General features: G+C 38.9%; 55 protein-coding genes and 1 tRNA gene (1 of these 56 running past the window's edge). 25 read left to right on the top strand and 31 right to left on the bottom strand.

Annotation, left to right across the window (positions count from 1 at the left end; genetic code table 11):
* The 7 genes from Q0093_RS06925 to Q0093_RS06895 form a co-directional block, all read right to left on the bottom strand.
* A protein-coding gene (locus tag Q0093_RS06925; RefSeq protein WP_297929239.1) for a cation:proton antiporter crosses the window boundary here: on the bottom strand, positions 1-554 show its beginning. It extends 1,666 nt beyond the left edge of the window; only the first 554 of its 2,220 coding nucleotides appear in the window; it begins with the start codon at positions 552-554; its stop codon lies off the left edge, out of view.
* Between the two features lie 126 nt (positions 555-680).
* The gene (locus tag Q0093_RS06920; RefSeq protein WP_294179463.1) at positions 681-2,261 is read right to left on the bottom strand and encodes a peptide chain release factor 3; all 1,581 of its coding nucleotides are present in this window, start codon (positions 2,259-2,261) and stop codon (positions 681-683) included.
* 10 nt (positions 2,262-2,271) lie between these two features.
* On the bottom strand, positions 2,272-3,132 hold the full coding sequence (rfbD, locus tag Q0093_RS06915; RefSeq protein ID WP_297929238.1) for a dTDP-4-dehydrorhamnose reductase: 861 nt from the start codon (positions 3,130-3,132) through the stop codon (positions 2,272-2,274).
* 20 nt (positions 3,133-3,152) lie between these two features.
* On the bottom strand, positions 3,153-3,695 hold the full coding sequence (locus Q0093_RS06910) for a DUF4924 family protein (RefSeq protein ID WP_297929237.1): 543 nt from the start codon (positions 3,693-3,695) through the stop codon (positions 3,153-3,155).
* A gap of 40 nt (positions 3,696-3,735) precedes the next feature.
* On the bottom strand, positions 3,736-4,647 hold the full coding sequence (locus tag Q0093_RS06905; RefSeq protein ID WP_297929236.1) for a UDP-N-acetylmuramate--alanine ligase: 912 nt from the start codon (positions 4,645-4,647) through the stop codon (positions 3,736-3,738).
* A 214-nt stretch (positions 4,648-4,861) separates the two neighbouring features.
* The gene (locus Q0093_RS06900) at positions 4,862-5,986 is read right to left on the bottom strand and encodes a glycosyltransferase family protein (protein WP_294179471.1); all 1,125 of its coding nucleotides are present in this window, start codon (positions 5,984-5,986) and stop codon (positions 4,862-4,864) included.
* 49 nt (positions 5,987-6,035) lie between these two features.
* Positions 6,036-6,815, bottom strand: a complete 780-nt coding sequence (locus Q0093_RS06895; protein WP_297929234.1) for a UDP-2,3-diacylglucosamine diphosphatase — start codon at positions 6,813-6,815, stop codon at positions 6,036-6,038.
* A gap of 216 nt (positions 6,816-7,031) precedes the next feature.
* On the opposite strand from Q0093_RS06895, the gene Q0093_RS06890 reads away from it, so the two are divergent.
* The 10 genes from Q0093_RS06890 (at position 7,032) to Q0093_RS06845 (ending at position 22,383) form a co-directional block, all read left to right on the top strand.
* Positions 7,032-8,015: an aldo/keto reductase gene (locus Q0093_RS06890; RefSeq protein ID WP_297929232.1), complete on the top strand. Its 984-nt coding sequence runs from the start codon at positions 7,032-7,034 to the stop codon at positions 8,013-8,015.
* Between the two features lie 12 nt (positions 8,016-8,027).
* Positions 8,028-8,615, top strand: coding sequence for a SagB/ThcOx family dehydrogenase (locus Q0093_RS06885; protein WP_297929230.1), 588 nt, complete (start codon positions 8,028-8,030; stop codon positions 8,613-8,615).
* A gap of 593 nt (positions 8,616-9,208) precedes the next feature.
* Positions 9,209-10,288, top strand: coding sequence for a hypothetical protein (locus Q0093_RS06880; protein ID WP_297929228.1), 1,080 nt, complete (start codon positions 9,209-9,211; stop codon positions 10,286-10,288).
* Between the two features lie 38 nt (positions 10,289-10,326).
* A complete protein-coding gene (locus tag Q0093_RS06875; RefSeq protein WP_297929226.1) occupies positions 10,327-15,210 on the top strand; it encodes a DUF6443 domain-containing protein in 4,884 nt (1,627 codons plus the stop codon).
* A 7-nt stretch (positions 15,211-15,217) separates the two neighbouring features.
* Positions 15,218-15,619, top strand: a complete 402-nt coding sequence (locus Q0093_RS06870) for a hypothetical protein (protein WP_297929225.1) — start codon at positions 15,218-15,220, stop codon at positions 15,617-15,619.
* A gap of 11 nt (positions 15,620-15,630) precedes the next feature.
* On the top strand, positions 15,631-16,353 hold the full coding sequence (locus Q0093_RS06865) for a hypothetical protein (protein ID WP_297929223.1): 723 nt from the start codon (positions 15,631-15,633) through the stop codon (positions 16,351-16,353).
* Between the two features lie 12 nt (positions 16,354-16,365).
* Positions 16,366-17,109, top strand: a complete 744-nt coding sequence (locus tag Q0093_RS06860; RefSeq protein ID WP_297929221.1) for a hypothetical protein — start codon at positions 16,366-16,368, stop codon at positions 17,107-17,109.
* 18 nt (positions 17,110-17,127) lie between these two features.
* Positions 17,128-17,730, top strand: a complete 603-nt coding sequence (locus tag Q0093_RS06855; protein WP_297929219.1) for a hypothetical protein — start codon at positions 17,128-17,130, stop codon at positions 17,728-17,730.
* Between the two features lie 120 nt (positions 17,731-17,850).
* On the top strand, positions 17,851-18,315 hold the full coding sequence (locus Q0093_RS06850; protein WP_297929217.1) for a hypothetical protein: 465 nt from the start codon (positions 17,851-17,853) through the stop codon (positions 18,313-18,315).
* Between the two features lie 987 nt (positions 18,316-19,302).
* Positions 19,303-22,383 (top strand): hypothetical protein, encoded by a 3,081-nt coding sequence (locus Q0093_RS06845; RefSeq protein ID WP_297929215.1) that lies wholly within the window; start codon positions 19,303-19,305, stop codon positions 22,381-22,383.
* Positions 22,384-22,453: 70 nt separating this feature from the next.
* Here the strand turns inward: Q0093_RS06845 and Q0093_RS06840 are convergent, their stop codons facing one another.
* Positions 22,454-25,000 carry a DUF5686 and carboxypeptidase-like regulatory domain-containing protein gene (locus Q0093_RS06840; protein ID WP_294179479.1) on the bottom strand — a complete coding sequence of 849 codons (2,547 nt, stop codon included), beginning with the start codon at positions 24,998-25,000 and terminating at the stop codon, positions 22,454-22,456.
* Between the two features lie 172 nt (positions 25,001-25,172).
* Between Q0093_RS06840 and Q0093_RS06835 the strand changes: the two genes are divergently transcribed.
* The 8 genes from Q0093_RS06835 to Q0093_RS06800 all read left to right on the top strand — a co-directional run bounded on the left by Q0093_RS06835 (position 25,173) and on the right by Q0093_RS06800 (position 30,096).
* Positions 25,173-25,652: a CYTH domain-containing protein gene (locus tag Q0093_RS06835; protein WP_294179481.1), complete on the top strand. Its 480-nt coding sequence runs from the start codon at positions 25,173-25,175 to the stop codon at positions 25,650-25,652.
* 267 nt (positions 25,653-25,919) lie between these two features.
* A tRNA-Ser gene (locus Q0093_RS06830) sits at positions 25,920-26,004 on the top strand.
* Positions 26,005-26,279: 275 nt separating this feature from the next.
* Positions 26,280-27,518 (top strand): site-specific integrase, encoded by a 1,239-nt coding sequence (locus Q0093_RS06825; protein WP_297929212.1) that lies wholly within the window; start codon positions 26,280-26,282, stop codon positions 27,516-27,518.
* Between the two features lie 72 nt (positions 27,519-27,590).
* Entirely contained in the window at positions 27,591-28,097 is a 507-nt protein-coding gene (locus Q0093_RS06820) for an ORF6N domain-containing protein (RefSeq protein WP_007653424.1), read from the top strand.
* 258 nt (positions 28,098-28,355) lie between these two features.
* Positions 28,356-28,808, top strand: coding sequence for a RadC family protein (locus Q0093_RS06815; RefSeq protein ID WP_117981696.1), 453 nt, complete (start codon positions 28,356-28,358; stop codon positions 28,806-28,808).
* Positions 28,809-29,105: 297 nt separating this feature from the next.
* Positions 29,106-29,639, top strand: a complete 534-nt coding sequence (locus Q0093_RS06810) for an antirestriction protein ArdA (RefSeq protein ID WP_297929208.1) — start codon at positions 29,106-29,108, stop codon at positions 29,637-29,639.
* Positions 29,640-29,682: 43 nt separating this feature from the next.
* Positions 29,683-29,895, top strand: a complete 213-nt coding sequence (locus Q0093_RS06805; RefSeq protein WP_297929206.1) for a hypothetical protein — start codon at positions 29,683-29,685, stop codon at positions 29,893-29,895.
* Between the two features lie 24 nt (positions 29,896-29,919).
* Positions 29,920-30,096 carry a DUF3873 family protein gene (locus Q0093_RS06800; protein ID WP_297929204.1) on the top strand — a complete coding sequence of 59 codons (177 nt, stop codon included), beginning with the start codon at positions 29,920-29,922 and terminating at the stop codon, positions 30,094-30,096.
* 136 nt (positions 30,097-30,232) lie between these two features.
* On the opposite strand, the gene Q0093_RS06795 is transcribed toward Q0093_RS06800, so the two are convergent.
* The 18 genes from Q0093_RS06795 to Q0093_RS06710 all read right to left on the bottom strand — a co-directional run bounded on the left by Q0093_RS06795 (position 30,233) and on the right by Q0093_RS06710 (position 44,163).
* Entirely contained in the window at positions 30,233-31,276 is a 1,044-nt protein-coding gene (locus Q0093_RS06795; protein WP_297929202.1) for a PIN domain-containing protein, read from the bottom strand.
* Entirely contained in the window at positions 31,273-32,148 is an 876-nt protein-coding gene (locus Q0093_RS06790; protein ID WP_297929200.1) for a 30S ribosomal protein THX, read from the bottom strand. Before Q0093_RS06790 ends, Q0093_RS06795 begins: the two co-directional genes overlap by 4 nt.
* 87 nt (positions 32,149-32,235) lie before the next feature.
* Positions 32,236-32,676 (bottom strand): DUF3872 domain-containing protein, encoded by a 441-nt coding sequence (locus Q0093_RS06785; protein WP_297929198.1) that lies wholly within the window; start codon positions 32,674-32,676, stop codon positions 32,236-32,238.
* A 21-nt stretch (positions 32,677-32,697) separates the two neighbouring features.
* Positions 32,698-33,276 (bottom strand): conjugal transfer protein TraO, encoded by a 579-nt coding sequence (locus Q0093_RS06780; protein WP_297929196.1) that lies wholly within the window; start codon positions 33,274-33,276, stop codon positions 32,698-32,700.
* Between the two features lie 2 nt (positions 33,277-33,278).
* Positions 33,279-34,187 (bottom strand): conjugative transposon protein TraN, encoded by a 909-nt coding sequence (gene traN, locus Q0093_RS06775; RefSeq protein ID WP_297929194.1) that lies wholly within the window; start codon positions 34,185-34,187, stop codon positions 33,279-33,281.
* Between the two features lie 32 nt (positions 34,188-34,219).
* Entirely contained in the window at positions 34,220-35,587 is a 1,368-nt protein-coding gene (gene traM, locus Q0093_RS06770) for a conjugative transposon protein TraM (RefSeq protein ID WP_297929192.1), read from the bottom strand.
* Positions 35,562-35,867 carry a TraL conjugative transposon family protein gene (locus tag Q0093_RS06765; RefSeq protein ID WP_022470971.1) on the bottom strand — a complete coding sequence of 102 codons (306 nt, stop codon included), beginning with the start codon at positions 35,865-35,867 and terminating at the stop codon, positions 35,562-35,564. The genes traM and Q0093_RS06765 overlap by 26 nt, the downstream gene beginning before the upstream one ends.
* A 3-nt stretch (positions 35,868-35,870) precedes the next feature.
* Positions 35,871-36,494, bottom strand: a complete 624-nt coding sequence (gene traK, locus Q0093_RS06760) for a conjugative transposon protein TraK (RefSeq protein WP_297929188.1) — start codon at positions 36,492-36,494, stop codon at positions 35,871-35,873.
* Positions 36,495-36,506: 12 nt separating this feature from the next.
* Positions 36,507-37,532, bottom strand: coding sequence for a conjugative transposon protein TraJ (gene traJ / locus Q0093_RS06755; protein WP_297929186.1), 1,026 nt, complete (start codon positions 37,530-37,532; stop codon positions 36,507-36,509).
* A 19-nt stretch (positions 37,533-37,551) separates the two neighbouring features.
* Positions 37,552-38,181 carry a DUF4141 domain-containing protein gene (locus Q0093_RS06750; protein WP_297929184.1) on the bottom strand — a complete coding sequence of 210 codons (630 nt, stop codon included), beginning with the start codon at positions 38,179-38,181 and terminating at the stop codon, positions 37,552-37,554.
* Positions 38,182-38,185: 4 nt separating this feature from the next.
* On the bottom strand, positions 38,186-38,542 hold the full coding sequence (locus Q0093_RS06745) for a DUF3876 domain-containing protein (protein WP_028897896.1): 357 nt from the start codon (positions 38,540-38,542) through the stop codon (positions 38,186-38,188).
* Positions 38,543-38,570: 28 nt separating this feature from the next.
* Positions 38,571-41,075, bottom strand: coding sequence for a TraG family conjugative transposon ATPase (locus Q0093_RS06740; protein WP_297929180.1), 2,505 nt, complete (start codon positions 41,073-41,075; stop codon positions 38,571-38,573).
* A complete protein-coding gene (locus Q0093_RS06735; protein WP_297929178.1) occupies positions 41,072-41,398 on the bottom strand; it encodes a DUF4133 domain-containing protein in 327 nt (108 codons plus the stop codon). Before Q0093_RS06735 ends, Q0093_RS06740 begins: the two co-directional genes overlap by 4 nt.
* Positions 41,399-41,409: 11 nt before the next feature.
* Positions 41,410-41,706 (bottom strand): DUF4134 domain-containing protein, encoded by a 297-nt coding sequence (locus Q0093_RS06730; protein ID WP_297929302.1) that lies wholly within the window; start codon positions 41,704-41,706, stop codon positions 41,410-41,412.
* 164 nt (positions 41,707-41,870) lie between these two features.
* A complete protein-coding gene (locus tag Q0093_RS06725; RefSeq protein WP_297929300.1) occupies positions 41,871-42,575 on the bottom strand; it encodes a hypothetical protein in 705 nt (234 codons plus the stop codon).
* A gap of 1 nt (position 42,576) precedes the next feature.
* Positions 42,577-43,047: a DUF3408 domain-containing protein gene (locus Q0093_RS06720; protein WP_297929176.1), complete on the bottom strand. Its 471-nt coding sequence runs from the start codon at positions 43,045-43,047 to the stop codon at positions 42,577-42,579.
* A 4-nt stretch (positions 43,048-43,051) separates the two neighbouring features.
* Positions 43,052-43,813 (bottom strand): ParA family protein, encoded by a 762-nt coding sequence (locus Q0093_RS06715; protein ID WP_297929174.1) that lies wholly within the window; start codon positions 43,811-43,813, stop codon positions 43,052-43,054.
* On the bottom strand, positions 43,810-44,163 hold the full coding sequence (locus Q0093_RS06710) for a hypothetical protein (RefSeq protein WP_191033173.1): 354 nt from the start codon (positions 44,161-44,163) through the stop codon (positions 43,810-43,812). Before Q0093_RS06710 ends, Q0093_RS06715 begins: the two co-directional genes overlap by 4 nt.
* 69 nt (positions 44,164-44,232) lie before the next feature.
* Here Q0093_RS06710 and Q0093_RS06705 point away from each other — a divergent pair, with 69 nt between their 5' ends.
* Genes Q0093_RS06705 through mobC form a run of 4 tightly spaced genes read left to right on the top strand, consistent with a single transcriptional unit; the run spans position 44,233 to position 48,220 of the window.
* The gene (locus tag Q0093_RS06705) at positions 44,233-44,502 is read left to right on the top strand and encodes a hypothetical protein (protein WP_297929172.1); all 270 of its coding nucleotides are present in this window, start codon (positions 44,233-44,235) and stop codon (positions 44,500-44,502) included.
* A gap of 18 nt (positions 44,503-44,520) precedes the next feature.
* Positions 44,521-44,958 carry a conjugal transfer protein MobA gene (mobA, locus tag Q0093_RS06700; RefSeq protein WP_225549082.1) on the top strand — a complete coding sequence of 146 codons (438 nt, stop codon included), beginning with the start codon at positions 44,521-44,523 and terminating at the stop codon, positions 44,956-44,958.
* Positions 44,943-46,187, top strand: coding sequence for a conjugal transfer protein MobB (mobB, locus tag Q0093_RS06695; protein ID WP_297929168.1), 1,245 nt, complete (start codon positions 44,943-44,945; stop codon positions 46,185-46,187). Before mobA ends, mobB begins: the two co-directional genes overlap by 16 nt.
* A gap of 20 nt (positions 46,188-46,207) precedes the next feature.
* A complete protein-coding gene (gene mobC, locus Q0093_RS06690) occupies positions 46,208-48,220 on the top strand; it encodes a conjugal transfer protein MobC (RefSeq protein ID WP_297929166.1) in 2,013 nt (670 codons plus the stop codon).
* A gap of 264 nt (positions 48,221-48,484) precedes the next feature.
* Here mobC and Q0093_RS06685 read toward each other — a convergent pair whose 3' ends face one another.
* The 5 genes from Q0093_RS06685 to Q0093_RS06665 are packed head-to-tail and all read right to left on the bottom strand — an operon-like array spanning position 48,485 to position 54,235.
* Positions 48,485-49,942 carry a class I SAM-dependent DNA methyltransferase gene (locus Q0093_RS06685; RefSeq protein WP_297929164.1) on the bottom strand — a complete coding sequence of 486 codons (1,458 nt, stop codon included), beginning with the start codon at positions 49,940-49,942 and terminating at the stop codon, positions 48,485-48,487.
* 8 nt (positions 49,943-49,950) lie between these two features.
* On the bottom strand, positions 49,951-50,838 hold the full coding sequence (locus Q0093_RS06680) for a hypothetical protein (protein WP_297929163.1): 888 nt from the start codon (positions 50,836-50,838) through the stop codon (positions 49,951-49,953).
* A complete protein-coding gene (locus tag Q0093_RS06675; protein ID WP_297929160.1) occupies positions 50,835-52,478 on the bottom strand; it encodes an AAA family ATPase in 1,644 nt (547 codons plus the stop codon). The genes Q0093_RS06680 and Q0093_RS06675 overlap by 4 nt, the downstream gene beginning before the upstream one ends.
* Positions 52,475-54,010: a restriction endonuclease subunit S gene (locus tag Q0093_RS06670; RefSeq protein WP_297929158.1), complete on the bottom strand. Its 1,536-nt coding sequence runs from the start codon at positions 54,008-54,010 to the stop codon at positions 52,475-52,477. The genes Q0093_RS06675 and Q0093_RS06670 overlap by 4 nt, the downstream gene beginning before the upstream one ends.
* Positions 54,011-54,031: 21 nt before the next feature.
* On the bottom strand, positions 54,032-54,235 hold the full coding sequence (locus tag Q0093_RS06665; protein WP_297929298.1) for a helix-turn-helix transcriptional regulator: 204 nt from the start codon (positions 54,233-54,235) through the stop codon (positions 54,032-54,034).
* A gap of 266 nt (positions 54,236-54,501) precedes the next feature.
* Here Q0093_RS06665 and Q0093_RS06660 point away from each other — a divergent pair, with 266 nt between their 5' ends.
* The 3 genes from Q0093_RS06660 to Q0093_RS06650 form a co-directional block, all read left to right on the top strand.
* On the top strand, positions 54,502-56,031 hold the full coding sequence (locus tag Q0093_RS06660; RefSeq protein WP_297929156.1) for a DUF3945 domain-containing protein: 1,530 nt from the start codon (positions 54,502-54,504) through the stop codon (positions 56,029-56,031).
* Positions 56,028-56,216 carry a hypothetical protein gene (locus tag Q0093_RS06655; protein ID WP_297929154.1) on the top strand — a complete coding sequence of 63 codons (189 nt, stop codon included), beginning with the start codon at positions 56,028-56,030 and terminating at the stop codon, positions 56,214-56,216. Before Q0093_RS06660 ends, Q0093_RS06655 begins: the two co-directional genes overlap by 4 nt.
* On the top strand, positions 56,213-57,671 hold a 1,459-nt coding region (locus Q0093_RS06650), incomplete at its 3' end, for a DNA topoisomerase (RefSeq protein WP_297929152.1). The genes Q0093_RS06655 and Q0093_RS06650, both read left to right, overlap by 4 nt.

The raw sequence follows: 57,671 nt of genomic DNA, 5'->3' as shown, positions 1-57,671 counted from the left end.
ATAAGTTCCGAACCTTCCAGTTCATTATTTACGGCAATGGATGAAAGAAGCACCATCATTAAAACGGCAAACATATCTTCTACAATCAACACACCGAACACAATTGTAGTGAACTGCTGTTTTCGCATATTCAAATCGGTAAATGCCTTGATGATAATTGTCGTAGATGACATCGACAACATTCCTCCCAAAAAAAGACTATCTAAATATGTGAAATGCAATAGACGTCCGGCAGCATATCCCAACAGCATCATTCCGACAACTATCACTAATGCCGTTATTACCGCAGAACCTCCGACATTGACCAACTTCCGAAAACTGAATTCTAATCCCAAAGAAAACAGCAAAACGATAATTCCTATTTCCGCCCAAATATCGATATTCGCAATATCGGTTACAGTAGGAAAAAACGAGAAATGCGGTCCTGCCAAAAAACCGGTAACAATATAACCTAAAACGACCGGTTGCTTCATCCATTTGAAGAGCAAGGTCGTTATGCCCGCCAGCATAAGAATCAAAGCTAAATCTGAAATCAGCGGATCTAAATGATTCATATCTTTTTTAACTATAAATTAATAACTGTCGCCTTTTAAGTAATATTCCGATATATAACAAAAGCAGAAAACTTCTACTTTATTTCTTATAGTGTTTTCTGCTTTTTCATCATCACAAAATATTTTTTAAAATTCTGAAGTAAAATGGAACTTTATTTTCGGAAAATCTGTCTGCGCCATTTGCAATACATAATTAGAATCTGCAAGAAATACATCTCTGTCTTCTTTATCTTTTGCCATAAACTGATATTTCCGTTTTTTGAAATTCTCTAAAGCTTCAACATCATCGCTCTCTATCCAACAAGCTTTATAAAGGCTGATAGGTTCCCATTTACATTGCGCCCCATATTCGTGTAATAAACGATATTGAATCACCTCAAACTGCAATTGTCCTACTGTCCCGATAATTTTTCGCCCATTAAACTGATTGACGAATAACTGGGCTACACCTTCATCCATCAATTGATCTATTCCTTTATTCAGCTGTTTTGTCTTCATCGGGTCAGTATTTTCTATATACTTGAACATTTCAGGAGAAAAACTCGGCAATCCTTTAAAATGCAACTCCTCTCCTGCTGTCAAAGTATCTCCGATTTTAAAGTTTCCGGTATCCGGCAATCCGACAATATCTCCCGGATAAGCTTCATCGACCGTAGATTTCCGCTGTGCCATAAAAGCTGTCGGACTGGAGAATTTCATAAATTTACCATTTCGCACATGTTTATAGTTTGCATTCCGTTCAAATTTTCCGGAACAGACTTTTACAAAGGCGATACAACTCCGATGGTTGGGGTCCATATTAGCATGTATCTTAAAAACAAACCCTGAAAAATTCGCCTCTTCAGGACAAACTATACGTTCTACAGCTTGTACCGGTCTGGGAGAAGGTGCTATTTTCACAAAACAATCTAACAATTCTTTTACTCCGAAATTATTTAATGCCGACCCAAAGAATACAGGTGCTATATTGCCTTTTAAATAATCGGAAACATCGAATTCAGGATATACTCCCTCTATCAGTTCCAAATCGGCTCTGAGTTTGGAGGCATCTTCCGAACCGATATATTTTTCTAACTCAGGATTATTGATATCCCTGAATTCTACAGATTCGGTAACTACCTGTTTACTCGGAGTATAAAGATTTAATCCTTCTTCATATATATTATACACCCCTTTAAACCGCTGTCCCATATTGATAGGCCAACTTAACGGACGCACGCCTATTTTAAGTTCCGACTCCAGTTCATCAAGCAAATCGAAAGGATCTTGCCCTTCCCGGTCTAATTTATTTACAAACACGATTACAGGAGTATTGCGCATGCGACACACTTCCATCAACTTACGGGTCTGCATCTCAACTCCCTTTGCCGCATCTACAACGATAATCACGCTATCCACAGCTGTCAACGTGCGGTAAGTATCTTCTGCAAAGTCTTGATGACCGGGAGTATCCAAAATATTTATTTTATAATCTCCATAATTAAACCCCATCACCGAGGTCGCAACCGAAATTCCCCTCTGCTTTTCTATTTCCATCCAGTCCGAAGTCGCAGTTTTCTTGATCTTATTCGATTTTACAGCGCCGGCTACATGAATCGCACCTCCGAATAATAATAATTTTTCGGTCAATGTAGTTTTTCCGGCATCCGGATGACTGATAATAGCAAATGTCCTTCTTTTTTGTATCTCTTCGGTTATCGTAGCCACTTTACAATAATTATTTCATTAATAAATTAATACATTTTACAAGACTGTTTTCCCAGTATGGTATGGAAACCGGATATGTCTCTTTTATTTTTCTCTTATTCATCACGCTATAAAAAGGTCGTGCCGCTTTTGCCGGATATTCGCTTCCTTCTATCGGCGACACTTCACAAGTCGTAATCCCGGCAATACGGTGTATCGCTTTAGTAAAATCATACCAGCTACACACCCCTTCATTCGAAAAGTTATAGATACCGGGAATAAACGTCTTATTATCGATAATAACCATTATCGCCTTTGCCAAATCTCCGGCATAAGTAGGTGTACCGATTTGGTCAAATACGACACTTAATTTCTCCCGTTCTTTTCCAAGTCGAATCATCGTTTTCACAAAATTATTGCCGTAAGCCGAATATAGCCAAGAAGTCCGTAACACAACAGCATCAAGACAATTATCGAACAATAACCGCTCTCCTTCAAGTTTAGTCACTCCATATACTGAACATGGAGCTGTTTCGTCACTCTCCGAATATGGCTTATAATGTACTCCGCTATACACATAGTCTGTAGAAACATGAATAACTTTAGCCCGATTCATTGCAGCAGCCTTTGCAAGATTCGCCACTGCCAAAGCATTAATCTTCCGACAAATTTCCTCATTATCTTCTGCTTTATCTACTGCAGTATAAGCTGCACAATTGACTATAACTTCGATGCCATGACCTGCGACATATTTCATTACGGCTTCCAAATCGGTAATATCCAAATCTTGTATATCCGTAAACAGAAAAGTATTTTTTTTATCCTCTTCCGCCAGACAGCGCATTTCATTACCTAACTGACCGTTAGCACCGGTTACTAAAATCTTTGCCATGCGATGTTTACCTTTAAATTTTACAATTCCAGATCTCCGGCTTTTTCTTGTTTATATTTTTCAGACAATAATGCTAAAAAAGTCGATATTTGTTTCATTGCAGCCTGTGTCTGTTCAGAAATTTCCTTTTTCTGTAACCGAAGCATTAAGATTCCATAAAGCGCATTAAAACAAGTCTCTATTTCACCGACCGGTTCGTCCCCTGTTTTTGCCCTCAACTCAACAATATAAGGGAGCGTTTTAAAAAATGTCGCCCCATAAAACGGTTCTTTCGGAGATTTTAACAAAGCCTGATGCAGATCGGTAAGGTCGATAATAACATTTTTATTCAGCTGAAGATGTCCGCTTTCCACTATCCCTTCACGCCTCATCATATCGATAAGGCTTTCATACCACTCTCGAATTTCCTTCTTTTTATCATCCGGAACATCATACTTCGAGACGATCTGTTCATCAATAGTATCAATATCCAGTTTATATGCTCGGATAATATCTTCGATCTGCCACATATAGAGCAAATACTCAGCTATATTTTCTTTCCTTTTTTGGCTGGCTATAATCATATTTTAAAATTTATCCGGAGGACAAATAAACAATTTATTTTTAACAATTTCTGAATATACATTCAAAAATCGCATAAAATTCTTTATCATTCACCCCTAAATGACGACAAGCTAAACGGGCAGCATTAATATCACCCAACAATTCTTCATCAGACAGTGTTACAGGTACTCGTCCATAACGGGTTTCTAACTCGATATTATCGCCGGTTCTTACAATAGGATGCGGTAGATAAGGAACAGCTGTTATATCCTCCCTGACCGTATCTGCCAAATCCTGAAGTAAAGGAATATTCTGGTTATATATAAATTTCCCGTCCCGTTCGATCGAAGAAACCATATCTCTCCAAAAATCGACATAAGATTCGAAAGTAGCATGCATTTTTGTAGGATGCCACAATAAATCGGACATAATCAATATATGCGGTTTATATTGCTGGTGAGCCAATGGCTTCTCTTCAAGAAAAGCGTCACCTTCCAATAATGAGATTCGCGCATCATAGCTTAGAGAGATTTGTTTATCCTGACCCGGAATCTCATTCAACGCAACGTAATCGCAACGCATGTTTTGCTTACGAAAGGCTTTCAGAACCATACTCATAATTCTGTTCGGATGCCGAGGATTACAAAAAACCAAACGTATCTTATCTTTTGCCATTCTTAACACAAGTTCCGGAACAGAAAGGATCAATAACCCGGATTCCTTTGCACGAATAAGTTCCGGATGATCAGAAACCGACTGCAACGGAGAAACGACAAAATCGACCTTTTCTTTAAAAGGATCGCTTATCGGCTGTAAATCGGCCAACAGGATATCTTTCTCCCTCAAAATATCAGCTTCAGCTCCCATAATATCCGCTCCAGAACAACTGACACTATATCCTTTTTCACGTAAAGCAACAGCTAAACGGAACATATACGTGTCTCCAAGGGATATAATATGAACTTTTTTCATGTACTCCTCTCTACTTATAAATTATTTTATCCTAAAGAAATATACAGACAGATTGAAACAATTGTTCGACAATCTTCAAGATTTATGAATATTTCTCAGAATGCTCCCCAAAAATTGAGTGCAAATTTAATACAATAGAACGAAGCTACACAGAATTGAAGCAAATTTTTTCTATATTCAAACTATCTTCGACAACTGTCGAAGATCATAAAAATTAAGCATGATAATTCCAAATCAGCCCTTTTCGTTCAGGGTATTTATGAGATAAATAAACATCTTTTAATTCAGAAAAAATAAGCGTGTCGGCATTAGCGACCCATCTTCGAAACAGGGTATTGGGTTTATAAATCGCAACAGACTGCAATAATGCGCTCAAATCGAAATTATCGGACACGATACCTGCTCCAGCACGCAAGGCATCAAAAGCATTGCATTCCTGTTCTATATGCGCAGGTACCATTAACACAGGCTTCTGTAAATAGAGCGCTTCGCACACCGATTCGAATCCGGCCGTAGTGGAATAAGCTTTACAACCGGCCATTTGTTTCAGGAAAGACTTGTCGTCGATCCGAAACAGAGAGAATGTAGAGGATATGTCCAACCTTTCGGCTGCATCTTTTTTATCCCAGAAAAAATGCAATGTCTCTTCAGGATTATGTTCATGCCATTTGCTTATTTCGGAGAGATAACCGCTATTCAACATATAACCCAATATATAATCGCCTTTAACAGGCTCTAAACGGGTGACTTCGGAACGTAACAACGGAGGGACGACAACAATGTGACGAGAAATATCATCTCCCATAGGATAAAAAGACAAAGCCAACCTTCGATCAGCTCCCATACTGGTAAGCCGAGTGAAAAATCTCAAAAAGAAAAGCTCGACAGGAGATTTTTTCGGAAAACGAAATTTTCGATGTAGAAACATATATTGGTGTCCGATACAAACCATCGGAATCGAAGGAGGCATGAATAAGTAAGTCAATCCGGTCAACAACTCATAAAAATTAAGCACGATGTCCGGCTCATATAGTTTTATCTGTTTCCGAATAAAATTCATATTTGAAATAAAAACAGGTAATTTCAACAAGTTATAAAACACACTTTTCCATAATCCGGGACGCTTATTTTGCGCTGTCGGCAAAAAATTAGGACTATCGAATTGAATAACCGGTGCTGTTGCCTGATTTAGGAAATAATCGGGTAACTGTCTTGCAGAGCTTTTCCCGACCAAAAAAGCCGTAATTTCATCTCCTCTCATTCGCATCCGCTCCTGCATTACCAACGCTTGAGTAAAATGCCCCCGACCCTCACCTTGTATAATAAACAGATACTTCATATATTTTTAGATTCTAATCCACATAACAAAAAAAATAATAAACAGTTTATCAGGCACTTTCACCGAATACTTCATTTTTAAGTAAACATTCTTCATAACGGTATATCTCCCACGTACCATCTATATGCTCGATCAAAGCGCTAAGAGATTCTACCCAGTCACCAGAATTGAGATAATGAATGTTTCCATACCATGTATCTGCCGGCTGATGAATATGTCCGCAAATAATTCCATCGAAATGACGGGCTGCTGCAAGTGATGTCAGTTCCTTCTCAAAATCTGAAATATAAGATACGGCAGATTTTACCTTGTGTTTGACAGACTGTGAAAAAGAATAATAAGGTTTTCCCTGTTTCCGTCGATAATTATTCAATATCCTATTTATCCACAATAGAGCTGAATAACCATAATCTCCAAGTTTAGCCAACCAAACCAAATGTGTACTGATATTATCGAAAACATCTCCGTGCGTTACGTAATAACGTCTTCCGTGAGATATATGCACATAATCTTTTACCAATGAAACGGATGAAAGCGACAAAGGCAGTATCTTGTCTAAAAAGTCATCATGATTTCCCCGAACATAAATAACTTTTGTCCCGTGCTTTTCCATCATTTTCATAATAACTTTTATAAGTTCCGTATAAGAACGTTTCCAGCGTCCGAAGGGATTTCTCTGCAACTTCCACCCATCCAGAATATCTCCGTTCAAAATAAGTTTATCACAATCGATATTTTTCAGGAAAGAAGTCAACTCTTTCACTTTTGAATGTTCTGATCCGATATGTACATCTGACAGAATCACTGTAGAGACTTTTGTTCTTGTCATAGAATAATTTTAATTTTACTTTAACAAAAGAACAATAGTTATATTTCCTACATATTACAAGAATGTTTGTTTTCTGTTTCAGAGAATTACACCTCGCTTTCAAATCATAAATTATGTAAAACCTCACTATTTTATTCGATAAATAATATCGGAAACAATCTTACTTCTTTTAATTTTGTTATCAATATATCATACATTTATAAAATCAGATATATTATGGAATACAGAAAACTGCAACATTCGGAACTTAATCTGTCAGCTATCGCTTTCGGCGCATGGGCTGCAGGAGGCTGGATGTGGGGACAAACAGACCGAAACGATGCTATTGAAGCTATACGTGCAGCATACACCGAAGGCATGACCTCTTTCGATACTGCCCCGATATACGGACAAGGAGAAAGTGAAGAGATTGTCGGAGAGGCATTACAAGACATTCCCCGCGATAAAATACAGATACTGACAAAATTCGGATTACGCTGGGACTTGAATAAAGGGAATTTCTATGTCCACAGCCAAAATAATCAGGGGAAAGATATAGATATCTATAAATATGCCGGGAAAGAGAGTATCATACAAGAATGTGAAAATAGCCTGAAACGATTAAAAACCGACTATATAGATCTCTATCAAATACATTGGGCAGATATAACGACCCCTATATCGGAAACGTTCGAAGCTGTAGCCCGTCTCATTGAACAAGGAAAAATCCGGTATGCCGGAGTATGCAATTACACTCCCGAACAGATCGAAGAAGCTGATAAGGCTGTAAATATAATATCTGACCAAATTCCTTTCAGCATGGTAAATCGAGGAAGTGAAGACAAAATCATTCCATTCTGCATCCGAAACGAAAAATCGGTAATTGCTTATAGTCCTATGGAACGAGGATTATTGACAGGAAAAATGACACCGGGACAAAACTTTAAAAAAGGAGACCATCGAAAAAATAATCCGTATTTCACAGATAACAGTATTATCAGGACCAACGCTTTTTTAGCGAAAATAAAACCGATTGCCGATGAAAAAGGCATTACCCTTTCTCAACTTGTACTACGCTGGACAATTGATCACCCGGGCATTACTATTGCTTTAGCCGGAGCTCGTAACAAAGAACAGGCAATCTCCAATGCCCGAGCTGTCAACGTGCATTTATCGAATGACGAAATTTTATTCATAAATAAACAATTAGAATTTCTTTAAAAACACTTCACAATGAAAAATCTATTATTATCTATCACGGTTTGCGGAATCATAGCTTGTGGATGCGCTCAAGCTAAAGAACTAAAAACAATACAACTGAACGACCCGGACACGCAACGAGGAGATGCCGTAATGACAGCACTAAAAAACAGAAAATCTACTCGGGAATTCTCTACGAAAGATCTGAGTCTTAAGGATCTTTCAGATCTTTGCTGGGCAGCCAACGGTATCAACCGACCTGAATCGGGAAAAAGAACAGCTCCATCGGCAATGAACAAACAAGATATAAAAGTATATGTTTGTACAGCAGACGGGAGCTATTTATATAATCCTCAAAAGAATACACTCGAACCTGTCAGCTCCGGAGACGTAAGACCTCTGAAAGCGCCGGTATGTCTCATTTTAGTATCTGATACAAGCAGTGACTGGGGAGCAATGGATGCCGGAATAGTATCTCAAAATATATCGCTATTTTGTGCAGGAACAGGTATGGCAACCGTTCCACGCGGAAGTATGGATAAAGCAGCATTAAAAAAGGCTTTGAAACTTACGGGAGATCAGACTCCTTTTTTAAATCATCCGGTAGGTTATTTTAAATAAATAATCATTTCATAAAAATCGGTGCAGTTCAGAATATCGTATATCGAAATAAACTGCACCGATTTTTATATTTAAGCATTATATTTCCCTAATCATTAAAATTAAAAAAGGTTCATCTGCCTCACAAATTTCAGCAACAACTCCATATTAAGCCGTTTTTAATTACCATTTAAATAGACTTAAATAACCGATAAAGTCTTCCCTTTTATTTTTGTGTCATAACTTAAGAGCCTGTTTAAATTTTACTAGGATTAGTTTTGAGAGAAATCCACATGAACATTCAGCTTCCCTCTTTAGAGGGAAACTGTACCGATACCGCCACATCGTTATAAACCCGAAGAAGACACAAAAGTGACTTAATAATATTCTCCAATAAAAAAAATTCGCATGAATTTAAATAGACTAAAAAGTGTAAAAATTATTATAAGAGTAGTTTTTACACTTTTTTAGTTGATTTTTTTCACACAATTTCCATATCAATTCTTATTTTTTTGATTATATTTGCTAAATAGTTGTATAATAAATATCAGATATTCACTATTCAAGCCTATATATACACACTATTAACGGACAATTATATAATAAAATCTGCCATGAAAAAAATCGTACTGTTTATTATTGTAGGATTTGCAACATCTCTATTCGCTCAAACTCCTACCATCAAACTCAGCCATAATAAATGCCGATGGGGTGACAGGCTTTTAAAATGGCAAGTAGAATATAAAGATCCGGGAAATTCAGGTGAAAATATTCTATGGGATTATAGTAATTTAAAAATCGTGGATGATAATTACAGAATCAGATACCGGGAAAATGAAACCGATACAGCCGGTTATGTAGAAAACGCCCATAATACCTCTTATTATTACAGGATTACACGCGATTCACTGTTTCTCGACAAATATGTAAACGGTACGACCCGCATGATTTACACTTTACCGGAATTGAAATTGATCTATCCGTTCAATTATAAAGACAGTATCAATTCCCCACTCGCAGCAAAAGGTAATTATTGCGGAAAGTTACCATTGCATATTTCGGGAAATTCAGAAACGACAGCGGATGCTTTCGGAAAACTAATAACTCCGGAAGGCGATACATTATCAGTTTTACGTTTACATAATAAAACGATTTTACAACAAACCGATACCAGCAAATATTCTATACAAAAACAAACTTATACATGGTTTGCCAAAGGGTATCGGTATCCTGTATTCGAAACAATACAAACTCAAATCATACACCCTTCTCGCAAAAACATATATTACTCATCTTTCTACTTCCCTCCGGAAGAAAATGCAAATATGAATCCAGACCCGATAAATGAAAAAGAATTACAAGAAATGGCCTTTGACAAAGCGCTGGCAGATAGTATAACAGCATCAAAAGAGAAAGATCCCGGATATAACGAATGGGTCGAAAACATCAGACTTTATCCTCAACCGGTCAAAGATTTCTTAAAAATCGAATATCACTTAAAAAAAGAAACTCCGGTTCAGGTATATCTATATGATTCCGGATTCAGACTAATAAAAATAACATCGCAAGAAACATTACTCACCGGAAATCATGCAAGACAAATCGATATGCAAGAATACCAACCCGGAGAATATCATATACATTTAATTTTCGGGAATTATATAGAAAAACGGACTGTTTTAAAAAGTCTCTAAAAACATACAACCTCTGTTTTATTTTAAAGTATCATGCCATGAAACGATGTATTTTAGGTGTCATTACATTTTTTCTATCCGTACAATACGGAATATCGATCGATATAGCATCCTATACATTCAATAACTACGGAGAAATTTGTCAAGGGGTATATACCATCAACGAAGATCCTTTCGACAATATCACCGAAATAGCCGTTACGGCCAACCGGCGAATGGGTGTCAAAATCGACATGTGCGGTTCTACCGATTATGCCATTACACGAATAGAGATACGAAAAGGAGATGAAGTGATTGCGACAAGTGAAATGAGCCGTACCTGTTACGCTCCGGAGATAACCGGTATCTTAGAAGCATATTACCCGTACAAAATACGGTTATATATAGATACGCAGATCGCCCCTTATCCGATAACGGCAGCAGCACGAGCCGAAAGTTTTCGTCCGCAAGACGGAATAAACGGATATGAACAACCGATTTACATCGAAGAGATAAAAGAGGGACTCTTCTCCTCGAAACAATACAATACCTATAATTATACCAGTACATTTCCCGGAACGAACCCTGATTGCGGAGATATTGTTTATAAAATAAATATTTCAGGCAATATCCCTATGAAAATACATCTCGAAACAGACTTTATAACCGAATCTTCCACAAATAAAAATACATGTATCCGGGCATACTCCGAGAATAACATTGAAAATCCGATATTTACGGAAACAAATACTTTCGACCAAGTCTTAAATCCCGGAACTTACTACATAGTTGCAGAAAGTAATGAACCGGACATTTATGACGGGTTCATAAACATTTACCTTTACGGGTATTATACTCAAAACACTCCACCTACGTATAACCCGATATACATAAGTCGCTATGACAACAAAACTATTTTATTCGATGCTTGTAACAGTGATTACAACAATAACGGATTGAAAGATGCCAAATTCAAAATCAATATAGACAGAGGTGAAGGAGTCCCTGTTTCCATAAAGACCAGCCAAGCTGTAAACATGTATATATACAATGACACATTGAGACAAATATTTTTCAAAAATACGAATAACCTCAGAATCATTCTAAAAGAAGGGGATTACTATTTAATTCTGGAAAAAGACATTACCAACAAGGGAACGGTTAAAGTAGATTTCGGGTTCTCTTATCCTGATGACTACCTGTTAATTACAGAAATTTTTCACAGTATACCGTCTTCAATTGCGGCAAATAATCAAGGACAGTTTATCGAATTCTATAATCCGACGGAAAGACCGATCGAAATGAAAGACTGGAAAGTAAAGTCTGAATTCTTAAACGAAGAATTTCAGTTCCCCGACACCCTGATCATTCCCCCCAAAGGGATGCTCCTCAGTGTATATCGACAAGATAATCAGTTTCAGATAACAGATATATTTCCACAATTGAAAGAAAACGAAAAGCGTATAGTCACATACCGAAATACGTTCTTAATGACCGATAAAGTTCCGGATATCAAATTGTATGACTGGAAAGACAAATGTGTCGACCAGATAGATATGAAGAAAGACTCTGTTTTATTCTCTCTCAACACCTCTTCCGATATCAATTCATGTCGATCTGTACAACGCTGCAATAATTTAGTAAAAAACGGTTCCAGCAAATTTTTTGCCTCATTTTTCAAAAACGGACAAGTATCGCCTCTGTCTCTTTATTTCGATCTCAATCCGTCTGATGAGAATATACCGTCGATGGACGAGAGTCCCGAGATAAATTTTCCGATAAACTACACCGGGAAAAATGCGATAACTTCCGTTATAATGACAAAAGAGAGCAAAGATCTTGAATCTATACACATTACAAGCGATAATTCCTTAACCAATATACAATATTTCGACGGACTCGGAAGGATCATTCAAAACATAGAAAAGAACATATCCCCTTCGGGAGCGGATTTAATCTCCACCATAGAATACGACAATATGGGAAATGCTGTCAAAGAATGGGTAAAAACGCCTGTTCCCTCTAATAATGGAGCTTACTTTCAGGGATTTGTTTCTGTTGCTCAATCATTCCACAATGAAGAAGAACCATATACGGAAAAAATTTATGACGATACTCCATTAGGCCATTGCCATTTGATAAAGTATCCCAAAGATTTAGGCAGATACAGTGAAGATTATACCTTAAACGGGCTATGGCTTCCTGATGAAACAGTCAATAAATACGAAATAACAAATAACGGAATTAAAAAGAGCGGGACTTATGATGCCAATCTTTTATTGAATAAAAACGTTTTCGATAATCTGACAGAAACTTACAATTTCACGGATAAAACGGGAAGAACCGTACTTATTCGATACCCGGATATCTTTCAGGGAAATTATGACACCTATTTCATATATGACCAGTACGGAAACCTAAGATATGTACTTCCTCCTCTTGCCGTCGAAAAAATGACCGGTACGGAATATACCCTCTCTACCGGAAATCCTCTCGATCTATATGCCTATATTTATGAATATGACCACCGAAACCGGATGATCAAGAAAAAACTGCCCGGTGTCGAACCTATATACATTATATATGACAAAGCCGACCGCCCTATATTGACTCAAGACGGAAACCAGCGCGAACGAAACGAATGGAGCTTTGTCAAATACGACAATTTATCACGTCCTCTCTTAACGGGAACTTTAACCGACAACCGGAGTGTAACCGAACTGCGAACTGTGTATGCAGACATGTTAGTATCGGAAATATTTACAGGAAATTCCGGAGAATACGGAGGATACAGCAACGAGTGTCCGATAGGCGACCTAAACATTCTGACGATAAACTATTACGATAATTACAATTTTCTCAAACTGACAGACTCACATAGCAACCGATTGGCTTACGATTCGCAAACTACCGGAGATAAAATCCACACCGACAGTCAAGGGTTGCTTACAGGCAGCATTGTCGCCTCTTTCGACAAATCTGTTCCCAATAAAGTCACCGTACATTATTATGACCGGAAAGGTCGTGAAATACAGACCCGGTCTAATAATCACTTAACCGGTTACGATATTACAAACACAGAATATTCTTTTACCGGAAAACCCGTAAGAATAGAAAAATCACATTCTTCCTCTATTTTAAATAACCCGGTAAAAGAGGTTTATACCTATACATATGACAATGCAGAACGACCGACCGGAATAAAACTGCAAATCGATAATCTTGCCGAAAAGCAGATAAACCGAATAACTTATGACGAACTGGGACAAGTAAAAAACAAAGAACTGACAGACAATGTCAGCATAAATTACCATTATGATATCATAAACCGAATAGATACATTAAACGCAGCACCCTATTTTTCAGAAAAAATAGGATACCGATACAAAAACATATCTTCCATAGCATGGACTTCTGCATCCCGCCCCGAAAAACAAAGTTACGGTTTTTCCTATAACAATAGAGGCTGGCTGACATCAGCCGGTTTTACTCCAGACTCTTTGAATTTCTACTCGACATCTTATACACATGACAGAAACGGCAATATTACGCATCTCGAACGAAAAGGCATAATCGGGAAAGAGTTATTCACGTATGATGACGGATCACAGGCTTGGGTAGATAAATACGGGTATATAAACCACCTGACTTTTACCCATAACGGGAATCAACTCAAATCGGTACAACAACCCGACAGCATATACGATATAAATATCGGAAATATGGTAGAGGAAGAAACGGAATTCTTTTATGACAACAATGGCAATCTGGTACAGGACAAAAACCGGAGTATAGATAACATCGATTATAATATTCTCAATTTGCCGAATAATATCTCTTTCAAAGAGAAAGGTCTGAACATCGGTTTCTCGTATGATGCCGTCGGTCGGAAATTAAAGGCCCGTTACGGAACTTCGGCTCACAACCTTTTTGTTCCTGTAGGAAATACGATGCCCGTTTCAGAAAACGATATGCAATATACCGACAGTACCGACTATTGCGGGAATTATCTATATGAGAACGGAGCATTAAGCAAAATATATATACCCGACGGTTATATAAAAGTCGGTAAAGGAAACGGTAGCGAACCTGAATATACTTTTTACCAGTATATTCACGACCATCAGGGGAATATACGTGCCGTGCTGAACGGCAACCGGCTATGTTATAACTACGATTACTATCCCGAAGGAGCCATGCACGGGGATATCGACGGACTTGAACCGCAAACCGATGACCGTAAACGGTATAACGGGAAAGAGCACGAAACCATGCACGGATTAGGTTGGTACGATTATTCTGCACGTTGGTATGATCCCCGCCTGACTGTCCGATTTACCACTCCCGACCCCAAAACCGAAGAATTTTATGATCTAAGTCCTTATATTTATTGTGGCGGAGATCCGGTAAATTATATCGATCCGGACGGGATGAAACTATTATATGCCAACGGAGTTTCAGAAAATTTCAAAACTAAATTTAGTTTAACTATCCAATTTATGAATAGAATGGGATCAAGTGGAATTATAAAAGCAATAAATGATAGACCTGAAATTATTTATATTTCCGAAAAAAAAGGACAATCAAGTTTCAACCCTAAAACTAATACAATAGAATGGGATCCTAATTTGGGAGTACTCACAAATAATAATATTATCATTTCTCCTGCAACAGTCCTTAATCACGAAGCAGATCATGCTTTACAAGAATATATTCATCCCATACAAAAAAGAGAAGATTTAAAGAGTAGTGATATAAGATATAAAAATAAAGAAGAAAAAAGAGTAATAACAGGTAGTGAACAAGAAACAGCATTAAAACATGGAGAAATAAAAAAAGGAGAAATAACTCGTATAGATCATGAAGGAATAAGATATTATACAAAATCTCCTATATCAACCAAATCCAAATTTGAAATTAACGTCATTGCTAAGCCTAAATAAAAACATCATGAAAATACTACTATTAATATCTCATTTATTGATCTCATTTTCTTGTTTTTGTCAAAAAGTGAGCCACATTGATATTTCCTATGTCGATCCTAACACTGATTTCGCTTATACAATTTCCAATACAGAGTTTGAATCGACCTTTAAAGAAGAAATCAAAACAAAAAAAATATCTGATAAAAAAGATATAGCCCAAATCATATTTGAACTTAATAACTTGAGGATCTTTAAACCTTGTACTTCTTTAGACATACGAATTAAAATGGAAATTTGGAATGATAACAAACTATTATCAGAAGTATATATTGATCGGTTTTTCGTTTTAAAAAACGGAATGACATTCAATTTATCAAAATCTCTCAAAAAAATCATATATAGAGAAATAGGTTTCCCAATCAAATAAACACAAGTTATATGAAATATTTCACGCTTATCATTCTACTACTTTGCTCATCCTGTAAAAAGGAGAAAAATACATTTTATTCTTTGGATGAATATTCATTAAAAGGGACTCAATATTATGATATAAAAAAAGACAAAGGTCCCTATATATTTCTCAAAAGACATAAAGACTCTCTTTATGTCTCAATATTGGGAATTGAGAAAGATAAAAGTTTTACTCGTATTTACACGAATGAAGGGAATTATTGGTATAGTGAAATGAAACGAGAAATTCCAATGTCCCAAACAGACTTGAATACACCTATTTGGAAAACTCAAAAACGCTATGTATATAATGATACGATTATGACCTACGAGTATTATACGATAAATGATAGCCTGTATAAATTTCCAACATTGGAATTCGAGACCCGACATAATAAAATACTATTTAATCTATCTGATAAATTCTTACAGAAAATATCTTTTAAAGAATTAAAAAACTTATTTTTCAATTATCAAAATAAATTCAATTACATGCAATACAATGTTTTAGGTAACAATATTTCTTACAGGTACTATAACAAAATAAAAATAAATGACACATTATATATCTACGAAAAATCAGATACAAGCCACTACAAAATAGGACAACTGAGAGATGTTCTGAAACTCGGAAATTTAGGAGAATTTGGTATTCAGTTTGAAGAATATAAGAGCATTTATTATGATATTGATATCGCTTTATTCAAATAACCCTACAAAGCAATGAAAACCCGAAACACCATTATCGCACTGACAGTCTTAGTTTTATCTGCATGCTCAGGATACAAGCAAGATACTTACAAAGTATATAAAACCTTCGACGAGTATGCCATGAAAGAGGTCCCTTTCAGAATAACCGAAAAAAAATCGCTACCCTATGCTATGGTGAAAAGAAATAAAGACACCATACGGGTACTTTTGTGCTTCGCCGATACAACCCAAAATCAATCCATTGTATATATAAACAAAGGGGAATATTGGTATAACCTAAAAAAATACCAAACCGACCCGATTCTATACTATTTTACCCTATGTGACACTATTCCAATATATACCGAAAGATATATACAAAACGACACAATTTGGGAATACGAATACGAAATCGAAAACTTCATACTTGAATCAAGATCTTTAACCAGACATACACGTAATAATGAAGTTTATATTTCCGTTCCCGACACTTTTAGGATTTCCGAATCAAACCGGCTGGATAGTATAAAAAATTTCATATCCCACTATTCGGAAAAATATCCCTATTATAATTCAAAAAAAATTCAACCCATAGATTATATGTATTATAACAAAATATTACGAAATGACACCCTTTATATCTATGAAAAACCTGCCGGAACAAATTACAGATTAGGAGAATTATTCTCTGTATATAAAATGAGTAACTTAGGGGTAATAGATATGTATAGAGAGGAAATTAACACATATAACTTAAAAATACCTAAAGCGGAATAAAATAAAAACTAAAACATTATGAAGAACTTTTTTTATCTTCTATTAGGATTACAGCTCCTGCTTACCGGATGTAACAGTTCTCAAAAACACGATATGGAAAAAGCATATTGTGAAAGTAATCTGGATTCTATCAAGGTTGTATATTTTAAATATAGATTTTTTATTTACAGCAAACAGGCGGCAAAATGTTCTTGGCAAACAGTAATGAATATACCGAACGCCAAATGTCAGTACACCAGAAGCTTCGTAAAAGATACAATGATTAGGGATTGCGATCAATTAAAAGAAATAGAATCTGAACTGACAAGACTACATCCGCAAAAAGGTTTACCGGATTCATTGGATTATTTAGATGCACGCATGGCAATTCTGGTCTATAAAAAAAACGGAATACGAGACTCTATTACGGTTAATGACCTTGCCTTAAATACTATTTATAAAAACCGTGTCATACAAAATAAAAACAACAGACTGGTATATCTGATACGTAAATATACAGGATACTATTCTTGGTTTCCCAAAGATGAACTGCAACATGCGGCAGAACTTAAGGATACCACATTTAATCGGGACTCCATAGAAATCACCTTTGAAAACAATCCGCTGACGGAAGAGTTATGAAAACGAGGAAGAACTGAATTTCGGCCGGATTAATAATTTCTAATTTTTATATCGCATTTGATTGATTAAATCAACTCAAAATAATAGTATGAAAGATAGAAAAAAAGACATTCATAAAAAATGAAAACAACAGTAAAGATAATCACATGTATTTTAGTGGGCTTGATAATCGTACATATCGCTATAATACCCGGATCAGTTTGGGTTATATTTCCTCTAGCTCTTTCTCAAGGAGGTCTTGATGAGAATCTAAGCGAACTAATTCATATTTATTTAACTCCGGGAATTCCGGTTATATGCTTGTATTATTATTGGTTTAAACGTCCGGTAAATAAAATACTCATATATAGTTGGATTTCCGGATTTTGGATAGTATTTTCTTTACATAAAAATTTCAAATATATAGACTATGTAGTACAGAATAATTTTCCTTTAACGTATGAAAAATATATATCAACTTATTCTTTTCAAAGTGCTTTTTCAGTTATTATATGCTATGCCTTTTTACAAATATACATTCTTACGATAGCACTTTCAGTCTTATGGATATACAATATATATAAAAAAAGGAATAAACGAATATAAAGATTCATGTTCGAATTTAATAGTTGACTATAAAACAAACTAAACATTCAAAATATGAAAGCATTTATTCTTATCCTCTTTACATGTCTCGCTTTATCCACAAAAGCGGCAGATATCCCATTGGACAGCATCTACAATGCAGTATTTGCTTTCCAAATGAAGCATGAACTAATCGATAGCACAAACTATGAAAATCATAGAAATATCTTCTTTGATTATGTAGCAAAAAAATGTTTGAAACAATCCGATATCGGCATCTGTCCAATCTATTTTGATTCCAGCATAGAATATATAAACTTCGTCATCATCGAAAAAAAATCTTTTCTCATAGTTAATATGCATGATCCCTTAGAAAAAAACGTGGAAATATTTTTGAAATATTTCAAAAGGAACAACATTCCGGACAAACAAATTTTAGAATACCTCTTTTATTTAGCTTGGATCGCTAAAAGGAACGATATAACAGAAAGATTTGAATTTATCCATACAAGCCCTATAAATACATGGGAAATCTCAAGAGAACCCGAACAATTTTTCGATACATCCCAACCTAAAATCAAACGGTTCTCCCCGAAAAGTAACTTGTCCTATTTTATTTATTCCTCTTTCGGAATTACCAATCTCGGTATTATCGAAAAGAAAAAGATTTCTCTATTGAATATGCGCAACGCACTCTTTGAAAACCTCGATTCTTTAGTCGACTGTTTGAAAAGAAATAATTCCGAACGAGACGAAATCTTTAAATATACAAGACTCTTAAATAAAATCTATTCGGAAAATTGTGCAAATCTTGAACTGCTATTTAAAAGTCCGGTATCAAGATATGACACCATAATGCTAAAAATTAACGGGAAAAGGAGGTGATAAGGTAGGTCTTTCACAAAATGATTCATAAACGAATACTACTCTGCTTTCATATAAAATCATTGGATATAATAAAACCCCAAAACTACAATTACAACATTGACAACCCTAAATAAAAACGACATGAAACACATTACAATACTATTTATCGGATTTCTAATAAGTATTAATATCCATGCTCAGACAGAACCTCTATTTCCTGAAATGATGGGGGCTAAAACAATAGATTTCCCGACACCCAATGCAGCCTCATTAGGAAAATACGGGCAAATACCTGTAAGTTACTATAACGGATTGGTCAACATATCTATACCTATATATACAATCAAGTTACAAGATATCGAAGTCCCGATCGTTTTACAATATCATTCCGGAGGGAATAAAACCGATGAACACCCCGGCTGGGTAGGTTTGGGCTGGAATTTACAAGCCGGAGGCAGTATAACCAGAATTGTAAAAGGGAAAAAAGATGAAGCATTACAACGAGATATTATTCTTTATTATAAAGATCTTTATCAAAGTAGCCAATATGGCTTCTTCTATAAAAACAGTTTATTAAACATAGACAATTGGACTGCAGAAAGTTCATTAGTTACTATTTTAAATGATGCCGCACATTTTCACTATGATACAGAACCGGACGAGTTTATATTTAACTTTTCCGGTATAGGAGGAAGTTTCTTTTTCACCAATGATCCCCAAACAGGAGCAACTGTTACTAAAGTGCAAAGCAAACAACCGATCGACTTAAAAATAGAATATAAATTATATCAAAGTGATATTCAATCATTTACAACTTTCAATAATGATTCTCTCGTAGAGGGTCCAACAGTCGATGTAACCAAACCTTTTATTCAGTTTACCATTACAACATCCAACGGCATAAAATATATTTTCGGAGCAACAGGTTACGGGAGTTATAACGACCCTACACAAGCATCTATCGCTTATACATCAGCTCTTGCAGGAAGCGGGTACACCACAACTCCAACTACATGGAACCTAACCTCCATCGAAAGTCCGCATGGAGAATATATTCACTTCTTCTATGACCGAAGCACCGATGCGCTAATCAACCAGAAATGCGGATATAGATATAAAGTTATTAACGATCCGAACGCCCATTATCCAGATCCGGAATATGATGACAATTTTATGGTTATACATCCTTCTTATTTAAAGAAAATCATAACATCCAACCATGATACCATAGATTTCTCAACTTCTACATCAAATGAACTCACATATCAATATAGTAATAAAGATAGAGATAATCTCAAAATATTTGCATCGAAATATGGAAATACAATCTTAGACGATATAGGACTAATCGAAAAAAGTGCTTTTCTAAAATTAGACAATATAATAGTAAAGAACAAAATGAATGTGAAGTTCAACTATATCGAGAATGAATCTGAAAGGTTAAAATTGGAGTCATTAGAAACCTCTTTCCCTCAAACAAAAGAAACAAAATATCGTTACCAATTCCAATATAATCAAACGAAATTACCCCCATACAATGCAAAAAAATCGGACAAATGGGGATATTTCAACAATACATACTATGGAAATGGATATATGGCAAATATAGATGATTCTACCGCCATAGAACGGATAAGGCAACCTAATCCGGAAGTTATGGATGCTGAAATACTAACGCGAATTTATTATCCTACAGGAGGATATACAACTTTCGAATATGAACCACATGTTTATTCTCAAGTAATGAAAAAATTTCCTATCTTTAATTATATTATTGAAGATAGAGATACAATATACGATTTTCAAGCATGCGGTTTGCGAGCTCAAATCGGAATTTGTGGAGGACTCCGTATAAAAAAAATAACAGATACTCCTAATACGGATTCTGATGGAAATGATATAATACGAACTTTCTCTTATGAATTGGAAGATGGAACTTCAAGTGGAATTTTATCAATTGAACCAACTTTTTGGGCAAGAGGACTCACTAAAAATATATATGAATTCAAAGAGATAGGAAAAGGATGGTTTAATCAAAAAACACATGAAAGAGACAGGTTGGAAATTCTACAAATTTCAGAAAATTTATTAAATCCTCTAAACAACTCAAGCGGAGCTCCGGTAACCTATTCCAGAGTAATCGAACATTTCTCTAACGGAAGTAAATCGATATATACTTATACTAACCATGAAAATTTCATGGACGAACCAGCCATAGCTAGAATTGAGAATATATTAGGACTAACATTGGATGAACCTTATACCTCTGATGAGTTAGAAAGAGGTCTATTAAAAAGTGTCACGCACTATACAAGTACAGGAAATATCGACTCAAAGATAGAATACCAATACAATAACGACACAACCCGATACGACAATTATATAAAATCCATAGTACAGAAAGTTTTACCAAGTCCTCGTGGTCTGAATTTCTGGAGGCTAAGTACTCAAAAAATATATACATTCTGTCCTTATGTAATAAAAGAAATCAAATCTAAAGGAGGTAGCTCAAATAATGATTTAATGGATATCGAAACAAATTATAAATATGATGATAAAAACAGAGTCATCGAAACAAGTATGATAAACAGCAACGGCGATATACACAAAACTACTTATGAATATCCGGACGATATACAAGGTGATTATAGTCAACTGATAGAACATCATATATATCCGGTAATACGTACAACCAAATACGTAAATGACAATGTTACACAAATAATACAACATGAATATGATGGTATAAACTTAAGTAAAACTTATATCGGGAAAAATGCGAATAACATGGAACCGAGAATCATATATTCTCACTATACTCCTTTAGGAAATCCGACATATATAGAAAAAGACGGTAAACCGGAAGCTATTTATATATGGGGATATAACTATCAATATCCGATTGCGGAAATAAAAAATGTAACATACGAAAGATTTAACCGCTTTATTTCATCTCAGACATTAGAACAAATCGGATCCCGAGATATCCCGTCTGTCAGTCAATGGCAATTAATAGACAACCTCAGAGACGATTTGCCGGAAGCGTTGATAACGACCTATACTTATAAACCTGGTATCGGAATAATTTCGAAAACCGATCCGAGAAGAATAAAAACATCCTATATATACGATCCGTTCGGACGGTTAACCGATATAAAAGATCACGAAGGGAATTTGTTAGAACATTATGACTACCAATATGCCACAGAGAGTCAGAATTAATACGTGATCAAGTAGAAGTCGGACTAAAAAATGCGTATGCTCCATTGTGTATAATGGGCATACGTATTTTTTAAAACGAGAAATGCATGGCAATGCGCACTCCCGAACGATCTATTCCGGGATGATTACGATAAGTCAAACGCCAGACATATTCGACCCGCAATATCGTAAATATGTTGTCGAGACCAGCTCCGAACTCCATATAAGGTGTCTTCTTATCCATCATACGGGTTGTCGACGGAAAAGCCCATAAAAAATCGGAATCGGGATGTAATGCCGGATTGTTTTTATCGGATAAATGTCCGAACATGCCTTTAAAAGAAATCACTTCCCTAAGTTTCATATACTTAACCAACGGAATACGATTGAATAATATACCGTTAGCAAAATAGGTCAAATCCCATGACGCATACGAATCATTTATGAATTCCATCGGATTCATCAACGAATAAGAGCCTTGTTGGATTAAATAGGAAAGATTGGCATTCGGTATGATCAACATGGGATAAGGAACTTTATTCCAAACTTTTCCGGCCTGAAGCATAACATTCAAATGACCGAAAGCTGAAAACCAAAATGCTTTTCTTACACTGAAATCGGTGCGATTATAATTATACTTGCTGTCAAAGACACCTTTCAATCCCACGACATGAGATAATGTAAATACCGGTGCATCTTTTGTAATCGGATAACGTTGACCTTTCGTCTGATAAAATTTTTCATTCGGAGCATAACGCAATTTTATTTCAGCTTCAGCTTCGGAATATCTTTTAAATTCATTTCCTGCTAACGGTTTGAACGGTACCCATTTCGTTGCCTCTTCTGTCTTATAGCGCAAATCCAAACCGTATGAAAATCCGAACTTATGTTCACGCAAATATCCTAACTCGGTATTCCGCAAATAGGTAGAGCGAACATCTTCCATACGTTTTAATGCAAGAAATACATTGTCTTTGTTGGTATATAAATAATGTTGCCCAAGCTGATTAATGTCATAGCTATGCATCAACCGGATAGAATGTACAGGAAATTCTCCCGGATGATATTTCTTCTTATTGAAAGAATACTGCAACTCGGCCTTATATTTGAATTTCTTATCTCGAGTTCCGTATGCGAGGTAACCGTTACCAAACCAATGCGGATTCAAATTCGCCGTAGTCAGTCCCCCTACTCTCAAACGTGCACCTTCCACAGAATTACCGCTGATCGTCGTATTCATCGGTCCGAAGTCGAATTTGCTTTCTTTCGAAGTTTCGATATATCCCGAAATCAGAATAGATATAACCTTTTCCGTCCAATAAAATACCGGCACTTCCCGTAAACGAACCAGCAACTTATCGACTGCATTTTCTTTCGACTTTACTGCCACATGCCGATTATCAATCCAAAAAGCTTCGGGCTTTACCTCTGCCATTTCATCCACAATCACGTGTCCCTCCTTACTAAAGATAGACATATCGGCAGGAGGTGAAAAATCATGTTTTGTGTAAGTGGACAAACGCCGGGCATACAGCCCTTGCGTACCGGGCAATATTCTAAATTCTACAACAGCATCGTCTTTCGTCTTGATGCGAGTACCATCCGGCAATCGCTTAAAATCCTGAGAAATGACAAGGTTCTCCACATAATTTAAATTAATGGCTTTAGGAACTGTAAGCTTTGCCTTTTTAACAAAATAGGTTGAATCTAAAGTAACATACAAGTGCCCGACAAATCCCGTAGATTCGGAATTAAAAGGAGCAAAAGCCAAATCGACACATCTTTCTCCCTCAACTTGTATAGTATCCATCAGATAATAACGATAGAAAGCCGGACCGATATTTGACAAAGGGCTAACAAAGCGTGTCAACAACATAGTTACATCATTGCCGAAAATATCTACCTCTTTGAACACCTCATCATAGAACTGTTGTAGACTTTCCTGGTTGAACATCTCGTCTATACCCGCTCTTTTTATCCCTGTCACTTGTTGTTTATGACTGGTAGGACTCTTTCGATAGTGGTTTTCTGCTATTTTTTCTTTGATCGAAACTGTCAGTATCGGTTTTCCTGAAACTTCGGAAGTATCTACATAATCAAAAATAAACTGGAATTTCTTAAACAACCACTTCTTCTTTTGCTCCTCAGAAAAGTCATTCAAGGCCAACGTCAGTTTATCATACTGTTCATAATTATAATAATCGTGATTTTCCGGAGAATTTTGATCACGCCGTTCTATAATATTTTTAACAAAATCGACAGCGGGATTTCCTTTTCTTTTATAACGATCTCTTTTAGGTCGCACTATCACTTCTTTCACATCATAAGTCGAGGGTAGCAGTCGGACTTCCAAATTATGAGTTCCTCCACGTTTTACCGATATTTCTTTTCCCTGATAACCTAAAGAGGTAAAAATAATTTTAGAAAACGCAGAAGAAGTTTTTATAGAAAAACGCCCTTCATCATCCGTAGTTACTCCGACCTGAGGACCTTTCAAAAAAACCGAAACATAAGGTAACGGCTCATTTGTAACCGAATCGGTAACAATTCCGGTTATTATAGTGGACTGCGCAACAGCTTTATATGGAAACAAAAAACAGATACAGAAAAGGGAGATTATATATATTTTTTTACTCATGTCTCTCGATTACTATCCGAGGCGCAAATTTAGATAAAATATTAACGTTGAATATTGCATTAAAGATTTCGCCCACAATGTTTAACAAAGTTTAAATTCAAAAATCAAACGTTTAGAACATTTTGCCTTACAAGTATTTTATATTTACAAAAAGATTTTATCCAATAGAAAAATGGGAAAAGAAATTGAACGAAAATTCCTTGTACATGGGATCAAATATCGTGAATACAGCTCTAAAATTTGCTATAAACAAGGTTATTTATCAGTCGATAAAGAGCGTACTGTCCGCATTCGTATTGCCGGGGATAAAGGCTTTATAACTATAAAAGGAAAAACTACAGGATGTTCTCGACAAGAATATGAATATGAAATTCCGGTCATAGAAGCGGAAGAAATATTGAACAATTTATGTTTAAAACCAATTATCGAAAAATATCGATATATATATATCGGTACAGACAAGATAATCTGGGAAATAGATGAATTTATGGGTGAAAACGCCGGATTGACAGTGGCCGAAATTGAACTTCCCACAGAAGATTTTCCCTTTATAAAACCTGATTGGATCGGACAAGAAGTAACTGATGACGCCCGTTTTTATAATTCAAATCTTATCCACAATCCTTTTAAACAATGGAAGAATAATAAATAAGACATTTCTCATCTTTAGAACCTATCTAAATTTTACTCGGCTCAGATTTGAACATTCATTTCGAAAATGTTCTTCTGTCTTTATAAGGATAATAGTGGGCTATCTGACAAGTGAAAACGGAAAAACAGACCGGAAGAAAGCTAAAAATGACCTAATGATATTTTTTATCGAAAAATGCAGCCTGACTCTTAATAAATTCATCAAAGAATATTTGCGAATACAGAATTAATCACTACTTTTGCATCGCCTTTGAAGGACAAAGGTATTGGAGAGGTGGCAGAGTGGTCGATCGCGGCGGTCTTGAAAACCGTTGTACTGCAAGGTACCGGGGGTTCGAATCCCTCCCTCTCCGCTGAACTAACCGGACAAAACCGGACAATGAACAGCCAAGTCCCACAAATTCAACGATTTGTGGGACTTTTTTTATCCCCTTATGTCTGCCCTACCGGACATCATTTAGCCCTTAAAAGACAAAGTTAGTAACCTAACTCGTACCCCCGACAACAGAAAGCGCAAAAGGGGTACACTTAGTCTGAAATTGGCGAACTTCTGTCGCTATTTGGCGAGCCTGTATAAACTTCACTTTGAGCTAATTAACGTAGTTTTGTAACCCCAAAAAGTGAGTTTATGAAGAGTACATTTTCCGTTCTTTTCTTTGTGAAAAAGGACAAGCAAAAAATCAATGGCAGTTACCCTATTTTCGTCCGTATCACGATTGACGGTGTGGCAAGTCGTTTTAATTCCAAACTTGATGTTCAACCCAAAGTTTGGGACGGTAAGGCAGGTAAAGCCGCCGGACGTTCTGCGGAAGCTACCCGCATCAACAGATTGCTGGATGATATAAACGCATCCCTGAACACCATTTATCATGAACTGCAACGGCGTGACAATTATGTTACCGCCGAAAAGGTGAAGAATGAATTTTTAGGGCATAGCGAAAACCACGATACCATCCTTAACCTTTTCCAAAAGCACAATGACGATGTGAAACAGTTGGTCGGCATATCCAAAACGATTGCCACTTATCGCAAATATGAAGTGACCCGCCGCCATCTTGCTGAGTTCATCCAAAGCAAATATAACCTGTCGGATATTTCTATAAAGGAAATAACCCCGATGTTCATTACTGACTTCGAGTTATATTTGCGTACCACCTGTAAATGCGGCTTTAATACGACCGCCAAGTTTATGCAGTTTTTTAAACGCATTATCCTGATAGCCCGTAATAACGGCATCTTGATAGGCGACCCATTCGCCAGTTATAAAATACGTTTGGAAAAAGTGGATAGAGGTTATTTGTCAGAAGATGAAATAAAGATAATCCTCAAAAAGAAGATGGTTTCTGAACGGTTGGAACAGGTGCGTGATGTTTTTATCTTTTCCTGTTTCAGTGGTTTGGCTTATGTAGATGTTGCAAACTTAAAGGAAGATAATATCCGTAAGTCCTTTGACGGTAATTTATGGATAATTACGAAACGCCAAAAAACAAATACAGATGTGAATGTTCCTTTGCTGGATATTCCTAAAATGATATTGGAAAAGTACAAAGGTAAATTGCCAGACGGAAAGGTACTTCCTATTATCAGCAATCAAAAACTTAATGCGTATTTGAAAGAAATAGCGGACGTATGCGGAATTAAAAAGAACTTGACATTTCACCTAGCAAGACATACATTTGCCACCACTACCACGCTTGCAAAGGGTATCCCTATTGAAACAGTTAGTAAGATGTTGGGACACACCAATATAGAAACGACACAGATATACGCCCGCATTACCAATAACAAGATAAGTAACGATATGCAGGGACTTGACAAGAAATTTGTCGGTATTGAAAAAATCTACAAAGAAGTATCTATGAAATAGGTATATAGGAGAACTTATCACAATTTGTGATAAGTTCCTTTTTTCAATTACTCACCATTAAATAATAACATTATGGACTTACAAATCATTCAAAACAAAATCTTTGAGGTCAGAGGTTGCCGGGTCATGCTCGATTTTCATTTGGCAGAACTTTATCAGGTTGAAACAAGAGCTTTGAAGCAGGCAGTTAAAAGAAACTTATCCCGTTTTCCCAGTGACTTTGCTTTCCAGCTAACAAAGGATGAATGGCAGGAACTTATCACAAACTGTGATAAGTTCCCTGAAAATATCCGGCACACACCGACCCCGCCTCTCGCATTTTTGGAGCAAGGTGTCGCCATGCTTAGTAGTGTCTTACGCAGTCAGACTGCTATAGACGTGAATATTTCCATCATGCGTGCTTTCGTCCTCATGCGGCAAATGTCAATCGGTTACGAGGAACTTCTTAAACGCATCGAAGAACTGGAACAGAGTACGGATGCACAATTCAGCGAGGTGTACCAAGCATTGACCCAGTTATTAAGCAAACCCGAACCGAAGCCACGCAAACCGATAGGATATAGAACCTATGACGAATAACGGTTTAAGGTATTCGGTTGTCTAAGGGGTGTCACCAGTGATACCCCTTTTTCAGTTCCCTAAAGTAATGTATCTCAATCACAAATTTTAGCAAAGTTACAGCCCGGCGGGGACAAATACCAAATCCGAGCCGTTCTGGTTTTCTAAAAAATCTCCACACCTGCGGGTCGTATTTTTTGAAAAGATTAGGTTGAAGTCCCCGCCAAACTGTGGGTGTCCGGCAAAATTTCTTATTGTTTAATTTAAAATTCAAGTGTTATGAAAACAACAGAATTTACCATGCCGGAAATCACTATCTCTTATAAAGATAATGTAAAAGCATCCGAAAGAATGAAAATACTTTCTTCTCAAACTTCTTATTCTTACTTAAAACCTTTCTATTCCGAATGTATGGAACACCACGAAGAAAGTTATGTAATGTTCCTCAATCGGGCAAATAAGGCTTTAGGCGTTTCCCTTATCTCTAAAGGCGGCATGGCTGAAACTGTAATGGACGTGAAAATCATCCTGCAAACAGCCTTAAAAGTCCATGCTTCGGGCATAATCCTCTCACATAACCACCCATCGGGCAATCTACGTCCGAGCGAACCGGACAAGCAAATCACCTCAAAAATAAAAGAAGCCTGCAAGGTCTTGGATTTACACCTGTTAGACCATATCATCCTGACAGAAGAAAGCTATTACAGTTTCACAGACGAGGGGCTTTTATAAGCCCTTTTTTACTCTCTCATTACCCAATACAAAAAGCCTGATGGCTTTTACTTCTATCCTCTCAAACAAGAGAAAAATTCTCCCTAAAACTGATTGGAACATTGTCAAAGGTATATCCGTGCCTGTTACTGTTCAAATTATTTTTTAGAAATCTCCACACCTACGGGTAGTATTTCATAAATAATAATTTGCCCTGTACCATTCCCGAACCTTTGAAAAGACAATGTTCCCATTCAGTTAAAGGAAAAATTTATGTGGTGGGCGACAAGCGATGTAAACAATTAAGATTCAAAAGTCATGGAAGCGGTAACATTATCAGAAGCAAGAGTTTATGTAGGTACTTACAACAAGTATAACAGTGGTTCACTTTTCGGCAAGTGGTTAGACCTTTCCGATTATTCGGACAAGGACGGATTTATGGAAGCGTGCCGGGAACTGCACAAGGACGACCAAGACCCGGAATTTATGTTTCAGGATTACGAGAATATCCCGGAAGCCCTGATTTCCGGAAGTTGGCTTTCTGAAAACTTCTTTGAGCTTCGGGATGCCATCGAGAAACTAAGCGAAACCGAACAGGAAGCGTTTTTCGTATGGTGCGACCACCACAACAGCGATATAAGCGAAGAAGATGCGGACGACCTTATTTCTTCTTTTGAGAACGAATATCAGGGAGAATATAAAGACGAGGAAGATTACGCCTATGAAATCGTAGAGGAATGTTACGACCTGCCGGAGTTCGCAAAGACCTACTTTGATTATTCGGCTTTTGCCCGTGACCTGTTTATAACTGATTACTGGATGGATAACGGCTTTGTTTTCCGTTGCGCCTGATTATTAACCGGGTGGAGCAATCCACCCACAACACACCAAGACAATGAAAGTATATTATAAGATAACGACTTTTTTACGATGGTTTATACTTGCTTTTATCATCTATCAGGTAGCCACCAGCATCGCCGGAATGTGGATAGCCCTAATTATAGGCTTTTTTATTATCCGGTTCGTTCTCCGGCTGTTTATCTCTGCCGTTTATCTGCTTTGTATGGCGCTTATTTTCATTGTGCTGCTTTCACTTCTGATTATCTGATAACTCATTATAAATTATAACGATATGGAAACTTTAAACAGAAACGGGGTAAGTATTACCCAAACACCGGGAGAAGAAAAGTATTTGCAATGCTGTTTAGGAGCGTTTTGGGGACAAATTTATTATCAGTATGATTATCATTGTTTTAATGGCTATCTGTTTTCAATATTAGCTAAAACACTTGAAGAGTGTCATAGGTAGCAGGATGAATAGCTGAAAGTTCAAAAGTAAAAAAGTAAATCCGGCAGGAGAAATCCAACTGGACTACTTTCTTTCGAGAGCCTTTGCGAGAAAGAAAGTAGCAAAGAAATCGTTTCTTAAACTTCAGATTATTTAATTAATTATATTCGTCAATTGTTAACTCTATTGGCTTTTCGTTATTTACTGATTTTATTTCTAATTCAAAAAATGATTCTTCTTCTAAATCATATTCAATTGACAACAAAACGTCCACAGATACATTAAAGTCATGATTAGATGTTACTTCTTCAAGAAAATAATATGCTTTATCCTCATTGTCCCAATATGCGTTCTCATAATCTGGATATGTAACATCTGCATTCATATCAATATATATACTGACAATAACTTCAGCAGACATATTATCAATATACGTAATTCCTTCATTTAAAAATTCTAACTTTCTTAGAACGAAAGTTGTTATTTCTGAATCAATATAATCAGTGTTTTCAAAATATACATTTTGGATAATATATTTTTGAAGTTGCTTTAATATCTCATCTTTGTGTATACTAATTAAATGAGAGACAAATGTTGTAGCATCATTTTTCATTTCCTTTGCTATTTCCTCAAAAATAGAATCTATATTGTTCGATATTTTAAAGTTTTGAGGTTTGTAGCTAATCCAATCATTATCATTACTTATTGCTTCAATTTCCAAGTCATTACTTTTGCAATATCTCTCTATAGAAGAAATAATGAATGCATCAGGAAATTCATTTTTCTTTTCCCCTTCTTTGAACGGAGGATTTTCACTGAAGTAATCTTCAATTATTTTAGCAAAATCTATATCTTCATAAGGGATGATTATAAACGGTATTTCAGTAAGCACTTTGTCAAAATCCAAACAGAGTCTTTTTGTTTCTTTTGTGAAATAATCCTTGCCTTTTAGTTTTCTTATAGCTTCTGATTGAGATGTATTTCCTAAAATGTAAGAATCAGAATTGTTAAAGAGCTTAGAGCAATTACTTTTAGCGACAGCCATTTTCTTTGATATCCGGCTTTTAACTTCCTTTATAATAATTTCGTTAGTATATAATTTTACATAACCGTCTTTTGCGTACTGGTATAACCTATCCAACTTACCTTTAAAGAAATTATTCTCTTCAAAGAAACTTGTATCAATAAAAAGATGTTTCATTTTTCTGTTTTTTGTTTTAATATATTCTCAAGATAACCTTTTCTACAAGCAATTACTAATGCAGCATGTTCTTTGTTATATTTTAAAATTCCAACAAAAATATTTTCATTTTTAAGAGGCGTTAAATCCTTTCTTGATGGATTAGATATTCCTGTTCTAAAGGGCTGAATCACATACGATAAAATATCGGGGTGTCCAGAGTGTTTCCATGTAAATAAATCTTTTAGATACCCCAATATGCCTAAAGTAAAATCAGACCAATCGCTTTCGTTTATATTTACATATAATTCATAATCATCAGATAATATAATTCCATATTGATGATAAAATAATCCTTTAAAATTTTTTTTATGAAAATTTTCTATAGGTATTTGACCAAATGACACACCACTTACTTTGCCTAAATCATTTATAGATAATCTTTGTTTTCCTGTTTCCTTTCTTAAAATAGATTTTACCGTTTTTTCTGCTATCTTCTGATTTTCTTCCCGTTTTGCAATTACACCTATCATATTACGAAATTCTTCATCCGTAGGACTATACTTACCGTTACATTCAGAACAGGCAGGAACAGTAATACGATTCACTTTATATTTTTCATCGTATCCTTCAAATAAGTTTCTTGCTGGAATATGTTCTTTAGTTATATGTTTTATATCAAATTCCTTACCGCAATTATAGCATATTTGTTTTGATAGATGTCCTCTTTTTGCTATGGCTATATTTGATATATTTAAATTATTTGAAGTATCATTAGATATTATATCTTTTATTGGCATAGATTTTATTTTGCATGTGTAGTGTCTTCTACTTACCCCATATGTTCCTCTCCGAATTTTTCCTCTTCGAGTTTTATTATCTCCTTTTCCCATATTATAGATGTTTTCACAAAGTTAATCATAAAAAAACACCCGACAATATTTTGAAGGGTGTTTCTCAACACATTCATTCAAAAAGGTTTATTCTTCTTTACTGTTATCATTGTTGAATGAAAATCTTAATTGCTGTAACTGCCCGAAGCTATCCTGAAAATACACATCTACCGTCTGTTGGTCGGTTGATGCAGAGGTATAGTAAAGCCGGAATGTTTCGCCCGGAAGAGGGTACAGGTCATTCGGCAGTAGAACCGTCCCATCGGACATTTTCAGCGTTCCCGCCCCGTCCGGCTGGAAATAGCGGATGAAATACTTTGTTTCCTCATACCGCCCGTCCCGGTGAAGCTGACACCTGATTTCGGCGGTTTCACCCACCTTTAATTTCTTCGGTACAGGCATCGTTTCAATACTGAACGGGTAAAACTGCTGTATATCCACATCGTCATTACACGCACCCACAAATAAGATGGCGGCCATTATATAGCAGCCCATTAAAATACGGCTTAAAATCTTTCTCATATACATTATATATAATAGGTTAGTTTATCACATTATTATCTTTAGACCGATACCGAACTGTGTATGGAACTTTCCGACTGAAGAACCGAACAGACATCTTTCCCGTGCGTTAATCAGGAACACCACCCGGTCAGTAATATAACTCTCCAGTTCCAGCGTCAGCGCACCGCCATAGACAAAACCGTCCTTATCGGTCAGGGTAGAGCCATCGGGCAGCAGCTTGTCACCCCAATTACTTGTTTCGTACCCGGCAAGGGCTGACAATCCCAGCGAAAGGAAAAAGGTTTTCTTTCGGTCTGAAAGGAAGTTCAGGTAGTAACCGCCCTCACCTGTAAACTGGCTGACTGGTATCTGTAAATCCTTATAGGGGTAATGCTTTTCGAGGTATTCCCCGCCGATAACCCACCTGTTCCCGTTTTTGGTATAGGTGGAAAGAGCCGCCCCGAAGTAATAGGCAAAATCACCTTTACTGTTCCAGTGAACACCGTCCGCCATGCCGCCTGTGACCTGCAAACCTTTCATTCCCGGCAGACATCTTTGTGCGTGTGCCTGGTTAAAAGTCAGGCACAGCGCAAAAAGGAACATCATACAGAATATCCTTTTCATGTTCATTTGATTTTAAGTTCATTAATCACTTTGGCTGCCACTATATCCGAATTTTCCACCCGAATAGTCTGGTGTCTGCCCCCGTTCTTTTCCACCAGTTCGATAACCAATATTTTATCGTCAGGGATAGTGAACTGTGGAACGGTGTACACGGTGCGGACAGTACTTTTACCACCGATAACCAGTATCTCGTTATAGCTCCGCACCGGGTCAATGACCGTTTCCTGAATAACCGTTCTTTTGGCTACTTTCTTATCCACAATCTTGAAACGGATACAATCGGTATCAAACGGTACGTTTGAACTGTTCCTTGTTTGTGTGTGGAAGTAGAACAGTCCGTTATGCGAATAAATGCCCTTTACCAAGAACTGCACCCCGAAACGCTTGCATCCCAAATGTTTTATTTCCCGGTCATTGTTCTTGTAGATGGACTGCATAATCAGCTTTACCAAAAGCGGGCTTTCGTTACCCAGTTCACGGAAATAGATGTTCATCCGGGTATGGCTGAAATCTGTCGTGTCCTCATTCTCCAAGAAATCTTTCATTTCGATGTTCAGCATTTCCGGTTCGTGTGCGTATTTCGCATTGAAACTGTAAAAACTGCCATCCTCACAGATAACGGAAAAGTTCGTTTCACCGGGAAAACCCTCTGTCGTAGCTTTCACACGAACAACATTTTCCGCCCCGTCCGCTTTTCCGGCAATAATGTAGTTACTGCCTAAGTCCACGTACTTAACGGCAGACGGGAAAATGATGTGTACCGTTTTGGCGAATGTCACCTGTACGCCGTAAGGTGTCACCATTTGGCGGTAAGGTAGCTTTTTAGTGATGCCCTGATACAAATCGTTACTTTGTGCTTTCACTGAAACCACGCCCAAAACAAGAGCGAATAAAATCATTAACTTTTTCATTTGGATTGAAATTTTTATGGTTGATAAATAAATTACTGTTGTTTGGCGTAAAGCATCACCTGATAGTTCGCTTTCAGGTGTACTTTTACCGTTCTGAACTTCTTGGCAAGGTATTGCGACCCGCCCTGCATCAAGCCCCTTGTAATATCCATTGCGACCTGCTGCCCGGCACTTTGCGCAAAGGAAATACTCGTACCCAGTCCCGCACCGATATTCGCCATCGCTTCTTTTGCCGCTTCCTGTTCCAGTGACGAGGGGACGGAAAGCCCTTTCTGCCCGTCACTGTCGTAAACGGCAAGTTCCACCGGAATGATGTTACCCGCATATTCGAGCGAGGACACCAGTATTTCGAGCCGTTCACCCTGAACTTTGGCACTTCCCGATACAAGGCTGTTTTTCGGAACAATGACATTGCCCGCTTGCAACGGTTCTAACAGTCGCAGTTTGACAGTCTGCCCGTCCATAAGTGTTTGGTCGTTATGAACGCACGCCCGGATAGTGTTCTTTCCCATCGAATAGCTGCTGCCGACTGCCGTATTAAATCCGTAATTGCGTGGCTTGCCGTATTCGGCGATAAATTCGCTGTTGCTCATGGGCTGTTGCAATCCTGAAACCGTCCTGTCCGATACCGCCTTTACAGAAGCGGTACTTCCTTTTTCCTGAATGGGTGCAGATGGCGTAACCTGTGCAATCTGTCCCGGCTGTAAACTTTGCCCGTTTTGTCCGTTCATATACTTTGCCGCCAGTTCGTAGGATTTTTCCATAAGAGCCACTTGTTCATCCATGCTACCCGCTCCGCTTTCTTTCGCATCGAGCCGGGCTGTGAGTTCTTCCACCTGCCGTTTGAGTTCCTCTTTTTCCTTGTCCTCTTTCGGCGTTTCGTAGAAACTGCCTAACTGACGGTTCATGTCCCGGTAAGCCGCCGCCGAAGACTGGATAGAGGAACGGGTATTGTTCGGCGTACCCGCCCCGAAGTCTATTACATTGGTTTTCGGCTTTTCCGCCGGAGCATCATCTATCAGGGTCAAATCTTCCCCGTTCCCGTTTTCCTCTCCGAGTGAAAAGGCAAAATCCTGCAAGGAACGCATCTTGTCCGCCTGTTTGTTCTCCATCTGTTCCTGTTCGTAAGCTGTCTTTTTATCGCTGATTATCCCGTCCCCTTTGGGTTGCGGAATATCGGCGTTAAAGCCGCCCACGCTTTCCACCTTTGCTTCATCCTTTTCGGACGGTGCAAAAATCAGATACATAGACCCTAAGAATACCAGTCCCATAAGCGGATAAACCAGCATCTTCTTTCGTTGCTGTATCTGTTGCGGGGTAAGTCCCTTTTTCTCTTTTTCTTCTTTCTTCCTGTCCGTTTCCGGTGCGGGAACTTCATTCTTCACTTCTTTTTCTTCCATTGTCTGACTGATTAAAAATATTCGTACTGTCTTTACTTTGAAGTTGTAACTGCCTGATATGTTCTATCCGTATGGTTTCGCCATCCTCTTTGCCTATCCGGTAAATGGATGATACCGTAAAGTAGATGGATAACCCGCCGAAGAACAGGAGCATAAGCAGGATTACCGCCAGCCTTATTTCCGGTGTCATGCGCCCGCACAAGTGGCGAAGTTTTTCATCCGCCCAGTCCTGTACATGGGTAACAGCCTGATTCACCGGAGAGAGTATTTTCCGTATCATGGCTTACCGCTTTATGGTGTTCAAGTCCTTGTTTTCCGTTATCTCGAAACTTTCCATCATAAAACCGTGCGGGTTATTATCACTTCTTACAGCGTTCAATAACCGGCAACGGGTGACAAGGCTTCTTTCGGTCACGCTGCTTTCACGGATAATCATTTGCCGGGCATAGGTAGCCACCGCATACGGGTACACATCGAAATTGCATGAAACGCTGTCTATCCGTATCGTTTGGCTGATATTGCCCGATATGATACGGTTGTAATACCCTTTTTCCGAGAGGTCACGGTAATAGTTAAATGCGCTCTTATTGGCAAGGAACAGCGACCGTTTGATATTGCTTTCGATAGCGTTCTTATCGGGTGAGAGCGTGAAAAAGAGTTCGTGGAAACGTTTCACGTGTTCCCTTGCTTCAACCGGACGGTTTTGCGAGAGGTCTTGCGAAAGCGCAAGCATCAACGATTTGCCACCGTCCAGCACATAAATCTTCTGCCGTTGCGCTTCGACAAACGTGTAGGAGTTCCAAACGGCATAACCTGTTATCAGGGTACACATCACGACAAACACAATACCGAAAAGCCGTATCTGTTTGAAACTGGTTTCAATGTTCTTTAAACTTTTAAATTCCATCTTGATTTTTATTTATTGGTTACCTTTGATTAGTTTACCGCCGACCCTGCCGCCAGCGTTTCCAGTTGCTGCCCCGGCTACCGCACCGACACCGCTACCCGCTTTGTTAGCCGCACTGTTTATATTCCGGCTCATGTTACCCATTCCGCCCGCCTGAATAATCCAGTTCGATACGGTGGGGATGGTGAAGTAACCGACAATGCCGATTATCATAAAAATTATGTACACGCTATTGCTGCTGTCCGGTATGAAATTGGGGTCTGATAGCTCTTGAATATCCTTTTGCAGCATAAGCACCTGTATTCGGGCAAGAATGGAACTGAACAGGTCGGAAACGGGCAACCACAGGTAAACGGAAATGTACCTTGTTATCCATTGGGTCAGTATCGCCTGAAAGCCATCATACACGCTGATGGCAAAGGCTATCGGACCCAGTATGGCAAGGACAATCAAGAAAAAGGTTCGGATAGTGTCTATCACAAGGGCTGCCGCCTGAAAGAGCAGTTCCAAAAGTTCCCTGAACCAGTCCCGGACGGATTGCTTGATATTATGTGCCGCCCTATCCATATACATGCCGCCCATCGTGGCTATGTCTTTGGCAGACCACCCCAGTTCATCTATCTGCTTGTCAAACGCTTCATCCGAAACAAGATAAGCCGTTTCCGGATTGCGTACCATCGCTTCATATTCCAGCTTGTCCTTTTGTTCCCGGTAAGCGTTCATATCGAAAGTTTGCGTTTCGAGCATATTGTTACAGCCCTTGACTACTGGCGACATCACGCTGTTAATCGTACCCAGTACGAATGTGGGAAAGAACATAATACAGAAGCCAATCACAAAAGGACGGAGCAAAGGGTAAACGTCTATCGGTTCGGCACTGGCGAGCGACTGCCATACTTTGGCAGCCACATAGAACAATGCGCCCAGTCCCGCTATTCCTTTGGCTACCCCCGCCATGTTCCCGCATAACGGCATCATGTCCGTGTACAGACTTCGTAAAATCTGATGCAGGTTATCAAATTCGATTGCTAATAACATACTTGTCTGTTTTTAGAGGTTACCAGTAACGTTCATCCGCCGAGCCGTAAAGAGCCATTACCCGGTCGGTGTCCTTTTTCTTTTTCGCCCGCAGGTAGGAAACGGAAATATTCTTGCGGGTATAATAACTCACCAAGTCCCGATAGTTCCTGATGGCGTTATACGTCCGGTCGATTACGTCCATCCGTTCCTTGTCCGACATGGAAAGCCCGTTGATGTTCACCACGCTTTTCATTTCTTCCAGTACATCGGAACTTTCCTGCAACAGTTGGGTATAGCCGTAAGCAATCGCCGAAAGTTCGTCCGGTGTATAGTTTTCATCCGAAAGCATCTTCTGAAAACTGTTCACGTATATATCGGAAATCTCCCCGATAAGCAGGATGGACTTTTGTACTTTCCGGGCATCTTTGACAAGGTTATGCACTGATTTTAAGGCATCGTAATATTCTTTACCTTGTTGATAAATCTTTACCGTTTCCTGAAAATTCTTTATCATGTTCTGTGCGGTGGATGATGTCTGTACGATGTTCTTTGACGCATTGATAATCCCTTGCGCCAAATTGCCGGGGTCACTCACCACCCACTGTACACTTACCTTTCCAGCAAACAGGCTGCATACTACGAGCAGCATTATAATCTTTGTTCTCATACGCTTATTTCTTTATTGGTTGTTTACTCCGTTTGTATTCTCCGCCGGGTGAAAGCAGAATCCGGTCGTTCTCTTTGTCGTAGGTCAGCAAGACGGAAAGCCCCGTTTCGATGAACAAGTTTCCGTCCTGTTCTGAAATCTGATAGGTTTCCGTTTGGACAGTCCCCCGGTAGGTCTTTCGATAGGTCGTTACCCGGTAATGCCCATTTTCTTCAAAAAGGGTAAATGCCGGACGATTTTTTACACTTTTCCAGTCGCCACGCATCGCCCTAAGACGGTCGGCGTTTGTTTCCTTACAGGAAGAAAACCCCAGTAACAAGGTGCATAGCAGCACCGGAAACAAAAATTTTAAATGTTTCATACTGATTGATTTTTAAATTGTTGATTGATTATTTTTCAGGATTGCGCTTGCTTTCGGCAAGCCGTTTGATAGCCAGTTCGAGGTTGCCGCCCAACTTTTCAGACAAGGCGAAAAGTTCCATCTTTTCCGTTTCTTCCGTTGTGAACGTGTAATATTCTTCCAAACTCACTTCTGTGGCATATACGGCGGATTGTGTACCGCCCAAGCCTATCCAAACTTCCTTATATTTCCGGTTGGGATGGTTGGCAAGGTTGATGGAAAGCACCTGTGAACGTTCCTTGTCGGTCAGTCCCAAAAGGTTCTGTATGCTATCGAATTTATTAAGGTACTTCCGTTGGTCGAGCAGTATCTTACAATCAGAATTGTTTATAATACTCTCTTTTACAATGGGTGAGGAAATAATATCTTCGACCTCTTGGGTAACAACAATCGCTTCGCCGAAATACTTTCTAACCGTTTTGTAAAGGTATTTTATGTAATCCGCCATATTCGCCGATGCAATCGCTTTCCACGCTTCTTCTATCAATATTAATTTCCTGATACCCTTTAGTTTACGCATTTTGGAAATAAATACTTCCATGATGATAATCGTAGTAATCGGGAACAGGATTTTGTGGTCTTTGATATTATCCAACTCAAAGACAATGAAGCGTTTATGCAGTAAATCAAGCTCTTTGTCGGAGTTCAACAGGTAATCGTATTCGCCGCCTTTATAGTAAGGCTCTAATACATTCAGGAAGTTATCTATATCAAAATCCTTTTCCCGGACGTTCTTTTCTTGCAGGTGCGCCCGGTAGTCATTCCTCACATATTCATAGAACGTATTAAAGCAGGGAGTAATCGAACTGTCCTTAGTAATCAGTTCGATATAGGAACTTACAGCGTTTGACAAAGCCACTTCTTCCGCCCGTGTGGGTGCTTCATCGTCTCTTTTCCACAGGGTCAGGATAAGCGTTTTGATACTTTCTTTCTTTTCAATATCAAATACCCCATCTTCCACATAGAAAGGATTGAACGCTATCGGATTTTCGGTGGTATAGGTAAAATATATCCCATCTTCCCCGTGCGTTTTTCGGTTAATCATTTCACACAGCCCCAAGTAACTGTTTCCGGTATCGACCAACAGCACATGTGCATTTTGTTCATAATACTGGCGTACCATGTGATTGGTAAAGAATGACTTGCCGCTACCACTCGGCCCAAGTATGAACTTGTTACGATTGGTAATAATGCCCCGCTTCATGGGTAAATCTGAAATATCAATGTGCAACGGCTTTCCTGTGACCCTATCCACCATCTTGATACCAAAGGGAGAAAGTGAACTTTTGTAGTTCGTTTCTTCGGTGAACAGGCAAAGAGCCTGTTCGATGAATGTATAGAAACTTTCTTCCGCCGGAAAGTCCGCCTGGTTGCCGGGTATTCCCGCCCAAAACAGGGTCGGCGTGTCGGTGGTGTTATGGCGTGGCTTGCATTCCATAAGTGCGAGCTGTGACCCCACATCATTTTTAATGTGCTTTAATTCGTCCCGGTCGTCACTCCACGCCATGATATTGCAATGGCATCGCACGGAAATAAGCCCCTGTGAATGGGCTTCGTTCAAATATTCCTCTATCCAAGCCTTGTTTATCTGATTGGCACGGCTGTATTTGGAAAGGGAGTGCATATTGCGAGCCATCTTTTCAAACTGTTTCAAGTTCTCCGTATGGTCGTCAATGAAGATATACTGGTTATAAATATGGTTATAGGAGAGCAGCACACCCACCGGGGAAGCAAACGACAAACGGCAATCGCTCCGGTCAGTGGATAGCTTTTCATAACGGGTATCCGTGCCTACTTTTCCCGGCATATCTTCTGCATCCGAAAGGGTATGCAGGCAAAGAATATCATCGCCAATCTTCATTTCGTCAGCACCCAGTGAAATATCTTTCAGTGTGGTGGTATCGGTCTGTGAGAGTGAAAAGTATTTCTCCACGATACCCGCCGTTTTCCTTGTCCCGGTTATCTCGTCCGAAGTCAGACGGGTAAGGGTAATGAAACCGCTATCGTTCATAATGCTTTCAAACTGCCCCACCGCTTCGAGGAACTTTGTAACCGTTTCCTTATCCTTTATCTCTTTGGGGACAAGGAAGCCCCGGCAAAGAGTGGAAAAATTGCTCTGCATCCGGCTGCGTTCCTTTGTCGTTTTCGTCAGGAACAAATAGCAGGTATGGTTCAAGAACGGTCGTTCATTGAAATGGCGTTCAAAGGAACGGGAAAGGAAACTCAAATCATCCTTTTGGATGTCAGGTGCATAGTTCTCTTTGATGAACCAGTCCTGTTTGTGTACGATGCTGTAATCGGGCAGCACCTTTACCGCCTTGTTCCAAGAGGAATGTATCGCTTCGTATTCGGCTGCCGTGACGGTGAACAGTTCGGGTAGTTCCACCCGGAACGCCACTGTTATATCGGCATCTTTGGAAACGATGCACCCGTTTTCCACCGTGAACAGTGGAAACTTGTTTTCCAGCGTGGTAGCTTTCAATATATTTCTCATTTCGATGCTTGTTTTAAATGGAATAATCGGGATATGGCTTTGCGGTTGATGATATGGAAAGGGTGGCTTTTGCGTGCGGACAATTTCATTAACCCGTGTGTCCCGTACTTCTCGTTCAGCCGGAATGTGAGCCATACAAGCAGCGTTGCCGAAGTAACGCCGAAGACGATGCACACCCATTGGTTGATACCCACCATGTACATGATGATGAAAAGCACGAACAGGGTTAACAGCCCGCCCGCAAAAATGAAAAGATACTGGCTTTTCAGCCCTTTAAACTCAACTGGCTTGCCTATCCCCCTGTTAATCGGATAGTCTGCCATAATCCGTTCTTTTAGAGGAAAAATGAACGTAAGATGGTGGCAGCCACAATCAAAAAGATACACGCACCGAACCATGAAGCCGCCGTTTTACTGGTATCAGGGTCGCCCGAAGAAAACTTGCCATATACTTTCACTCCGCCAATCAAGCCGACCACCGCACCGATAGCGTAAATTAACTTTGTCGCCGGGTCGAAATAACTGGTTACCATGTTGGTAGCTTCGGTAATACCCGCCATGCCGTTACCCTGTGCAAAAGCGGAGGATGTAGCCAAAAGAACGGCTGCCGAAAAGAGAACTTTCTTTTTCATTATAAATACATTGATTTTTAAATTGCCGGACGGTTGGATAGTCCGCCCGGCGGAGTGATTAATAATTGAATTTTTGTGGTTGCGGGGAATGTTCCCCATGTTCTAAAAGGTTTGTCTTAACCGTACTCTCTTTGTTTCATTATCTTGTTATTTAAAGTTTACTATTAAAGAAAATCGTTCATCTCAAAGGCTGCCATTTCATCATTTCCGGCAGCCGGGACGGTGACGGGTACGGGTATCTCATGCTTTTGTAAAAGCTCCGCTACCCGTGACCTGCCCCCGTTAATCTGTTCCACCAGCGAATGAAAGAGGTTTGTTTCCGTCCGGCAGATGGTCTGTACCGCTTGCCGTTCTTCCGCTTCGGGTGCTTGTTTTATCTGAATGACCTGTACCATTTGCCCCAGTTCCCCCAGCGTGATACCCTGTGCCATTTCAGGCTCACCGTCCCCCATGTAACAGGCGATTTCTTCCGCTTCGATTTCATCTGGCGAAACATCCGTTTCTTCCGTTTCAAACTCCATTTCAAACTCGGTTTCAATCGCTTGTAGGGTATCGGTATTTTCATTTTCCACCTGTTTGTTATCAGGCGTTTCTTCCACCGCTTCATCGCTTTGCGGGACAAATATAGAAGCATTATCAACCCCGTTTGAAAGATGTCCTAAGATGTCCCCGTTTGTCCTCATTTGTCCCATCCGGTAACGGCTTGCACCTACGAGGCAATCACCATTTCCGGCTTTCACGGTCGGTTTGCTTTCCAGTTGTTCCGGCTGCTTTTTCCTACCCGTAAACCATGTTCCCAAGCTATCCCGGTATCGCCATAAGAGAACGGCGTAATACAGGAGCGTTCCGATAATAAACCATTTCAACATATCAGAACGGCTTTTCAAATTTGCTTTCGTACAGTTCGTTTATCTCGTCCTGAAACTGGTCGAAATGCCGGAGCAGGATATTTTCTACATAGCTGCTTACGGTTGCCTTGCGTCCGCCAATAACGGTTACTATCTTCATCAGCTTTTCATGGGTGGTACGGCTGACGTATAACGGCTGGCGGTCGGTCAAATCCACCCGCATGAAGTAGGTTTCCCGGTAGTCACCCGGAGCGTTCTTTTTCCGGCGTGCAGATTCTTTCAATGCCTTTTCTTCCTTTGGTTCTGCCTTGATTTCCGGTTTATCTGCCGTTTCCACTGCACACGTTTTATCATCCGGTTTATCCGGTGTTTCTATTTCCGTTTTCACCGTCACTGTTGGCGTTTCCTGTTTCTTCACGGGCAAGCCCTGTGAAATAATCTCTTTCATAAAATCCTCGTCAATTTGCGGTTTCCCGCCGCTTTGCTTTGCCATATCGTTACAGTTTTATAAGGTATGCGATTTCGGTTATCAGTTCTTCCATGTTGCTGCCCTTTACCAGCCGTTTGTCCGCCGGGAACAGCGTGGAACGGAACACGGTTTTACGCTGTGCGTCCAGTTCTTTCTTGAACCGCTTGGTGTCCGGGATAAATACTTTCATAAGGGGCAGTTCCAGTTCTCCGATGGTCTGCTCATACAGGGTATAGAGGTCTGTTTTTTCCCTGCCATCTACCATGTTCCAAAACAGGTGCAGCCCTTGCAGTCTGCACGCTTCATTCTTTACCAGTAGTTTATGGATAGCCACCGCAAAGGAAAGGCTGCTTTCCAACACCACCCGGTCGGCGGCTATGGGGGTAAAAATATAATCCATCCCTGAAAGGGAATGGATAACGCCCTCACTGTTCACCGTTCCGGGCAGGTCGAAAAAGACTACATCGTAGTCCATCCCGGCAGACGCAAGAAATTCATCCGCCGTTTTTATCGCTTCGTCCGGCGAACTGCACAGCACCGGGTACGCTTTCTTTCCCAGTGTCTTGAACTGGTGAAAGGCAAGCTGTTTGTAATAATCATCCCCGTTCACTTGTTCGGCATCCCGTTTGCGCATGGCACTGATACTATGTTGCGGGTAGTCGCAATCCACTACCGCCACATTATACCCTTTCAGGTAATACAGGTAACTTGCCACCAACACGGTGAACGTTGTTTTGCCGACCCCACCCTTTTGGGTGGAGAAAGCCACATACAAGGTTTCTTTCTTCATTGTAATACTGATTTATTGTGATACATCTTTATTGTTTTCCATCCGTGCAGGTTGCCGGATGGTTTGCTTTCATTCATTCGTGCCAGCAGGAAAGACGGAAATACTTTTGTCTTATTATCTTGCTTTCTTGTGTCCTTGTCTGCTTCTTTTCTTTCCATCTTTCCGCAAAGACGGACTGCTTTCTTTGCAGACCGTTTTCTTTCCCGATTGAAAGGCTGTTTTTTTTCAATCATTCCATCCGGTTTGTTTTCTTGCTCTCCTGAAAGATTGCAATCTTGAAATCTTGTTTTCAAGTTTTCAAATCCGCTTTCTTTCCGTCCGCATTTCGCTGCATATTTCAATATATCCATATTGCTTTCTTTCTTAAATCCGGGACAAATAAACACAGAAAAACAACCCCTTTTGAAAGGTTTCCTCAAATGTCCCCGTTTGTCCTCATTTGTCCTATAACCCGCTATTTCACAGTATTTTTAATACCCGTTACTTTGCAACCGAAAGGTATCGGTCAGGCTAACCAAGCCCCCGCCGCCGGGAGCGTTCCAATATCCGCTAACCCCAATCCGTCCGTAGGCGGATTTTTATTTGCACTGGCAAATAGCAAGGTGTGTTCTAAGCAGCTTACAATTCTTTCAGCAGCTTTGAACGCCTTGCCCGGACGAAGCCGGGATAGGGTCACTCCGAAGTCGTAACCCTTTAAAGAAAGAAGCATGAAACAGAAAAATGAAAATGCGCCCCGTCCGGGTGGCGCAGGACGAAAGCCCAAAGCAGACCCGGCAGTGTTCAGGTACTCTATCAGCTTCAATGCGATAGACCACGCTCGCTTTTTGGCGTTGTTCGACCAGTCCGGTATGCGCACGAAAGCGCACTTTATCACCGCCCGCATCTTCGGCGAACCGTTCAAAGTGATAAAAATCGACAAGGCGGCAGTCGAATATTATACCCGGCTAACCGCTTTGTATTCCCAGTACAGGGGTGTCGCCGTGAATTACAATCAGGTGGTAAAGGCTCTCAATACCAATTTTTCAGAGAAGAAAGCACTCGCATTTCTCTATAAACTGGAAAAGGCAACGATGGAACTTGCCGACCTGAACCGCCAAATTATTGAGCTTACCCGTGAGTTTGAAACAAGATGGTTGCAAAGATAAGCGTAGGCAGTTCCCTGTTCGGTGCGCTTTCCTACAACCAAAACAAGGTGGACGAAGAGCAGGGAAAGGTACTTTTAAGCAACCGTATGTTCGAGAGCGAGGACGGGAATTTCAGCATCCGGCGATGTATGGAATGTTTCGATATGCACCTGCCCGCCGACCTGAAAACGGAAAAACCGATTATCCATATCTCCCTGAACCCGCACCCGGACGATGTGCTTTCCGACAGCCAGCTTGCGGATATTGCCAAAGAATATATGGATAAGTTGGGGTACGGCAATCAGCCGTATATGGTTTACAAGCACTGCGATATTGCAAGGCATCACATCCATATTGTTTCCATCCGGGTAGATGATACGGGTAAAAAGATAAACGACAAGTTCGAGCATATCCGCAGCAAGCAAATCACCCGTGAACTGGAACAGAAGTACGGGCTGCATCCGGCAGAGAAGAAACAGGCAGCCGAACGTCCTGAACTCAAAAAGGTGGACTACCGGGCAGGGGACGTAAAACACCAGTTATCCAATACGGTGAAAGCCCTTGCAGGAAGTTACCGTTTCCAGAGTTTCACCGAGTACAAAGCCCTGCTATCTATATATAATGTACAAGCGGAGGAAGTGAAAGGGGAAGTGAACGGCAAACCTTATAACGGTATTGTCTATTCGGCAACCAATGACAAAGGAGAAAAGCAGGGAAACCCGTTCAAATCTTCTTCTTTGGGAAAGTCGGTAGGTTACGAAGCCATCCAACGGCACATCCAAAAATCCGCAAAGGACATTCAGGACAAGAACCTGAAAGAGCGTACCCGCCGGACGGTTGGTGCAGTGATGAAATCTGCCCGCAATCGGGAACAGTTTATTACGGACTTGAAAGGGAAAGGCATAGATGTACTGTTCCGGCAGAACGATACGGGCAGGATATACGGTGTAACATTCATCGACCATGAAAACCGTACCGTCCTGAACGGTTCATGGTTGGGAAAGGACTTTTCCGCCAATGTGTTCAACGACCTGTTTACTGGCTCCCGTACTCTTGCTACGGGAAATAGCAAAGCGGAAATGCAGGAACATATGCAAGGGAATAACCCGACCGGGCATCTTTCGGAGGGGACGGGTAAAACCGTTGCCGGACTGTTCGGCTTGTTATCCGGCGGGGATGATACACCGCCCGATAACAGCCTAGTTCCGCCACCCAAGAAGAAAAAAAAGAAGAAACAAAGACGTATTTAGTAATCCTAAAAATTTCAATTATGCAGAATGAAGATGATTTAAGAGGACTTGCAAAGGTCATGGACTTTATGCGGGCAATCAGTATTTTATTTGTGGTCATAAACATTTACTGGTTTTGTTACCAGTCGTTCCGGGAGTGGGGTATCAATATCGGAGTAATCGATAAAATCCTGCTGAACTTCCAGCGTACCGCCGGGTTGTTCTCCAATATCCTGTACACCAAACTTTTTTCAGTGGTATTCCTTGCGCTTTCTTGTTTGGGTACAAAGGGAGTGAAAGAGGAAAAAATCACATGGAACAAAATTTATGCGTTCCTGATAATCGGTTTTATCCTGTTTTTCCTGAATTGGTGGCTGTTGGTTCTGCCGTTGCCACTGGCGGCAAACACGGCATTGTATATCTTTACCATGACAGCCGGGTATCTTTCGCTGTTGGCTGCCGGAGTATGGATTTCACGCTTATTGAAAAATAACCTGATGGATGATGTATTTAATATAGAAAATGAAAGTTTCGCACAGGAAACACGCCTGATAGAAAACGAGTATTCTGTAAATCTCCGCACCCGGTTTTATTATAATAAGAAGTGGAACGATGGATGGATAAACGTTGTATCGCCCCAACGTGCGTCCATCGTTGTTGGAAATCCGAGCAGTGGCAAGTCTTTTTGTGTTATCAATCAATTTATCAAACAGCAAATTGAAAAAGGCTTCGCAATGTATCTGTATGACTACAAATTTCCTGATTTGTCGGAAATAGCTTATAACCACTTGCTTAACCATTTGGACGGATATAAGGTAAAACCTAAATTTTATATCATTAACTTTGACGACCCACGTAAAAGCCACCGATGCAACCCGATAAATCCGGCATTTATGACCGACATATCGGACGCATACGAAGCCAGTTATACGATAATGTTAAATTTGAACCGCAGTTGGATCACGAAGCAGGGGGACTTTTTTGTAGAAAGCCCGATTATCCTGCTGGCTTCTATCATTTGGTATTTGCGCATCTATCAGGGTGGTAAGTACTGTACATTCCCGCACGCTATCGAATTTCTAAACAAGAAATATGCCGATACATTCACGATATTAACGAGTTATCCCGAACTGGAAAACTATCTTTCACCGTTCATGGACGCATGGGAATCCAATGCGCAAGATCAGTTACAGGGGCAGCTTGCAAGTGCTAAAATTCCGCTTTCGAGGATGATCTCACCCGCCTTGTATTGGGTAATGACAGGGGATGACTTTTCACTGGATATAAACAATCCGGAAGAACCTAAGATATTGGTGGTAGGCAATAATCCCGACCGCCAAAACATCTATTCCTGTGCTTTGGGACTGTATAATTCCCGTATCGTGAAACTGATAAACAAAAAGCACCAACTCAAAAGTTCCGTGATAATTGACGAGTTGCCGACAGTATATCTTCGGGGACTGGATAACCTGATAGCAACGGCACGGAGCAATAAGGTAGCGGTCTGTTTAGGCTTTCAGGATTTCAGCCAGTTACGCCGGGATTATGGGGATAAGGAAAGTCGTGTAATCGAAAATACAGTAGGTAATATCTTTTCCGGTCAGGTGGTTTCAGAAACGGCTAAAACACTTTCAGACCGTTTCGGAAAGGTGCTGCAAAAACGGCAAAGCATGACTATCAACCGGAATGATAAATCAACCTCAATCAGTACGCAGATGGATAGCCTGATACCACCCAGTAAAATATCCAACTTAACGCAGGGTATGTTCGTGGGTGCGGTCAGCGACAATTTCGATGAACGGATAGAGCAGAAAATATTTCATTGCGAAATTGTGGTGGATAATGATAAGGTGAAACGGGAAACAGCCCAATATAAGAAGCTACCCCAAATTATAGATTTTAGGGACGAGGACGGGAACGACTGTATGCAGGAAGAAATACAGGCAAATTATAACCGGGTCAAGCAGGAAGTCCAGCAGATTGTCACGGACGAAATGGAACGGATAAAACATACCCCGGATTTATGCCATTTGATTAAAGACGGTGAGGAATAATAAACGGAGAAAAATATTATTCTTAACAAGATTCATTACTGATTTCGTTTTTGTTATTTAAAAGGTGTGTCAAAACTAAACTAAGTACCTAGAAAATTAAGGATTGTAAGAGATAAACATAAAATAGTCCTATCAAACTCCATTTTGAGGTAATGATAGGGCTATTTTTATTGCAGATGAGGGTAGTTAGTTTTAGATTAGAAGTTCATCTGGACTAAGCAGAACGGTACTGTCTTAAATATATTCTGTAGACAACCTCTGATTTTAGTCTGTTCTTTCTAATAAGCTATCTTTAATAGTTTGGATACTTCGCAACACACTTTCCAGATCTTGATAGATTTTATCAATTATTTCTTCAGGTTCAGGTAAATTATTTAAATCAATATAGTTTTCATCCTTGAGCCAAAATATATCCAAATTTATTTTTTCTCGTGAAATTATTTCATTAACTGAAAATTTTCTCCAACGGCCATCAGGGTTATATTCACTCCACGTTTCTTTTCTATTAGATGCAAGATAAAGTGAAATAAATTCTTTCAAATCTTCAAATCTTAATGGCTTTTTCTTTAGTGTTCGATTTACATTTGTCCGATAATCGTAGTACCATATTTCTTGCGTTTTAGAGCCTTTTTGAAAGAATAAAACATTCGCCTTTACTCCATTTGCATAAAAAATACCTGTAGGTAACCGAAGAATTGTATGTAAATTCACTTTTTCCAATAATTCTTTCCTTATAACTTCTCCAGCACCACCTTCAAACAGAACATTATCAGGCAATACAACAGCTGCTATCCCATTATTATCCAGCATAGATACAATGTGTTGCAGAAAACTTAACTGCTTATTACTTGTTGTTGTCCAAAAATCACTTCGATAATAATAATGACTATCTTTTTCTGTTTTTTTAATGTCATTAGTGGGAATGTCACTACTACTTTTGCCGAATGGTGGATTGGCTAACACAATATTGAATTTTTTTTGAGGTTCTTCTTTCAGACTATCTACAACCTCTATTTCTGGAGTATTAATCAAATCTCCTATTCCATGTAAGAACAAATTCATCAAACATAAACGAGCTGTTTCATCCACAATCTCCCATCCATGAAAAGTGCGAAATTTTAAATTATCTGCATCTTTTAATGATATATTTTTATTCGTTTTATGTATATATTCTAATGCACCTAAAAAAAAACCACCGGTTCCGCAAGAAGGGTCAGCTATAGTTTGGTCTAATCGAGGACAGACACATTCTACCATTGTCTTGATTACAGAACGTGGAGTAAAATATTGTCCCGCACCACTATTTTCTGCATTTTTTTGAAGTAATGCTTCGTATATATCTCCTTTTACGTCTGTCGATTCTGATACCCAAGATTCCTCATCAATAAATTCAATCAGCTTCTTTAATTTTTTTGCATCACTGATTTTATTTTGAGCATTGGTGAAAATCTTTTTTATCATGCCTCCTGTATTCGCAAGAGCATCTAATATATTTTGGTACTCATATGAGATTACACTAACATCATATTTCTTTAATATACTCCATTCACAACCTTTGGGGATATTGTAATTTTTTGATTCTTTGCCGGATGAATATTCATCTGCCATTTTAAGGAACAAAAGATATGTTATTTGTTCCAAATAATCACCATAAGTAACACCATCATCACGAAGAGTATCACAAAATCTCCATATTTTATCTACTAATTGATTTGTTTCCATATATAATCTTATCCCATTACTGTAATTATTTCTTCCAGCCAACCATATTGTTTAGCCTTTATTGTTAAAAAATTTCTTGCAACCATTGAATAAGGTGCATTTTTATCTGTGAGTTCGACCAATGCTGAATAACAAGAACTTATCTTCGATTCCATGTCTTGAGGTTGGTTAATATATACAGATAAAAAATTATTTGTTTCATCGATTAATCGTTCGCACTTTTGCCAAATCATAGCTCTTCCTCTTTTGATCGGTGTATGATTAAGCCCATAATAATTGATAGATATTTTTGCTCTTTCATGCTTTATAAAATCTTCTCCTAACGAATAACGTGGGAATGATTCTCCACTTTCATCAAAAGTTAACAAGGAACAATCTCTTACTTTTGTTGGATCAAGCAACATAGGCCGTTCACAAGTACAATACAAATCACCTATTTGCGCAATAGGAGAACCATTTTCTAAAGGGAAAAAATTTCCTTTACCAAACACTTCATTATTATTCGTAAATCTATCTTTACGCAATTTGTTCACTAAAGAACCTGCCAATCTAAAATTCTTCCAATGGTAAGATAACCACCAATAACCATCATCTCTAATAATAATTTTATTTTCTTGCTTGGACTGAGCTTTAGGTCTAAAATGATCTATTTCCCACTCTCCTGAATTTTCTGGAGCTTCAGAATACCAACACTTATTACCTGACATTGCAGATAACGTAGAATATAACTTTGTCCAAATGGAATGTTTAGACCAATATGCTCCTCTTTCTGCAGGCGCTAAATTTCTAATATTATTTAGATGAGATTCTGCTTCTGCCAACCATAATGCAAAACTACCAACACCATTGATATTATCATATTCAGCTGGCAAATTGTCTATAGGAATAAATCTCATATTTTATTGTTCTTTTTTAAGATTTGCTCAATAACTCTTTTGCTTTCTTGTTGAAGAAATTTTTGTTCATCGTCTGTGAATTCAACTTTTTGAAAAATTTCAAATTTAGACATTTCAGCAATATAGTCTCTGAACATTGCATCTTCTATCTGTTCATAATAACCAAGTTCTTCCATTTCTTTACGGAGAATATTATATTCTTTGATCTCTTTTTCTGTTATGTCGTTACGAATCAATTTCCCTTGTAAAAAACGCTTCCTGTTTAATTTTTCTTGAGTTTCTTTATCTAAAATAGTTGGCAATCCAAATAATTCACTTGTCAAAATACCTGCTACACCAAGACCTTTAGGACTAATGTCGGGTTGTTCAGCTGTAATTTTACCAGTTTCAGAATCCCTTTTGAATATGCGCACTTGATTTTTGTCCATGCTCCCAATAACTAAGGGGTCATGAGTGTTCAAAATCACTTGGGTAGTATCATCTTCATTATCTGTATTAGTATCTTTTTTTACCACTGCCTTCAATAAATCCAAATATTCCCATTTCCAAAGTGGATTAAGATGTGTATCAGGTTCATCTAATAAAATAAGGGTTTCTTCGTCTCTTGTGAATCTTAATAAACCTAATACTGTTAGAAGTTGTTGTTCACCTTCGCTTAATTCCTTAAATGTAATATTACCATCTACATTTCGCTTTTTTATGCGAACCTTAACTTCATAGATTAAATCAGATATATATGTGCTTTCTAATGCTTTAAATAACTCTGTATTTCCACCTCGATAAAACTTTGCGAGTGTTTGTAGCTTATCTTTATCTTGGATGAATAAGTAAAGGAATTCTCTCTTTTTATTCCCTTTATCGCGGAACGATTCTTTATATGGTTCCTCAATATCAATCGGTGCTAATGACAATTCCCATAGTTTGTCTAGAAACTCTCGAACCAAACCTTTTGCTCCCCACATAAATAAATTTTGAAATCTCTTATTAGCAGCAAAATATGGCCGTTGGAACTTAAATAAGATAGATTCCAAATCTTCAATAAATAAGTACTTTTGAAGAAATTGTTTGGTTTCATTTGTTTCATATGTGAAGAAAGCCATAAGTACAAAATACGAATGAACTAACTGAACATAAAATAAACGGCGTAATTCGTCAACATTATCTTTTGTCGTATCGACATCAATAATTTTATCATAAAATTTTTTTTGATGCTCATCAAAATGATCTTTTAAACGATTGCTAATTCCCGAATAGTAAGTGAATACATATTTAGGCAAATATTCATTCTTTTTGCGGAAAAATTCTGTTTTGGATAAACCTTTTGTTTCTGTAAGCCAAACTTCTTCTCCATCAATGACATGCCGGCTACCAATATTAAAACCATATTTTCCATTTAAATAGTCCACAAATATTTTTTTACCTCGACATTCGTATTCGATCTCATATTTTAAATTTATCTCTTTGGGTGGCTCTTTCTCTAAATCAAGATACTTAAAAATAAGAACAAGTGCTTCAATAAAGTTAGATTTACCAGTCGCATTTTGTCCTAATAAGACAGTATTCATCTCATTTGAGTTCAGACTTATCTCAAACTGTTGGAGATTCTTGAATTTTTCTATGTAAACTTTATGTATTCTCATTTTTTCAACGACAATAAAATTTCTGTTTTTGACTTGATTTGCTCAAGAGAATCGCTTATTGATTTTAGTTCTGCATAAAAATCATCAATACTTTCCCAATGTTTAGACTGTTGCCAAAGCTCTTTTGCAGGGACAGGCTTTTGAGCTTCTTTCAATAGTTCAAGAACTGACTTTGTTCGTTCCATTTTTTCTTTATTTTTTTTTACTTTCTTCTCTTTTGGTTTGCTTTCTGCAAATTCAAGCCGTTCCGCTTTGATTTTCTTTAATAGTTCAAATGCAGATTCATCATTTGAATTTTGAGACACAAGCCTACCTGTAAATGCTTTATTTAAAACTGATTGTTTTAACATCTGAATTTGGTCAATTTTCTTTTCTAACGTTTTTTTGATATGCTCTAAAATAGTATGTTGAGATTCTAATTCCGAAACAATAAATTCTTGTTCTTCCAACGAACACATTGGAAGAGGAATACTCTTAATTTGACTAATGGTTAATGCTTCACGGGTAGCTCCTGAACTCCATTTTTTGATTAAATGTTGAATCGCAGGTGAATTAAGATACAGAGATAAATATTTGTACAAAAGATTAGGCTTTGTCCGTATAATGCAAACATGCTGATTTACATTTGCTTGTTCAAGACTGTCTGGGATATAAGTACATCGACCAATTGAAGCACCTGTAATATTGAGCAAAACATCATTTATTTGAGTTTGTGTCCGTGACATTTTTTCATTTATTTCATCAGTTATATAAACGACATCATCTAAGTTTAAAGAATAATGTAAAACATTTTGACTACGAATGAATGGAATTCCACTGTGAATATAAATGCTTCTGCCTCCTTTCGGAGTTGAACCTGCACCAATAAAATTAGCATATGTATCTAACTCCACCCATTTCCACGTTGGTGGTATTTCATAAATTGAATTAAAGGATTCAGAGTTATTATTTACTATTTCTCCAACTTGCCACTCTTGTGATAAGTGACCACAAAAAGCATAGTGCAATATAGTTTGCCAATAGAAATCAAGACGTTGTTTTATATCATATATATTTGTTTCGACATTTTCTATTTCACTGAATAATTCTTCTATTTTTTCAACTATCCGATATTGTTCGTTTAATGGTGGTAGTAATATATTCTGGGAATATACACTTTCCCGGTTAAGGCCTGGTATAGTTGTTGATTTATCTAAACCTGGTAAATTTAAATGTTGGAGTAGGTAGAATACAAATTGAGGAGAAAGAGATTTGATTGAGTTTATATAATACGTTGTATCAATTGGCCAACAATTCTCTGCAGAGTAATTTACTGTTCCAACTGAGCCTTTTCTACCAACAATAATTACAGGACCTTCAACTAAAAAATTGTTATGAGTACCAACAATGCCATTAGAACCCCAAACTTTATAAAATCCATTTTCTCTATCTAACGCAATTAGACTTTTCCCATACTCTAATGTTAAAATATCTCTAAGAGAAATTTTAACCCATCCCATGGGTAGTGCATTATTTTTAAGCCATTTACTCATTCTTGTAATTTGACTTTTTTATTATCTTTTTGTTGAAAAAAGCAAATCCTTAACATCTATATTTAGGACTTTGGCAATTTCCACTAACATTTCAAGTGATGGTTGTGATTCATTAGTACACCATCGAGAAATAGTTGCTTCATTCTTGCCTAATGTTTCTGCTAACCATTTCCCTGTTCGGCTCTGTTCTACAAGCACTACCTTTAGTCTATTTATTTGCGTCATTAGTTTGATTATTGATGTTTTTTGCAAATATCATGATTATATTTGATTTAGACAAATATTACAAAGTAAATTTGCTACAAAAAAGTAATAAAAAGCCCCTTAAAAACAACGAGACTGTCCTTTCCGACCTTTCTTCATTCAGTGAGGACAAATGAAGCCAAACGAGGACTAATAAAGCCACCTATTCCCAAATCCTTAAATATACTCTATTTCATCCTTACTTTTACTTCCGAAATTTTTATTTACTCACTAAAATTCAAAAAGTTATGGATGTAAACACAGCCAGCCAATCCACCACTGACGAACAGATGATGGATATTCTTCTTGTACTGGATAAGGAGAAAAAGACAATCAGCGCAGTGAAAGGCGTGGATGAAAACGGGGAACTCCAAACCGTAGCACCGGAGAATAACAGCGAACTTCTGAAATTCGACCGTCACGGCGATTTCTTTTCCAACTTCTTTTCCAACATGATGAACCAGTTGAAGAACCCGACCCGTTTTAACTTCTTCAAAATCCCCAAAATTGAACTTCCCAAGATTACACCGATAATCAGGGACAACTTCGACCATCCGACACCCGAAAATGAAGCGGACATAGCACGCTACCGGGTAACACCCGAAACACAGAAACAGGAAGTGAAGAACGAACAACCGAACCAAACGCAACAGCAGGTACAGCAACCGCAGCAGGAAGCGACGGCGCAAGCACCGCAGCAACCTGACAAAAGCAAGTATGTTATCGATCCTGACAAGGTGGACTGGGAAGCCCTGAAAAATTTCGGCCTTTCCAAAGAACAGCTTGAAAAGGCAAAAGCCTTAGAACCCATGTTAAGGGGGTACAAGTCACCCGGTGCGTTCTCCATCGCAGGGAACTACAATTCTGCCATTATGAAACTGGACGCACGCCTATCTTTCCGGCATGACAAGGACGGGAATGTGGTTTTGGCGATACACGGCATCCGCCAAAAGCCGGAACTTGAACGTCCGTTCTTCGGGCATGAATTTTCCAAAGAGGATAAAGCCAATCTTCTTGAAACGGGCAATATGGGACGGATCGTAAACCTGAAAAACTATATCACGGGGGAAATGATACCTTCTTTCGTCAGTGTGGATAAGGTGACGAATGAACTGGTTTCCATGCGTGCAAGCAGCGTCCAAATCCCTGATGAAATAAAGGGTGTCAAACTTAGTAAGGAACAGCAGCAAGCCTTACGGGAGGGAAAGGGAGTATTCCTTAAAAATATGATTTCTAACCGTAAAAATCCTTTTTCAGCTACCGTTCAGGTCAATGCTGACAAGAAAAGTCTGGAATTTATCTATCCCAATGCCAAACAATCACAGGAGCAACGGCAGAAACAGGAGCAGCCGAACAGCCTTGTTACCAGTGACGGTGTAACCATCCCCAAGAGCATTTCAGGAATAGAACTATCCCGCCAGCAACAGCAGGATTTAGTCAATGACAAGACCATCTTTGTTGCCGGGCTGAAAGACAAGAGAGGGGTCGAATACGATGCTTATATACAGGTGAACCATGACAAGAAGAAACTCGGCTTTTACAGCGACAATCCCAGTTTTGACCGTTCCGCCGTGAAAGAGATTACTCCGGCAAGCAAGAACCGCACACAGGTAGCGGTCAATTCGGAGGGCAAGACCAACGAAGCCACCAAGAAAGTGAAAGAACCCTTGAAAAAGGGTCAGGACAAGCCCACTGAAAAACAGAAAACCAAACAGGATAAAAAGGAGAAGCAGGAGCAGACGGACAAACCCAAACAAAGCAGGGGACGCAAAAGATGATAGCGGTATTAATCCTTATCCCGGTTATCGGTTTCGTCCTGTTTCTCTTTGCCTGTTACAAAACGGACTGGAAAGCCATAGACGAGCAGAACCGACAATTTTATGTAGATGGTTATCACATCTACTATGACCGGAAAATCCTAAAACAAAAAGAAGTGGAACAATTAAAATCGAAATTAGAATGATTGCAGTAATCGGAGAAAAACCAAGCGTGGCAAGGGATATTGCCCGTATTTTAGGAGCGAATGAAAAACAGGATGGCTATCTTTCAGGTAACGGGTATCTCGTTACCTGGGCGTTCGGCCATCTTGTAGGTTTGGCAATGTCGGAAGCATACGGCATACAGAGTTTCCGCCGGGAAAGCCTGCCCATCATCCCGGAGAGTTTTCAACTTACACCCCGGCAAGTGAAAGCGGATAAGGGGTACAAGGCTGACCTCGGAGCGTTAAAACAGCTAAAGGTAATCAAAGAGGTATTCAGCCAGTCGGACAAGATAATAGTCGCTACGGATGCAGGAAGAGAGGGGGAACTTATCTTCCGCTACATCTACCAGTATATCGGATGCAACAAGCCCTTTGTCCGCTTATGGATAAGCAGCCTTACGGACAAGGCAATCCGTGAGGGACTGCAAAACCTGAAAGCCGGCAGCCTGTATGATAACCTTTTCCTTTCGGCGCAGGCACGCAGCGAAGCGGATTATTTAATTGGCATAAATGGTACACAGGCTTTAAGCGTGGCAGCCGGACAAGGAATATTCTCTTTGGGACGGGTACAGTCGCCCACGTTGGCAATGATATGTACCCGCTTTTGGGAGAACAAGGACTTTGTTCCGCAAAAATATTGGCAACTGAAATTACAGTCGGTAAAGGACAATATCTCTTTTTCTGCCCTATCCGTAGAAAAAAACGATGCACAGCAGACCGCCATCAACACGTTGCAAAGGATAAAGGAAGCGGAAACGGTACGGGTGAAATCCGTAGAGCATAAGGAAGTGAGCCAAGAACCGCCCTTGCTCTATGACCTTACCACGCTGCAAAAGGAAGCGAATACGAAACTGAATTTTTCCGCAGACAAGACATTATCCATCGCACAAAAATTATACGAGGGTAAACTTATCAGCTATCCCCGAACCGGAAGCCGTTACATATCACAGGATGTATTCGAGGAAATCCCGGAACGGTTTATTAATTTGGAGCAGTACACCCGCTTTTCCGGGTATGTCGCAGGGATGAAAGGCAAAGCCTTAAACCTACGTTCTGTAAATGATGGCAAGGTAACAGACCACCACGCTTTGATAGTAACGGAAAATCTGCCCGGCAAGATGGAAACGGACGAACAGGCAATCTATGAACTGATAGCCGGACGGATGTTGGAAGCCTTTTCTGAAAAATGCGTCAAAGACGTTACCAGTGTAACGCTGGAATGTGCAGGGTCGCTTTTCACCGTCAAAGGGTCTGTAACCAAATCTGCCGGATGGCGTGCCGTATTCGCAGAAAAAGAGGACGGGGAAGATAACGCCACTTTGCCTGTGATGCAGGACGGTAACAGTCTGCCGCTTTCCGGTATTGAACTGTTGGAGAAACAGACCAAGCCCAAGCCGTTACACACGGAAAGCAGCCTGCTTTCTTCGATGGAAACGG

The organism is uncultured Coprobacter sp. (assembly GCF_947855755.1).
GTDB lineage: Bacteria > Bacteroidota > Bacteroidia > Bacteroidales > Coprobacteraceae > Coprobacter.
Note: the sequence above shows the minus strand (reverse complement) of the source record. Positions and strands in the feature narration are given on the sequence as shown.

Coding starts and splice junctions, on each gene's coding strand:
- rfbD (WP_297929238.1), bottom strand. CDS start 3,132: ATGGCAAAGATTTTAGTAACCGGTGCTAACGGTCAGTTAGGTAATGAA.
- Q0093_RS06910 (WP_297929237.1), bottom strand. CDS start 3,695: ATGATTATAGCCAGCCAAAAAAGGAAAGAAAATATAGCTGAGTATTTG.
- Q0093_RS06905 (WP_297929236.1), bottom strand. CDS start 4,647: ATGAAAAAAGTTCATATTATATCCCTTGGAGACACGTATATGTTCCGT.
- Q0093_RS06900 (WP_294179471.1), bottom strand. CDS start 5,986: ATGAAGTATCTGTTTATTATACAAGGTGAGGGTCGGGGGCATTTTACT.
- Q0093_RS06895 (WP_297929234.1), bottom strand. CDS start 6,815: ATGACAAGAACAAAAGTCTCTACAGTGATTCTGTCAGATGTACATATC.
- Q0093_RS06890 (WP_297929232.1), top strand. CDS start 7,032: ATGGAATACAGAAAACTGCAACATTCGGAACTTAATCTGTCAGCTATC.
- Q0093_RS06885 (WP_297929230.1), top strand. CDS start 8,028: ATGAAAAATCTATTATTATCTATCACGGTTTGCGGAATCATAGCTTGT.
- Q0093_RS06880 (WP_297929228.1), top strand. CDS start 9,209: ATGAAAAAAATCGTACTGTTTATTATTGTAGGATTTGCAACATCTCTA.
- Q0093_RS06875 (WP_297929226.1), top strand. CDS start 10,327: ATGAAACGATGTATTTTAGGTGTCATTACATTTTTTCTATCCGTACAA.
- Q0093_RS06870 (WP_297929225.1), top strand. CDS start 15,218: ATGAAAATACTACTATTAATATCTCATTTATTGATCTCATTTTCTTGT.
- Q0093_RS06865 (WP_297929223.1), top strand. CDS start 15,631: ATGAAATATTTCACGCTTATCATTCTACTACTTTGCTCATCCTGTAAA.
- Q0093_RS06860 (WP_297929221.1), top strand. CDS start 16,366: ATGAAAACCCGAAACACCATTATCGCACTGACAGTCTTAGTTTTATCT.
- Q0093_RS06855 (WP_297929219.1), top strand. CDS start 17,128: ATGAAGAACTTTTTTTATCTTCTATTAGGATTACAGCTCCTGCTTACC.
- Q0093_RS06850 (WP_297929217.1), top strand. CDS start 17,851: ATGAAAACAACAGTAAAGATAATCACATGTATTTTAGTGGGCTTGATA.
- Q0093_RS06845 (WP_297929215.1), top strand. CDS start 19,303: ATGAAACACATTACAATACTATTTATCGGATTTCTAATAAGTATTAAT.
- Q0093_RS06840 (WP_294179479.1), bottom strand. CDS start 25,000: ATGAGTAAAAAAATATATATAATCTCCCTTTTCTGTATCTGTTTTTTG.
- Q0093_RS06835 (WP_294179481.1), top strand. CDS start 25,173: ATGGGAAAAGAAATTGAACGAAAATTCCTTGTACATGGGATCAAATAT.
- Q0093_RS06825 (WP_297929212.1), top strand. CDS start 26,280: ATGAAGAGTACATTTTCCGTTCTTTTCTTTGTGAAAAAGGACAAGCAA.
- Q0093_RS06820 (WP_007653424.1), top strand. CDS start 27,591: ATGGACTTACAAATCATTCAAAACAAAATCTTTGAGGTCAGAGGTTGC.
- Q0093_RS06815 (WP_117981696.1), top strand. CDS start 28,356: ATGAAAACAACAGAATTTACCATGCCGGAAATCACTATCTCTTATAAA.
- Q0093_RS06810 (WP_297929208.1), top strand. CDS start 29,106: ATGGAAGCGGTAACATTATCAGAAGCAAGAGTTTATGTAGGTACTTAC.
- Q0093_RS06805 (WP_297929206.1), top strand. CDS start 29,683: ATGAAAGTATATTATAAGATAACGACTTTTTTACGATGGTTTATACTT.
- Q0093_RS06800 (WP_297929204.1), top strand. CDS start 29,920: ATGGAAACTTTAAACAGAAACGGGGTAAGTATTACCCAAACACCGGGA.
- Q0093_RS06795 (WP_297929202.1), bottom strand. CDS start 31,276: ATGAAACATCTTTTTATTGATACAAGTTTCTTTGAAGAGAATAATTTC.
- Q0093_RS06790 (WP_297929200.1), bottom strand. CDS start 32,148: ATGGGAAAAGGAGATAATAAAACTCGAAGAGGAAAAATTCGGAGAGGA.
- Q0093_RS06785 (WP_297929198.1), bottom strand. CDS start 32,676: ATGTATATGAGAAAGATTTTAAGCCGTATTTTAATGGGCTGCTATATA.
- Q0093_RS06780 (WP_297929196.1), bottom strand. CDS start 33,276: ATGAAAAGGATATTCTGTATGATGTTCCTTTTTGCGCTGTGCCTGACT.
- traN (WP_297929194.1), bottom strand. CDS start 34,187: ATGAAAAAGTTAATGATTTTATTCGCTCTTGTTTTGGGCGTGGTTTCA.
- traM (WP_297929192.1), bottom strand. CDS start 35,587: ATGGAAGAAAAAGAAGTGAAGAATGAAGTTCCCGCACCGGAAACGGAC.
- Q0093_RS06765 (WP_022470971.1), bottom strand. CDS start 35,867: ATGATACGGAAAATACTCTCTCCGGTGAATCAGGCTGTTACCCATGTA.
- traK (WP_297929188.1), bottom strand. CDS start 36,494: ATGGAATTTAAAAGTTTAAAGAACATTGAAACCAGTTTCAAACAGATA.
- traJ (WP_297929186.1), bottom strand. CDS start 37,532: ATGTTATTAGCAATCGAATTTGATAACCTGCATCAGATTTTACGAAGT.
- Q0093_RS06750 (WP_297929184.1), bottom strand. CDS start 38,181: ATGAGAACAAAGATTATAATGCTGCTCGTAGTATGCAGCCTGTTTGCT.
- Q0093_RS06745 (WP_028897896.1), bottom strand. CDS start 38,542: ATGAAACATTTAAAATTTTTGTTTCCGGTGCTGCTATGCACCTTGTTA.
- Q0093_RS06740 (WP_297929180.1), bottom strand. CDS start 41,075: ATGAGAAATATATTGAAAGCTACCACGCTGGAAAACAAGTTTCCACTG.
- Q0093_RS06735 (WP_297929178.1), bottom strand. CDS start 41,398: ATGGCAGACTATCCGATTAACAGGGGGATAGGCAAGCCAGTTGAGTTT.
- Q0093_RS06730 (WP_297929302.1), bottom strand. CDS start 41,706: ATGAAAAAGAAAGTTCTCTTTTCGGCAGCCGTTCTTTTGGCTACATCC.
- Q0093_RS06725 (WP_297929300.1), bottom strand. CDS start 42,575: ATGTTGAAATGGTTTATTATCGGAACGCTCCTGTATTACGCCGTTCTC.
- Q0093_RS06720 (WP_297929176.1), bottom strand. CDS start 43,047: ATGGCAAAGCAAAGCGGCGGGAAACCGCAAATTGACGAGGATTTTATG.
- Q0093_RS06715 (WP_297929174.1), bottom strand. CDS start 43,813: ATGAAGAAAGAAACCTTGTATGTGGCTTTCTCCACCCAAAAGGGTGGG.
- Q0093_RS06710 (WP_191033173.1), bottom strand. CDS start 44,163: ATGGATATATTGAAATATGCAGCGAAATGCGGACGGAAAGAAAGCGGA.
- Q0093_RS06705 (WP_297929172.1), top strand. CDS start 44,233: ATGTCCCCGTTTGTCCTCATTTGTCCTATAACCCGCTATTTCACAGTA.
- mobA (WP_225549082.1), top strand. CDS start 44,521: ATGAAACAGAAAAATGAAAATGCGCCCCGTCCGGGTGGCGCAGGACGA.
- mobB (WP_297929168.1), top strand. CDS start 44,943: ATGGTTGCAAAGATAAGCGTAGGCAGTTCCCTGTTCGGTGCGCTTTCC.
- mobC (WP_297929166.1), top strand. CDS start 46,208: ATGCAGAATGAAGATGATTTAAGAGGACTTGCAAAGGTCATGGACTTT.
- Q0093_RS06685 (WP_297929164.1), bottom strand. CDS start 49,942: ATGGAAACAAATCAATTAGTAGATAAAATATGGAGATTTTGTGATACT.
- Q0093_RS06680 (WP_297929163.1), bottom strand. CDS start 50,838: ATGAGATTTATTCCTATAGACAATTTGCCAGCTGAATATGATAATATC.
- Q0093_RS06675 (WP_297929160.1), bottom strand. CDS start 52,478: ATGAGAATACATAAAGTTTACATAGAAAAATTCAAGAATCTCCAACAG.
- Q0093_RS06670 (WP_297929158.1), bottom strand. CDS start 54,010: ATGAGTAAATGGCTTAAAAATAATGCACTACCCATGGGATGGGTTAAA.
- Q0093_RS06665 (WP_297929298.1), bottom strand. CDS start 54,235: ATGACGCAAATAAATAGACTAAAGGTAGTGCTTGTAGAACAGAGCCGA.
- Q0093_RS06660 (WP_297929156.1), top strand. CDS start 54,502: ATGGATGTAAACACAGCCAGCCAATCCACCACTGACGAACAGATGATG.
- Q0093_RS06655 (WP_297929154.1), top strand. CDS start 56,028: ATGATAGCGGTATTAATCCTTATCCCGGTTATCGGTTTCGTCCTGTTT.